The following is a 48,562-nucleotide window of genomic DNA, read 5'->3' on the forward strand; positions in this document are numbered from 1 at the left end:
GTTCGTGCTGCAGGCCGCCGTCGACTGGACGGCCGCCGCGGACGAGAACATGCGCGCCCACGGCTTCCACCACCTCGACACCACCGCCGGGGCCATGAAGGTCCACCGGGCCTTCGAGGAACGCCACCCGCGGCCGGTCGCCACGGTGGCGACGGTCGCCGACCACCTGGACCACATGCGCGAGGTCGCGGGCGTCGACCACCTCGGCATCGGCGGCGACTACGACGGCACGGCCTTCACCCCGGCCGGACTGGACGACGTCTCCGGCTACCCGAACCTGATCGCCGAACTCCTCGACCGCGGCTGGTCCCGAGCGGACCTGACCAAGCTGACCTGGAAGAACGCGGTGCGGGTGCTGGACGCGGCGGAGGACGTGGCCCGCGCGCTGCGAACGACCCGCCCGCCGTCCCACGCGACCATCGAGTCGCTGGACGGGCCCGCCCGCTGAGCCCCCCGGGCGGCCGTCGGACCCGTACCCCGAACGCCCCGCCCACCAGGAACAACCCCCTGCCGCGTGCGACGGTGACCGTACCTCACGAACGACCGTACGGGAGCCGCCATGGCAGACCTCCAGGACGAGCTGCGCCCCACCGCCGCGGCCGGCGAGTTGGACGACCTGGCCGGCCCGTACCCCGACGAGGCCGTCGTCACGGCGGAGCCGTACGAGCCCGTCTCCGACCCGGACGACGCGCCCATGACCCGGGCCCGCGCGATCCTCGCCGCGCACCCCGTCGCCGACGGCTACAACGGCCTGCCCTGGGCGCTGAAGCGGCTGTCCTGGTACGACCTGGAGGAGGGCGAGACCACGGTCGACACGGACGTGCCGCGGCTGCGCGAGGGCCGGGTCGGCGCGCTGTTCTGGTCCCTGCACCTGCCGGAGGGGCTGGACGGCGACCGGGCCGTCGGCGCCACCCTGGAGCAGCTGGACCTGGCGAAGACCGTCGCCCGGACCTGCGACGAGGGGCTGCGGCTGGCCGCCACGGCCGGGCAGGTCGTGGACGCCCGCAACTGCGGCCGGGTCGCCGTGCTGCTGGGGCCCGCCGGTGCCCCGGCCGTCGGCGACTCGCTCGGCATCCTGCGCCAGTTGCACCTGCTCGGCGTGCGCGCGCTGACCCTGACCGGGGTGACCTGGGCGAGCGAGGCCGGGCTGACCCGGTTCGGGGAGGAGGTCGTGCGCGAGATGAACCGGCTCGGGGTGATCGCGGACCTCTCCGGTGCGTCCGTCCCCACCATCCGCCGGGTGCTGTCCCTGTCCCGGGCGCCCGTGCTGTGCAGCCGCTCGGCCGCCCGGGCCCTCCGCCCCCACCCGGCCAACCTCCCCGACGACCTGCTGGCGGAGCTGGGCGCGGCCAAGGGGCTGTGCCTGGTGCCGCTGACCGCGGAGCAGACCGGACCGACCGTGCGGGACGTGGCCGACCACCTCGACCACGTGCGCACGGTGGCCGGCGCCCACAGCGTCGGACTGTCCGGCACGTACGACTCGGGCTCCGCCCACCCGCAGGAGCTGGCCGACACCTCCTGCTACCCCAGGCTGGTCGCGGAACTGCTGCGGCGCGGCTGGGACGAGCCCGACGTGGCCCTCCTCACCTGGGGGAACGTGCAACGCGTGCTGCGCGGCGCGGACTTCACGGCCCGTGCGGCCCAGCAGCGGCGCCGGCCGTCCGCCGCCACGATCGCGGAACTGGACGGCTGACGGGCCCGCCCTCCCGGGACGGGCCCGCGGGTCAGCCGTGCTCGATGCGGCAGAGGCAGAACGGATGCCCCGCCGGGTCGGCGTAGACCCGGAAGTCCTTCTTGACGTCGTCCTCCTTGTCCAGCACCCGTGCGCCCAGCGCCAGCACCCGCTCCTCGGCCGCGTCGATCTCCTCCCACGTCGACCCGGCGTCGAGGTCCAGGTGGAACTGCTGGGCGTTGCGGTCGGCCCGGGGCCACTCGGGCGGCGTGTGGTCCGGCGAGCGCTGGAAGGCGAGCCGGGGCCCGCCGGGGACGTGCAGCACCACCCAGTCCGGACCGTCGTCCTCCGGCGTCCCGCCGACGACCTGCGCGTAGAAGCGCGCCAGCTCACGGGGGTCGGCGCAGTCGACGACCACCGAACGGAAACGTGCCACAGCGGACATGAACCCTCCCCGGGTCAGCAGGCGCAGAGGCAGAACGGGTGCCCGGCCGGGTCGGCGTAAACCCGGAAGGTGCGCTCCCGGTCCTCGGCGTCGAGCACCTTCGCACCCAGCGCCAGGACGCCCTTCTCGGCCGTGTCCAGGTCCTCCACGACCAGATCCAGGTGGAACTGCTGGGAGTGCTCCGGCGAGGGCCATCGGGGCGGCACGTACCCGGGGGCGGCCTGGAAGGCCAGGTCGGGACCGCCCGGCACCTTCAGGTCGACCCACTCGTCCTCCCCGTCGGTCTCCACCGTCGGCGTCCCGCCGAGCACCTCGGCGTAGAAGCCGGCCAGTGCGCGCGGATCGGGACAGTCCAGGACGACGACACCCAGCTTGGCGAGAGCCATGACTTCCTCCTCGAAGTCTCGTCACCCGCGTGACACCCCTCGTGTTACTGACAGGGCGCGGGTAACCGGTAACCGTTACTGCATGCTCCCGCATTGGCGGTAACCTCGCAAGGAGAACGCGAGAGGTACGGTCCAGCCATGACGGAGAGATCGCCCGCGCCCGGCGGCCTGGCCCTGGTCGAGGCCCTGGTCAACACGCTGGACATCGAGTCGGGCGCCGACGCCCTGGACACGGCCGAGGGCCGGGCGCGCTTCGGGATCACTCCGGAGGAGGCGGACCGGGCGCGAGATCTGCGCGAGTCGCTGCGCGCGGCCCTCCTCGCCCACGCCGGGCATCCGCCCCATCGCGCGGTGACACCACTCGGGGAGCTGCTGGCCACGGCCCCGCTCGTCGTCACGGTCGACCCCGCGACCGGCTCCGCCGCCCTGGCCCCCGCCGACGGCCGCAGCCTGCCCGCCCGCGTGGCGGCCGCCGTCGCCGAGTCCCTGGTCACCGGAGCCTGGTCCCGGCTCAAGGCCTGCGAGGCCGCCGACTGCCACTGGGCCTACTACGACCGCAGCCCGGCCGGCCGAGGCCGCTGGTGCTCCATGCAGGTGTGCGGGGCCCGGGCGAAGATGCGCAGGTACCGGGCCAAGGAGGGGTAGGGCCCGTCGTTCGGAGCGGCGGCGGGACTCGGCGGCGCCCTGCCCGGTCAAGCGCCTGTCAACGCCGGGTGAGCCCCGCGTCTGCGGCGTGATCCGAACGACGGGCCCTGGGGGAGCGGCCCGCGGGGACCGGCCGCTCCGGCGGTCCGGCGCGGCCGGACGGGCCCCGAGAGCCGCTCAACCGCCCCGCGGTCCGCCTCGGTGGGGCAGAATGCAGCAGGACGCCGGTTCGGCCGACTGAGCCTCGGCCGAACCGGCGTCACCTGTCTCGCGTGTCTCGCGCGCCGCGCGTTCAGGCCTGCGGGCGGCCCATCGCCCGGTAGGTCCAGCCGGCCTTGCGCCAGCGCTCCGGGTCGAGCGCGTTGCGGCCGTCCAGGATGACGCGGGCCGCGGCGACCTCGCCCAGGGCCTCCTCGTCCAGCTCGCGGAACTCCCGCCACTCCGTCAGGTGCAGCACGATGTCCGCGCCGCGCACCGCGTCCAGCGCCGAGCCCGCGTAGCCGAGGGTGGGGAAGACACGGCGGGCGTTGTCCATGCCCTTGGGGTCGTAGACCGTGACCTGGCCGCCCTGGAGGTGGATCTGCCCGGCGACGTTCAGCGCGGGGGAGTCCCGCACGTCGTCGGAGTCGGGCTTGAAGGTCGCGCCCAGCACCGCCACGCGCTTGCCCAGGAACGGGCCGCCGCCCAGCGCCTGCCGGGCCAGCTCCACCATCTGGCCGCGCTGGCGCATGTTGATGGAGTCGATCTCGCGCAGGAAGGTCAGCGCCTGGTCCGCGCCCAGCTCGCCGGCGCGCGCCATGAACGCCCGGATGTCCTTCGGCAGGCAGCCGCCGCCGAAGCCGATCCCGGCCCGCAGGAACTTCCGCCCGATGCGGTCGTCGTGGCCGATCGCCTCCGCGAGCTTGGCCACGTCGCCGCCGGCCGCCTCGCACACCTCCGCCATGGCGTTGATGAAGGAGATCTTCGTCGCGAGGAAGGAGTTGGCGGACGTCTTCACCAGCTCGGCGGTCGGGAAGTCGGTCACCACGAACGGCGAGCCCTCCGAGACCGGCGTCGCGTAGACCTCGCGCAGCAGCTTCTCGGCCCGCTCGCTGCGCACGCCCACCACGATCCGGTCGGGGTGCAGCGTGTCGTCGACGGCGAAGCCCTCCCGCAGGAACTCCGGGTTCCAGGCCAGCTCGGCGTCCTCCCCGGCGGGCGCGTGGGCGGCCAGGTAGGAGGCGAGACGGTCCGCGGAGCCCACCGGCACGGTCGACTTGCCGACCACCAGGGCCGGGCCGCGCAGGTGCGGGGCGAGCGAGGCGATCGCGGAGTCCACGTAGGACATGTCGCAGGCGTACTCGCCGTGCCGCTGAGGGGTGTTCACGCACACGAAGTGCACATCGCCGAAGGCGCCGACCTCGGCCCAGTCCTGGGTGAAGCGCAGCCGCCCGCTGGAGCCCTCGATGCCGGCGACGTGCCGGCGCAGCAGGTCGTCCAGGCCCGGCTCGTACATCGGGGCCTCGGCGCGCTCCAGCTTCTCGATCTTCTCGCGCACCACGTCGAGGGCCAGCACCTCGAAGCCCAGCTCGGCCATGGCCGCCGCGTGGGTCGCACCGAGATAACCGGTGCCGATCACGGTGATCTTCAGGGCCATGGGTGCTCCAGACGTCTGCGGCATGTCGTGCGCGCCCGAGCATATCCGGGGCCCGGCGGGGCGCTTCACGGGGCGACTTCGGGGCTGTCGCCTAGCTCACGTATCACTCCGGTGGGCTACGTCATAAAATTTTGATTACTTAACGGTAGTTAGCGCCACCATCGCAGCGTTTTGGAGCGTGAGAAACCTTGGCCGGATCGGCTGACTTCGACCTGTACCGCCCGTCCGAGGAGCACGACATGCTCCGTGACGCCGTCCGCTCGCTGGCCGAGGCGAAGATCGCGCCGCACGCCGCCGCGGTGGACGAGGAGGCCCGCTTCCCGCGCGAGGCGCTCCAGGCGCTGGTCGCGAACGACCTGCACGCCGTGCACGTACCCGAGGAGTACGGCGGCGCGGGCGCCGACGCCCTGGCGACCGTCATCGTCATCGAGGAGGTCGCGCGGGTCTGCGCCTCGTCCTCCCTCATCCCGGCCGTGAACAAGCTCGGCTCCCTGCCCGTGATCCTCTCCGGCTCCGAGGAGCTGAAGAAGAAGTACATGGCCCCGCTCGCCAAGGGCGAGGGCATGTTCTCCTACTGCCTGTCCGAGCCGGACGCCGGCTCCGACGCCGCCGGCATGAAGACCAAGGCCGTCCGCGACGGCGACTTCTGGGTCCTCAACGGCGTGAAGCGCTGGATCACCAACGCCGGCGAGTCGGAGTACTACACGGTGATGGCCGTCACCGACCCCACCAAGCGGTCCAAGGGCATCTCCGCCTTCGTCGTGGAGAAGTCCGACGAGGGCGTCTCCTTCGGTGCCCCGGAGAAGAAGCTCGGCATCAAGGGCTCCCCGACCCGCGAGGTCTACCTGGACAACGTCCGCATCCCCGCCGACCGCATGATCGGCGAGGAGGGCACCGGCTTCGCCACGGCGATGAAGACCCTCGACCACACCCGCATCACCATCGCCGCCCAGGCCCTCGGCATCGCCCAGGGCGCCCTCGACTACGCCAAGGGCTACGTCAAGGAGCGCAAGCAGTTCGGCAAGCCCATCGCCGACTTCCAGGGCATCCAGTTCATGCTCGCCGACATGGCCATGAAGATCTCGGCCGCCCGCGCGCTGACCTACCAGGCCGCCGCCGCCTCCCAGCGCGTCGACGCCGACCTCACCTACCTGGGCGCCGCCGCCAAGTGCTTCGCCTCGGACGTGGCGATGGAGGTCACCACCGACGCCGTCCAGCTCCTCGGCGGCTACGGCTACACCCGCGACTACCCGGTCGAGCGCATGATGCGCGACGCCAAGATCACGCAGATCTACGAAGGCACGAATCAGGTTCAGCGGATCGTGATGGCCCGCAACCTGCCGTAACCCCCTCCGGTGAGATCGTCCCCGGCCTCCCGGCTCGCGCCGGGGGGCCGGGGCGTCTCACAGGAAGCGGCGGATGGGGGTGACCGAGGCCTCGGCCAGGCGCATCGGCAGCGGGCGCCGCCGCCAGCGCGCCGGGTCGATGGGCTCGCTCGACTTGCGGTCGGCCTCGAAGTCGGCGTCGAGCCGCGCGGTGAAGTCCTCGTCGAGGACGGCCAGCAGGACCTCCTCGTCGTGCTCCATGGAGCGGCGGTTGAAGTTGGTCGAGCCGATCAGGGAGCAGACCCCGTCCACCGTGAGGATCTTCGTGTGCAGCATGGTCGGCTGGTACTCCCGCACCTGCACCCCCGCGTCCACCAGCGTCTGGTAGTGCTGCCGCCCGGCCAGCAGGCACGCCCGCTGGTCCGTGTGCGGCCCGGGCAGCAGGATCTCGACCTCCACGCCCCGGCGGGACGCGGCGGCCAGCAGGTCGATGAAGTACGTGTCGGGCGCGAAGTAGGCGGTGGACAGCCGCAGCCGCTCCTGCGCCGACGTGATCACCACCCGCAGGATCGTCTGCATGTCCTGCCAGCCGAAGCTCGCCGAACCCCGCACCACCTGGACCGTGGCCCGCCCCGGCTGCTCCTGCGCGGTGAAGCGGTCGTGGTGGTCGTACAGGTCGTCGTGGCACTCGGCCCAGTTCTGCGCGAAGGCCGCGGCGATGCCGTCCACGGCCGGGCCGCGCACCTGCACGTGCGTGTCGCGCCACTCGTCCGGGTTCCGGGCGTCGCCGCACCACTCCTTGGCTATGCCGACGCCGCCGGTGAAGGCGGTGTGCTCGTCGGTGACCAGCACCTTGCGGTGGCAGCGGTGGTTCTGCCGCATCGGCGACAGCCGCGTCGGCTTGCGGAACCACGCCACCTGCACACCGGCCTCGTCCATGGCGTCCAGCAGGCCCCGCTCGATCTCCTTGGCGCCGAAGCCGTCCAGCAGCAGCCGCACCCGCACCCCGGCCCGGGCCCGCTCGGCCAGCGCGTCGGCGAACTCGTGGGCGATCTCGCCGCGCCAGTACACGAACGTCATCATGTCGACGGTGTGCTGCGCCGCGCGGATGGCGGCCAGCATCGCCGGGAAGATCTCGTCGCCGTTGCGCAGCGGGATCAGCTCGTTGCCCTCGGTCGCGGCGATGCCGATGAGCCGCTCCAGCCGTCTGCGCAGCCGCTGCTTGCGCTCCTCCGGTTCCTCCGGCATCACCGACGGCCGTTCCTCGGTCTGCTGTGTCATCTTGTGGTCTCCCCTGCCACGAACTGCTGGGCGCCCCGCCTGCGCGACGCCGCTCCCCGCGGACGCGCCATCCACCCTCTTTGCCGCTGCCGGTGATTTCACGCCGCCGGGAATGAGTCGTGCCTCACAGCCCCGGGGCGGCCCGCGCCGCTTCGCACACGGGCGTGGGCCCTGTGGTGGTCATGGGGCGACAGGCGTAGGACGGAAGGGCGGGTGCCGATCCGCGGCTCCCGCTCCCCCCGGGAGGACGTCATGACCCAGCAGCCCGCCACCGCCACCCCGCTCAGCCAGGAGATGCAGGACTGCGTCCAGGCATGCATGACCTGCCACGGCGTCTGCGAGGAGACCATGAGCTCCTGCCTGCAGATGGGCGGCCCGGCCCAGATGCCGATCATGCGCGCCGTCATCGACTGCGCCGAGATGACCCGCATGTGCGCCGACATGATGATGCGCCGCTCGCCGCTGTCCGCCGACATGTGCGCGATGTGCGCCCGGGCCTGCGACATGTGCGCCGAGGCGTGTATGTCCATGCCGGACGACGCCCAGATGATGCGGTGCGCGGAGGCGTGTCGCCGCTGCGCCGACATGTGCCGGTCGATGTCCGCCACCACGATGTGAACGCGCCGCACGGCGAAGGGGGGCACCCGCCCGGGTGCCCCCCTTCGGCTGTCGGCCGGCCGCGCGGTCCGGCCGTGCTCAGTTGCCGGAGACGGTCACCGTCTCGTCGTTCTTCAGCTGGTTCACCAGCGTCTTCACCTTCGCGCTGTCCCACTGCAGGTTGCCGTTGGCGGTGTTGCCCGCGATCGGCATGTTCATGGACTTGCCGTCGCCGCCGCTGACCCCCTTCATCGCCCAGAACATCGACGCCAGGTCGTACAGGCCCATGTCCTTGTCGACGACCAGCGAGTCCAGGCCCGCGCCCATGGTCGGGTACAGCCTGAAGGGGTTCAGGATCGTGCTGGGGGTGGCCACCTGGTTGGCCAGGGCCGAGAGGAACTTCTGCTGGTTCTTCGTCCGGTCCAGGTCGGAGCCGGCCAGGGCGTAACGGGTGCGGACGAAGGCCAGGGCCTCCTCGCCGTTCAGCGTCTGCTTGCCCTTCTTGAGGTCCGCTCCCGACTTGGTGTCCTTGATGTCCTGCGGGATGTCCATCTCGACCCCGCCGACCGCGTCCACGATGTTCGCGAAGCCGGCGAAGCCGATCTCCACGTAGTGGTCGATGTGCAGGCCCGTGTTGGCCTCCACCGTGCGCACCAGCAGCTCCGGGCCGTCCTCGGCGTAGGCCGCGTTCAGCTTCGTCTGGCGGCCCGTGGCCGGGTAGAACTTGCCGGAGTCGGAGCCCTTGAACGACGGGATCGTGACGTTCGAGTCGCGCGGCAGCGACACCAGCGTCGGGGCGCCGCCGCCGGTGTGCAGGATCATCATCGAGTCCGTGCGCTTGCCCTCGGCGGACCCGGTGTGCAGCTTCTTCTTCTCCTCGGCGGACATGCCCTTGCGGCTGTCGGAGCCGACGATCAGGTAGTTCGTGCCCTCGCCCGCCTCCGGCCGCTCGATGACCTTCGACAGGTCGACCTCGCGGTTCAGCTTGGAGTCGGCCCAGAAGTAGGTGCCGACGCCCGTCACCACCAGCACCACCGCGACCGTGATCGCCGTGACCTTGATGCGGCGGCGCCAGTCCGGCGCGGGGCGCGGCTCGTACCGGCCGTCGCCCGGGCCGCCGGGGCCCCTGCCTCCGGGGGTGCCGTAGACCTGGCCGGTGTTGTAGCCGCTGTCGTAACCGTCGGCGGGTCCGTGGCCGGCGCCGTCGACGTACGACGGCTGCGGCGGCACCCCGCCGTAGCCGGACTGCCCGGGCGGTGCCGCCGGACCGCGGCGGACCTGCCGCATGACACGGGCGCTCTCGGGCTGTGCGCTGGAGCTGCCCCGTCCGTACCGGCTGCCGCGGTTGTCGCCGGAGAACCCCTCGGGCCAATCATTCATGCCGAACAGTGTGCAGGTCCCGGTGGTGGGCCATACAAGAGTCGTCGGAAAATCAGAGCACGGCTGTGGCGAAGCTGACACAAATCCCCCGCCCGCCGCCGCGGCATAAGGTGGGGGCCATGACAGACCTGGCCCCAGCTGCGGATTCCGGCGCTTCGGAGATCCCGGGCAAGCCGACCTCGGCGTCCCGCACCACCCTCAGCCACATCATGACCCACAACGACACGAACCTTCTGGGGACGGTGCACGGCGGGGTGATCATGAAGCTGGTCGACGACGCCGCCGGGGCCGTCGCCGGGCGGCACTCCGGCGGGCCGGCGGTGACGGCCTCCATGGACGAGATGGTGTTCCTGGAGCCGGTGCGCGTCGGTGATCTGGTGCACGTCAAGGCACAGGTCAACTGGACCGGCCGGACCTCCATGGAGGTCGGTGTCCGGGTGCTGGCCGAACGCTGGAACGAGTCCACCCCGGCCACCCAGGTCGGCTCGGCCTACCTCGTCTTCGCCGCCGTCGACGCCGACGGCAGGCCCCGCCGGGTCCCGCAGGTCCTCCCCGAGACGGAACGCGACAAGCGCCGCTACCAGGAGGCACAGATCCGCCGCACCCACCGTCTGGCCCGCCGCCGGGCGATCAAGGAACTGCGCGAGAAGCGCGCCGCGGAGGGCTTCGAGGACTGAGGCGCCGCCGCGCCCGCCCGGGGAACGCCGCAGCCCCGCGGCCCGGCCGTCCCTACGAGCACGCCACCTCGTCGCCGCGCACCACGCCGAACTCGCCCTGCCCCGGGTCCTCCGCCCGCACCTTGCGCACCCGCTCGAAGTCCGTGCCCGCGATCACCTTCAGCGTCGGGCCGAGGCCCCGGACCGGGCGCAGCTCACTGCCCGGCAGGGCGGCGGCGAGGGACTTCGCGGAGCGGTCCCAGCGCGGGTCGTGGGCGACGACCGTGCGTCTGACGTCACGGGTGGCCGAGTTCACCGGCGCCTTGGTGGTGCGGAAACCCGTCGAGGCCAGGGCCGCGTCCACGCGGCGCCCGAGACCGGCGGTCCGGGTGCCGTTCTCCACCTGGACGCGGATCTGCTGCGGGGCGACCGGGACGATCAGGGCCGCGCCGCGCTGGTGGTGCACCGACAGCGGCTGGTCCTGGCGCAGGGCGTGGAAGAGCCGCTCGGCCTTCACCGGGTCCCACTTCAGCGTCGAGCCGACGCCCTTCACGGCGTAGCCCATGCGCCCGATCGGGACGGTGGTGAACTCGGACGAGGACGGGGAGAAGTTCCGCATCGCCCGGCCCAGGTCCAGCATCTCGTCCGTGCCGAACCCCTTGTCCGCGCGCACCGAGCCCAGCACCGCCCGGGTCACGTCCCGGAACTTCATCGGGTTGAGCAGGATCCCGGACGAGGTGACCCGCTCCACCAGCGCCGCGAGGAACCGCTGCTGCCGCTTCATCCGGCCCAGGTCGGAGGCCCCGTCCACATGGCGGGCGCGCACGTACTGCAGGGCCTGTCCGCCGGCGAGCGTGTGGCGGCCCGCCGGCAGGTTCAGGCCGGTGTAGCTGTCCCTCAGCGGGTCCGCGGTGCAGATCTGCACACCGCCGACCACGTCGACCGTCTTCATGAAGCTGGTGAAGTCGACCTCCAGGTAGTGGTCGATCTTCACCTTGGTCATGCTCTCCACGGTGCGCACGGTCAGCTGCGGCCCGCCCTCGGCGTACGCCGCGTTCAGCTTCACCGGGTGCCCGCGGTGCCGCTCGCCCGAGGTGCGGTCGACGTGCGCCGGTGTGACGGCGTAGGAGTCGCGCGGCAGGCTGACCACGCTGGCCCGCTCCCGGTCCTGCGAGATGTGCACGATCATCATCGTGTCCGTGCAGTGGCAGGGGGCGCCGCCCAGCCGGTACTTGCGCCGCTCCTCCTTGCTGATCCGGTCGCGGCCGTCGGTGCCGACCAGCAGCACGTTCATGCCGTGGCCGGCCTGCGGGCGGTTCTTCATGTCCTTGAAGGGGTCGACCCGGGCGATGTCCGCGTCCAGGCTGGTCATCACCGCGTGCCCGATCCCGGCCGAGGCGAGGACGACCACGGACAGCGTGGTGACGATCCGCAGGCCCCAGCGGGGCCGGCGCCGCCCGCGCCCGGGCGGGGCCGGCCGGCGCGGGGGCCGCCGGGAGGGCGGCTGGGGGCGGCGCTGCGGGGCGGCGGTGGACCGAGGGGACCGCGGCGGCGTGGGCATGGGGCACCTCCGGACGACGGCCGTGCGTGGGATCCGTGAAACCGTAGGCCGATACGATCTGCGGCCCGCGGTACCGCCCCGGCGGCGCGCACCGGTGTCCCCCGTTCGCGGTAACGTGAGCCCCCTATGAACGCCAATCCCGACGTGCGGCTCCCCGCCGTTTCCGTGATCATGCCCGTCCTCAACGAGGAGCGGCATCTGCGGGGAGCAGTCCAAGCGATCCTCGCGCAGGAGTACGCCGGCGAGATGGAGGTCGTGATCGCCCTCGGTCCGTCCACGGACCGCACGGACGAGATCGCCGCCGAGCTCGTGGCCGAAGACCCGCGCGTGCACACCGTCCCCAACCCCACGGGCCGCACGCCCGCCGCGCTGAACGCCGCGATCAACGCCTCCAGGCACCCGATCGTCGTCCGCGTCGACGGCCACGGCATGCTCTCGCCGAACTACATCGCCACCGCGGTACGGCTCCTGGAGGAGACCGGCGCGCAGAACGTCGGCGGCATCATGCACGCCGAGGGTGAGAACGACTGGGAGCACGCGGTCGCCGCCGCGATGACCTCGAAGATCGGGGTCGGCAACGCCGCCTTCCACACCGGCGGCCAGGCGGGCCCGGCCGAGACGGTGTACCTGGGGGTGTTCCGGCGCGAGGCGCTGGAGCAGCAGGGCGGCTACAACGTGGAGTTCATCCGCGCCCAGGACTGGGAGCTGAACTTCCGCATCCGTGAGGCGGGCGGGCTGATCTGGTTCTCGCCCGAGCTGAAGGTGTCGTACCGGCCGCGGCCCAGCGTGAAGGCGCTCGCCAAGCAGTACAAGGACTACGGCCGCTGGCGGCACGTCGTCGCCCGCTACCACGAGGGCTCCATCAACCTGCGCTACCTGGCCCCGCCGACCGCCGTGTGCGCGATCGCGGCCGGGACCGTCGTGGGCGCCCTGCTGACGCCGTGGGGCTTCGTGGTGCCCGGGGGCTACCTCGCGGCGATCGCGCTCGGCTCGGTGCCCGCGGGCAAGGGGCTGCCGCTGAAGGCGCGGCTGCGGATCCCGGTGGCGCTCGCCACGATGCACATGTCGTGGGGCTGGGGCTTCCTGACCAGCCCCCGGTCGCTGGCGAAGAAGGTCATCGCCTCCCGGCGCCCGGCGGTCCGCGCGGACGCCGCCACCGGCTGACGCCCCTTCCGTCCCCGCGTGTCGCGTCACGGGCCCCTTCCCCCGCGGGAGGGGCCCGTCGCCGTCACCAGGTGAAGCCGGGGCTCACCTTCATGCAGGCCTTGTCGTCCGCCCCGTTGAGGGCCTGCGCCGACTCGGGCGTCCTGTCGCTGTGCTCCGGCGACTCGTAGGCGTCACCCGTGCGCCAGTCCGCGCCGACGACGAGGGTCACACCGCTGACGCCGGTGGACCGTTTCACCGAACCCAGCGGTATCCCGAGGGCCTTGGCCACGCGCTGGGCGTCGCCCTCCAGGTCGGCGCTCGGATAGCGGACGACGGTCGTCTTCTCGCTCCACGAGCCGTCGGTGTCGGCGACGGCCTGGGTGAAGCCCCGCTCCTTCAGCAGTCCGGCGACGGCGGTGGTCCGGCCGCTCGCCGGGGCCAGGGTGTCGGTCCGGGTCCCGTTGCGCACCTGCACGGCGATCTCGCCGTCGGCGGCGGCCGGGTCGTCGGAGGCCTTGTCCACCGCCGCCTTCGGCTTGTCCTTGCCGTCCAGCGCGATGTCCTCGCGCACCAGCCGGAACAGCTGCTCGGCGTCCTCGGTGGGTTCGACGCGGGCGCCGACGTACCGGTTGGGCATCGTGGTCATGGTGATGCGCTCCGGCTCGACCATCCGCAGCTGGTCGCTGAGGTCGTAGAGCTTCTTGACCGTGTCCAGGCCCGGGTCGACGGTCAGCGCCCGGGTGGCCTCCTCGGCGAGCCTGCGCAGCTTGTTGGGGCTGCTGAGGGTGGCGTTCTCGCGCAGCTGGCGGACCATCGCGTTCATGTACATGTGCTGGGCCTTGGCGCGGGCGAGGTCGCTGCCGTCCTCGAAGCCGTAGCGGGTGCGCAGCCACTGCAGGGCCTGCTCGCCCTGGATGTACGTGGTGCCCTTTCGCAGCTTCAGGCCCGAGCCCTTGCCGTCGGAGGTGCGCGAGTGGATGTTGGCGTCCACGCAGACGGGCACCCCGCCGACCGCGTCGGCCATCGACACGACCCCGGCGAAGTCGACCATCACGAAGTGGTCGATGTGGATGCCGGTCAGCTCCTGCCAGGTGGCGACCGTGCAGCCGGGACCGCCGTGGCCGAGGCTCTGGTTGGTCATGGTCCGGCCCCGGGTGCCCGGGTAGACCTTCCCGTCGTCCGGGTCGGTGCACTTGGGGATCTCGACGAGGGTGTCGCGCGGCATGCTGATGACCGACATGTTGCTGCGGTCGGCCGACACGTGCAGCAGCATCTGCACGTCCGCGAGCGGGGTGGAGCCGAACGTCTCGCGGGCACCGCCGAGTTTCTGGTTCTCCTCGGTGTCCCGGGCGTCGGAGCCGATGAGCAGGATGTTCAGCGGGGTCTGGCCGGCGGCGTTGGGGGTGGGGGCGGCGACCTTGCCGTCGCCGAGGTTCAGGGCGTCCTTCTTGATGTTGCCGTTGAGATGCCGGTAGTAGAGGTACCCCGCTCCGGCGGTCCCGAGTATCAGCACGGCCAGCACGGCGGAGGCCCACTTCAGCGCCCGCCGCCGACGCGGGGGACGGCCGCCGCGGCGCGCCCCGCCCGCCTTGCCGTCCCGCCCGTCGCCCCCGTCACCGTCCGGCGGGCCGTCACCGTGCGACGGGCCGTCACCGTCCGGCCGGCTGCCGTCCTCCGGCGGGGTGCCGGCGTCCAGCGCCGAGGCGTCGTCCGGCACCGTCTCCTCCGCTCCCGGTCCACGGACGCCCTGTCGCACTCCGTCCTCCCGCACACCGCTCTGCGTCACTTCCCCGGTCCTTCCCGCCCCCCGGCGCATGCAACAGGCCCGTCCTGCCCCCTGTTAGACGCACGACGGGCCCGTCAGTTGCCCTCAGCGGGTCAACTCGCGCACGTGACCTTGTCGGCCGTGGACCTGTCCACCTCCGGCGCCTCGGCAGGGGCGTTCAGTTTCACGCCCGCGCCCTTGAAGTCCTTGCCGAGGGTGAGGGTGATCGCGGGCAGGCCCTGGGAGTTGGTGACGCTCTCGCCGGGCTTCATCGCGGCTCCGGACAGTCCCATGATGGCGGCCAGACGGCGGGCCTGCCCGGCCTGGTCGGGGGCGTACTCCAGGGTCGTCCTCTTCAGGGCCTCGGGCGCGTTGCCGGCGTTCTCCGACTTGGTGACACCCTCCTCGACCTGGAGGTACTGGAGCATCTTCTGTGCGCTGCCGGCGACGGCACCGCCGTTGAGGATCCGCACCCGCACCTCCGAGGCCGGGGCCCTGCCGCCCTTCAGCCGGGCGGCCGCGGCGTCCTTCTCCTTCTTCCGCTGCTTCTTGACCTCGGTGAACGAGACGTCGTTGCTGATCATGTCGAACACCTGGGGCGCCTTCGACTCGTCGAGGACGACCGTCGCCTTCACCGTCTCCGCCGGGTTGTCCTTCACGGGGACGGTCGTGAACGTGATGTTCTTCGTCGGCACCTTCTTCAGCTCCAGCGCCACGTCCTTGAGGGTGCCGACCGAGCCGATCGCCTTGTCCACCGTCAGCGCCTCGGTCGCGGCCTCCGCGAGCTTCAGCAGCTTGGACGGATGGGTGAGGGTGTCGCTGGAGGACATCTTGCGCATCAGCGAGCCGAGGAACTGCTGCTGCACCTTGATGCGGTCGAGGTCGCCGCTGTTGCCGAAGCTCTTGCGCGTGCGGACGAAGGCGAGGGCCTGCTCGCCCTCGACCGTCGACTCGCCCGCGGGCAGCACGAGTTTGGAGTCCTTGTCGTCGATCGGCCTCTCCACGCACACGTCGACGCCGTCGACCGCCGTGGTCAGCGTCTTCACCGCGTTGAAGTCGGCCATCATGAAGTGGTCGACGGGGATGCCGGTGTTCTCCTCCACCGTGCGCATCGTGCAGCCCGGGTCTCGGCCGTTCTCCCCGAGGCTGCGGTTGAAGCGGACGCCCCGCGACCCGGGGACGACCTTCTCGGAGCCGTCCTCCAGCTTCGTCGGGCAGTCCGGGATGTCCACGATCAGATCGCGCGGGATGCTGAGCGCGGTGGCGTTGGAGCGGTCCTTGGCGACGTGCAGCAGGATCGTGGTGTCGGCGTGCCCGGAGCTGCCCTTGTCGCCGTAGCCCTCGTTGCCCTCGCCGGTGCGCTTGTCCGTGCCGACGACGAGGATGCTGAACGCCTCGTCCTTGCTGAAGTCCGAGGCGCCGGCGCTGCCCACGTCGGTGGTGGTGACGTTGCCTTCGAGGTGCCGGAGGTAGAGGTAGCCGCCGGCCGCGACGCCGACGAGCACGAAGGCCATCGTGCCGCCGGTCCACAGCAGCACCTTCCTGCCCCGCCGGGGTTTCGGCTGCGCCGGCCGGCGACCGCCGCGCCGTCCGGCGGGGGGCTCGGCGGGCTCGGTGCGCCGCCTGCGCTGCGGCGGCACGTCCGGGCGGGGCGACTGCGGTGCGGAAGGGGTCAGTCGCAGCTCGTATTCACCGGACTTCGGATTGAGCACCCACTGGTCCGCGGGGTCCATCCGGTCCCCCCGCCCACGGCGTTGCGCGTCCACGGTCGCTGTTTCCTCCGTCGGGGCACGCGGCGCCCCTCCCCCCGGGGAGGCGCACGGGTACTCGATCGTCACAGAAGCACTGGATCGCTCACACTATCCGCCCGGTTGAACGTCGGTGTGCGCAGAACGACGAATTCGACGTCCGCATATCGGGCATCAACGCTCAAATTTGCAAGCGGAGTTCGGTGCACACGTGTGTCCGCGGGCACCCGGCCGTTCACCAGCGATAGGGCTTGTAGACGTCCATGCACGTGCCGGCGTCCGAGCCGTTGAGCGCGTCCGCGTCACCGGGGAGATCCCCGGTCCCGGGCTCCGGCCGCTTCGGATACGCCGTACCCGTACGCCAGTCGGCGCCCACGACGACGGTCACCCCCGAGGCGTCCGACGACCGCCGTACCGAACTCATCGGCACACCCAGCGACTTGGCGACCCGCCGTGCGTCGCCCTCCAGGCCGGCGTTCGGGTAGCGCACCACCGTCCGCTCCTCGGCCACGGCGCCGGAGGTGTCCGCCACGGCCTTCGTGAAGCCCTTGCCCGCGAGGGTCCGCGCCACGGCGGCCGCCCGCCCGCCGACCGGCCCGAGCGTGCCGGAACGCGTGGCGTTCCGCACCCGCACCTCGATCTCGCCGTCCGGCGCGGCCGGGTCCCGGGACGTCTTCGCCCGGGGCTTCTTCGACGCCCGTGAGCCCTTGCCGTCGAACGGCACGTCGTCGCGGAGCATCTCCCACACCCGGTCGGCGTCGGCCCCCGCCGGGACCAGGTGGTTGGCGTCCTGGGGGTCCGCGGCCGTGGGCAGCGTCGTCATGGTGATGCGGTCGGTGGGGACGGTCCTGAGCTGGGTGCCCAGGTCGTACAGCTTCTTGACCGTGCCGATCTCCTCGGAGACGTGCAGCGACCTGGTGGCCGCCTCCGCGAGGTCCGTGAGCCGGCCGGTGTCGGTGAAGACGTTCTGGGCCTTGAGCGTGCGGATCATCGAGTTCATGTACATGTGCTGCGCCCGGGCCCGCAGCGGGTCGCTGCCCCAGGCGTGGCGGGTGCGCAGCCACTGCAGCGCCTGCTCGCCCTGCACCTTGCGGTGGCCGGCCCTCAGCTTCAGCCCCGAGCCGCCGGGCACACCGGGCAGCGGGCGGTCCCACACGTTCTGGCGCACACAGACGTCGACCCCGCCGATGGCGTCGGCCATCCGCACCACGCCCGCGAAGTCGATCGTCATCCAGTGGTCGATGTAGACGCCGGTGAGGTTCTCCCACGTCGTCAGCGTGCAGCCCGCTCCGCCCCGGGCGAGGGAGGCGTTGATGATGGTGTTCACCGGCGGGTACGTCCGGCCGCTCTCCGGGTCCGTGCACGGGGGTATGTCGACCCGGGTGTCGCGCGGGATGCTCACCACGGACGCGCTCCTGCGGTCCGCGGCCAGGTGGATCAGCATCTGCACGTCGCCCAGCGGGGGGTTGCCGCGGCTGTCCCGGCTGCCGCCCAGCCGCACGTTCGCATCTGACTTCCGGCTGTCGGAGCCGATCAGCAGGATGTTCAGGGGTGTCTGCCCGGCCGCGTTCGGCTCGGTCCTGCGCGCCTTGGAGTCGCCGCTGCTGCGCTCGCCCTTGTGGATGTTGCCGTTCAGGTGCTCGTAGTACAGGTAACCGGCCCCGGACGTGACCAGCACGAGCGCGGACAGCCCGAGGGCTGACCAGCGCAGCACGCGGCGGCCGCGGCTTCGCGGCGGCCCGCCGCCCGTACCGCCGGAGCCACCCGCCCGGCCCGCCGGAACGCCGTCCCCGGCCACCGGCCGGCGCGGCCCGGGGCCCGGTTTCGTCCCCTCCCCGAACACACTGCTGCCCTGCGCCATCTCTCCCCCGTCTTCCCACCCCGCGCGGCGTCGCGCGCGTCATCGGACACGGCCAGTCGTACGCCCTGTAGGACGTACGCCGGGCCCGTCACGTCACTTGGCGCACTCGACCTTGTCGGCCGTGGACTTGTCGACGCCCTCCGGCGCCTTGTCCGGGGTCGTGAGCGGCACCCCCGCACCCTCGAAGTCCTTGCCGAGGGTGAGGGTGATCGCGGGCAGACCCTGGGAGTTGGTGACGCTCTCGCCGGGCTTCATCGCGGCCCCGGACAGGCCCATGATGTCGGCCAGACGGCGGGCCTGCCCGGCCTGGTCGGGGGCGTACTCCAGGGTCGTCTTCTTCAGGGCCTCGGGCGCGTTGCCGGCGTTCTCCGACTTGGTCACGCCCTCCTCGTTCTGCAGCCAGCTGAGCGTCTCCTGGGCGCTGCCGGCGACGGCACCGCCGTTGAGGATCCGCACCCGCACCTCCGAGGCCGGGGCCTTGCTGCCCTTCAGCCGGGCGGCGACCGCGGCCGCCTCCTTCTTTTTCTTCTGCTTGACGGCGGTGAAGGACACGTCGTTGCGGATCATGTTGAAGACCTGCGGGGCCTTCGAGTCGTCGAGGACGACCGTGGCCTTCACCTTCTCCGCCGGGTTGTCGATGACCGGCACCGTGGTGAAGGTCAGGTTCTTGACGTTGAGCTTGCCCAGCTCCAGGCCGAGGTCCTTCAGCTTGCCGATGCTGTCCAGCTGCGAGTCGACGGTCAGCGCCTTGGTGCCCGCCTCGGCCAGGTCGAGCATCTTCTGCGGGCTGGTCAGCGTGTCGTTGGACTTCAGCTTGCGCATCAGCGCGCTCAGGAACTGCTGCTGCAGCCCGATCCGGCTCAGGTCGCCGCCGAAGCCCACGGCGTGCCGCGTCCGCACGAAGGCCAGCGCCTGCTCGCCCTCGATGGTGTGCGTGCCCTTGGACAGCTTCAGATGGGAGTCCGGGTCGTCGATGTCCTTGCCCAGGCAGACCTCGACCCCGCCGACCGCGCTGGTCAGCGTCTTGACCGCGTTGAAGTCGGCCACCATGAAGTTGTCCGGCTTGACCCCGGTCAGCTCGGTCACGGTCCGCATGGTGCAGCTGGGGGTGCGGCCGTCCTGGCCGAGGCTGGTGTTGAAGCGGGCCCGCTGGGTGCCGGGGATGACCTTCTGCGAGCCGTCGTCCTGCGTGGTCGGGCAGTCCGGCACGTCCACGATGAGGTCGCGGGGGATGCTGAGCGCGGTGGCGTTGGAGCGGTCCTTGGCGACGTGCAGCAGGATCGTGGTGTCGGCGTGCCCGACACTGCCCGCGTCGCCGTAGCTCTCGTTGCCCTTGCCGGTGCGCTTGTCCGTGCCGATCAGCAGGATGTTGATGGCCTTGTCCTTCTCGAAGCCACCGGTGCTCGCGCCGTCGTCGGAGACGGAGGCGATGTTGTCGTTGAGGTGCTGGATGTAGAGGTACGCCGCGCCCGCTCCGGCGACCAGCACGAAGGCCATCGTGCCGCCGGTCCACAGCAGCACCTTCTTGCCCTTGGACGTCTTCTTGACCGGCCGCCTGCCGCGGCGTCCCGGCGGCGGTTCCTCCGGCGCCCCGCGCCGTCTGCGCGGCGGGGGCACGGCACGGTCCGGGGCGTCGCGTCCCGGGGTCTCCCGCCCCGGTGCCTCGCGGCGCGCCGTCTCGCGGCTGCGGGACTTCTGGCCCGGGCCGTCCCGGCGCGGGCGTCCGGCGGCCTCCTTGCGACCGCGGGCCGGCGGGGCCGCGTCGGAGGACCGCGGCCTGCGGGGGCCCGGCACCGACTGCGGTGCGGAAGGGCCCAGTCGCAGTTCGTATTCGCCGGTGTTCGGGTTGAGCACCCACTGGTCGGCGGGATCGATGTCGTCCGCCCGCCCACGGCCTTGCGCGTCCACGGTTGCCTGATTCCTCCGTCGGGGCACGCGGCGCCTTCCCCCTCCAGGCGCTCGGGTCTCGGTCACAGTGCGCGACTCGAGGACCGTTCCTCGAAAGCCGGGCGCACCGGATCGCTCACACTAACCGCCCACTTCAGCGTCGAACGACGGCGGTGACAAATTCCACGTCCCTACACCTGGGCAATTCGCCCATTTCCCAGAGGAAGAGTGCGTCACCTCGGCTCCCCTTGGGACCCGCTTTACTCACAGGAGTGTTCGGCCGCGGTGTTCCCCCGGAACGTCGGAGGGGGAGAAACGGCGACGGACGGCTTCCCGGAGGGCCCGCGGTACGACTCTCCGTTCGACCCGACGCGCCCGTCACGGGGCTCGTCGGGCGCGGGATTCGGCGGTACGTTTCCCGCCACGACCACCGCCCGGTCGGTGCGCAGCCGCTCGAACAACTCCTCCGCCTCGGGCTCCACGAGCTGGTCGCGATTGGCGTCGAGCGCGTACGACTCCCGCGGCACGGTCAGGAATTGCACGTGTTCGATGGGGATGTCGCGCAGGCCGCGCACGAGTTCGTACAACCCGCGCAGGCTGGCCAGGTCCGGGTCGGTCGTGAGGGAGGACGTGGCGGCGTCCAGCACGGGATACAGCTTCGCCGGGTTCAGCAGGACGTCGTTGCTGCGCACCTTGTTGACGAGGGCGCCGAGGAAGCGCTGCTGGCGTTCCATCCGCTCGGTGTCGCTGCCGTCGCCGAGGGACTTGCGGGCGCGGACGTAGCCGAGGGCCTGCTCGCCGTTCAGGGTGACCCGTCCCGCGGGCAGCCGCAGCTTCGCGGCCCGGTCGTCGATCGGCTCCCGCAGGCACACCTGGACCCCGTCGACCGCGTCGACCATCTCCTTGAAGCCGTGGAAGTCGACGACGACGTGGTGGTCCACCCGGATGCGGGTGAGCTTCTCCACCGTGCGGATGGTGCACGCCGAACCGCCCACCTGGAACGCCTGGTTGAACATGGCGAACCGGGGCGCGCTGCGGGACCCGTCCGGGCGGCGGCAGCCCGGCAGCTGGACCATCAGGTCGCGGGGGATCGAGACGGCGGTCGCCCGGCCGCGGCCCGCGGACAGGTGCAGCAGGATCGCGGTGTCCGACCGCTCGGTGCCCGAGTCCCGTCCGTAGCGGGCGTTGTCGTCGCCCTCGCGCGAGTCCGACCCGATGAGCAGGATGTTCCGGGCGTCCTTGACGAGGGCGGTGGGCCGCTCCTTCTCGTAGCGCGCCAGCTCGGCCGCGGCGGCCTCGTCGGGGGTGATGTTCCCGCTGAGCTTCGCGTAGACGGCCCAGCTCACGCCCGCGGCCACGAGGACGACGCCGGTGAAGGTGAACGCGGCGATCCGCACGAACCGCCGCCGACGCCGCCGGGTCAGGCCCCCGCCACCGGCCGTGGCCCCGGCGACCGGCCCCTGCACCGGCCCCTGCCCTCCTGTGTCGGCCACGACAGGGACCACCCCTCCTGACGTAGGAACGTGCGCACTGCTCCTACGACGATGACCCGGACGGGCCGCGGGGGAGGGGTGGACATAAGCCGAACGGGCGAACGAGCCGCCCCCCACACCCCGACAGCCCGGACGCGACGGGGCAGAACCGGCAACGTCGCGGCGCGGGGGTCGGGGCGGGTGCGGGGGCCGTCGCAGCAGCCCCGTCGCGCCGCGCCCACTGCCCGGCGCAGCCGAGGGCGACCGTCGCGTCGCATCCGGCACGCCGCCCCGGGCGTCAGCCCTGTACTCGGCCCAGCTCCCCGAGGCGTAAGCCCTTCGACTCAGCCCTGCGCGAGTGTCGTGACGCGTTCGCTTTCGATCCGCTTGTCGAGCACCCCGGCGTCGGCCCGGTCCAGGTTGCGGCAGAGCACCACCGAGCCTCCGGTCGCCAACGGCCCGTACAGGCCCGCGTTCAGGCCCTCCCACGTGTCGAAGCCGAGCCCGGACAGGATCCGTGAGCCGGGGCCGGTCAGTCCCAGGCCCGTCGCCTCCGCCCGGGCCCGCTCGACGACCTCGGCCCCGCTGAACTCGCGGCCGGCCACGATCAGCGCGGGGCCGTCCGGGTCCACCGGCGTGTACGGCACGAACCGGTCGCCCTGCCCCGGCACCTCCACCGCGTAGTCGGCGAAGCCCTCGGGCACCTGCGGGAACCGTCCGCCCAGCGGTCGCAGCGCCATCGCGATCCGCGCCCCGGAGCAGCCCCGGGCCGTCTCCAGGCCGTCCGGCCCGCTCACCACGACGTCCGCGGCCCGCACGTCCCCGGTCACGTCGGCGACGACCCCCACCGACGCGCAGGCCAGCAGCCACACCGCCGTCTGCCAGTGTGCCGGCAGCAGCAGGGCCACCCGGTCCCCGGGTTCGACGGACAGCTCGTCCTGGAGCAGGTTCGAGGTCTTGGCCACCCAATTGGCGAACGTGGCCACGGACAGTTCGACCCGTTCGCCCGTCGCGTCGTCGTAGAAGGTCACCAGGGGGCGTCCGGGGTCCGCGGCGAGCGCGGAAGCCAGCAGGTCGGCAGGGGTGCGATCGGTGGCGTTCACCCGGGCAAGCGTACGCAACACCCGGGCCCGCGCCCAAGGGACGGCCTCTCGCCCCGCCCGAATGCGCCACCGGTTCGGCGGAATCCGGGCCGACAGTCCGTCACATCCCAGATGGACAGACTTGTATGACTATGTCCAAGATCAGGGGCATGCGTGGATTCCTAGCCTCCTCGATCGGTGTCACCTGTGCGGCCGCTCTGGCCCTTCCCCTCACCCCGCCCGCCGCCGCGGCGGCGAGACCCGCGGCCGACGCGGGCACCCCCGGCGCACCGGCCCCTCGCGCGGCCGCGCCCGCCGTCCCCGGCAGCACCCAGTCCCTCCCCCTGGAGCCCTCCGCCCGCGACCGAGCCACCCCTTCCGCCTCCCTCACCGAGCAGGTGGTGCCCCGCCGTTCCGTACGCCACTTCTCCCTCGTCGGGGTCGTCTGGGACGACCCCGCGGCCGAACTGCACGGCCGCGTCCAGGTCCGCACCCGCACCGCCGCGACCGGCGCCTGGTCCGACTGGCAGGCCCTGGAGACGCACAACACCGAGCACGCGGCCGACCGGGACACCGCCGAGGGCGCCTCGGGCCGGGTGCGCGGCGCCACGGCACCGCTGTGGGTGGGCGACTCCGACGGAGTGGAGCTCCGGGTCCGCTCCGAGCCGGCGCAGGACGCCACCGGGCAGGGCACCGACGCCCGCGGGGCGGCCGCCGCACCCCCGCTCCCCGCCGGACTCCGTCTCGAACTCGTCGACCCGGGCGACGAGACCCAGTCCGCCGAAGGCCCCCGCACGGCGGGTGCCGCCGCCGAGAGCTCCGCGGCCGCCGAGGCCTCCGCCGCCAACGCCGGCCTCGCCGCCCCGGGTGCCACCCAGATCGCGGCCCTCGACCGCGCCGGGACCGAGCAGGAGCTCTTCGCGCTCGCCGCCGAGGGCGTCGCCACCGCCCCGCGGGCGAAGCCGTACATCGGCCCCCGCCCGGCCATCGTCACGCGGCGCGGCTGGGGCGCGGACGAAGGGCTGCGGGAGTCGGGCTTCAAGTACACGAAGAAGGTCAAGGCGGCCTTCGTGCACCACACCGCCAGCGGCAACGGCTACAGCTGCTCGCAGGTCCCCTCACTCATCCGCGGTATCTACCGCTACCACGTCAGGAGCATGGGCTGGCGGGACATCGGCTACAACTTCGTCGTCGACAAGTGCGGAAAGATCTACGAGGGCCGGGCCGGAGGCGTGGCCAAGCCGGTCCTCGGCGCGCACACCCTCGGTTTCAACAGCAACAGCATGGGGATCGCCGTCCTCGGGACGTACGGCTCGAAGAAGCCGTCGAAGGCCGCGGTCAAGGCCGTCGCCCGGCTCAGCGCCTGGAAGCTCGGCCTGCACGGGATGAACCCGAAGAAGAAGACGACGCTGAAGTCGGCCGGCAGCAACCTCTACAGCAAGGGCAGGAAAGTGCGAATGAACGTGATCTCGGGGCACCGGGACGGCTTCAAGACGGAGTGCCCCGGAGGGAAGCTCTACGCGAAGCTCGGCTCGGCCCGCTCCAAGGCGGCCCACTACCAGGGCCGCTGAGCACACGTTCGCACCGCCGCCGGGGGGCATGCGGGGCAGGGGGGCGGGATGCCGCACGGCCAGCGAAGGCGCCACGGAACGGTCTGCATACACTGACCGGCCGAAAGACAGTTCGGCCGGTCCCGGCAGGAAGCAGAGACGACACGTGACAGAAGCGATCCTCCTGGTCGGCGGCAAGGGCACCCGGTTGCGCCCGCTCACGGTGCACACGCCCAAGCCCATGGTCCCGGCGGCCGGGGTGCCCTTCCTCACGCACCAGCTGGCCAGAGCGAGAGCGGCGGGCGTCGAGCACATCGTCCTCGCCACGTCCTACCTGGCCGAGGTCTTCGAGCCCTACTTCGGCGACGGCTCCGCGCTCGGCCTGCACCTGGAGTACGTCACGGAGGAGGAGCCGCTCGGCACCGGCGGAGCCATCCGCAACGTCGCCTCCCGGCTGCACTCCGGGCCCGACGACCCGGTCCTGATCTTCAACGGCGACATCCTCACCGGCCTCGACATCCGCGCCCTGGTCGACACCCACGCGACGTCGGGCGCCGACATCTCCCTGCACCTCACCAAGGTCACCGACCCGCGCGCCTACGGCCTGGTCCCCACGGACGACACGGGCAGGGTGCTGGCGTTCCTGGAGAAGCCGCAGACGCCGGAGGAGATCGTCACCGACCAGATCAACGCGGGGGCCTACGTCTTCCGCCGCTCGGTCATCGACACGATCCCGCAGGGCCGGCCGGTGTCGGTGGAGCGGGAGACCTTCCCGGACCTGCTGGCCGCGGGCGCCCATCTGCAGGGCATGGTCGACTCCACCTACTGGCTCGACCTGGGCACGCCGGCCGCCTTCGTGCGCGGCTCCGCCGACCTGGTGCTGGGCCGGGCCCCGTCGCCCGCCGTCCCGGGCCGCTGCGGCGACCGCCTGGTGCTGCCGACGGCCCGCGTCGCCTCCGACGCGAAGCTGTCCGGCGGCACGGTGGTGGGCGAGGGCGCGTTCGTCGCGGAGGGCGCGCGGGTCTTCGGCAGCACGATCCTGCCGGGCGCGGTGATCGAGCCGGGAGCCGTCGTCACCGACTCGCTGATCGGCACCCGGGCCCGCGTGGGCGAGCGCTCGGTCCTCACCGGCACGGTCATCGGCGACGGCGCGGTGATCGGCGCCGACAACGAACTGCTCGAGGGCGCCCGCATATGGTGCGACGCCCGCATCCCGGCGGGCGCGGTCCGCTTCTCCTCGGACCAGTAGGCCACTCGTGCGACGGGGCGGCCGGACCGCCCCGTCCGGCGCGCCTCACAACCGCCCGATGTCCCACCGGGGCATCTTCGGCGCCCGGCGCGCCGGGACCCGTCCGCTCAGCAGGATCAGCCGGGCCGCCCGGTGCCGCTGCCCGGCGTACGGCTCCAGCAGCTCCAGCATCACCGCGTCGTCCGCGTCCCGGTCCCCGGCCAGCGCCCAGCCCACGATGCCGGGCAGGTGCAGGTCGCCGACCGTCACCTCGTCCGCCGCACCGTGACTGCGCTGCACCGTCTCCGCGGAGGTCCAGGGCCCGATCCCCGGCACCAGCTCCAGCCGGGCCCGGGCGGCTGCGGGCTCCATCCCCACCGTCTGCTCCAGCCGCGCGGCGACCCGCACGGCGCGCAGGATCGTCGACGCCCGCTTGTTGTCGACCCCCGCGCGGTGCCACTCCCACGACGGGATCAGCGCCCAGGTGCGCGGCGCCGGCATCACGTACATCCGCTCGGGCGCCGGGCCCGGAGCGGGCTCGCCGTGGCGGCGCACCAGCAGCCGCCACGCCCGGTACGCCTCGTCCGTGGTGACCTTCTGCTCCAGGATCGACGGGATCAGCGACTCCAGCACCAGCCCGCTGCGCGTCAGCCGCAGCCCGGGCCGCCGGTGCCGTGCCGTCGCCAGCAGCCGGTGCCGCGGCACGAAGGCCGACGGTTCGTCCGCGGCCCCGAGCAGCTCCGGCATCCGCTCCAGCAGCCACTCGGCCCCGGGCCCCCAGGCCTGCCCGCGCACCCCGCCGCCGTGGGCGCACACCCGCAGCGTGCCCGGTCCGGCCGGGGTGAGACTGGCGCGCCACACCGAGCCGTCCGGCGTCGCACGGAACGTCGGGTCCCCGGGCCCGCGCCGCAGCGGCCCGAGCACCAGCCCCAGGTCGAGCGGCCCGTCGGGCACCCAGTCCCGTACCCGCCCCGGCCCCGCGGCCTGCCGCGGCACGCCCCCGCCCACGGCGACATGGCCACCGCGCACGGACGTGCGGGTGGGCCGGGGAGCGAATCGTCCTGCCATCAGTGAAGTCCCTGGATGCGAGTGCCGGTGCCGGGCGGGCCCTACGAGGGTAGGCCCCGCCCGGCCCTGATCACCGCACCTCGATGAACGCCTCCGCGTCCCGCTCGGGCCGCTCGCGCGGTTCTGCCGCCGGATGCCCGACCGCCACCGCCCCCATCGGGTCCCAGTCGCCCGGCAGGTCCAGCACCTCGCGCACCACGTCCCGGCAGAACATCGTCGACGACACCCATGCCGAGCCCAGCCGCTCACCGGCGAGCGCGACCAGGAAGTTCTGCACGCCGGCCCCGGTGGCGACCACGAACATCTCGCGTTCGGCCCCGTCCCGGCGGGCGTCGCCGTAGTGGTGCGAGCCGTCCATGACGAGGCAGGGCACGACGAGGCAGGGCGCGTCGCGCAGGACGTCGCCGCGCCGCACGCGCTTGGCGATCGACTCCTCCGTCTTCCCGTCCCGCCGCAGGTCGGCGATCCAGGCGTCCCGCATGGCGTCCAGCAGCCGGGTCCGCGACCCCTGCGACTCCAGCAGCACGAACCGCCACGGCGTGGTGTGGTGCGGGGCGGGTGCCGTCACGGCCGCGGCCACGGCCCGCCGTACGGCAGCGGGGTCGACGGGCTCGTCGGTGAACGCCCGCACGGTGCGGCGCTGGGTCACGGCCTGCCGGACCGCCTCGGAGGTGCCCAGGCGGAACATGTCGTCCCGGGCGCCGCGGACCATGGCCCGCGCCCCCTCCCCGTCGCCGTCCGCCAGGACGTGGGACAGCCCCCGCACCACGGCGACGGGCAGACCCGCCGACTTGCCCTTGACCAGGTCGCCCGCGGCGGCGAGTTCGTCGGCCGTGGCGACGACGGTGGCGCTGAGCGGGTTGCCGTGCGCGTCCGTGCCGCCGCGCAGGTCGTCCAGGACGCGCACGCCCGCCGCGCCGATGGCGACGTCGGTGAGCCCGGCCCGCCAGGGCCGTCCGGACGTGTCGGTGACGACGACTCCGACGTCGACCCCGAGCGCGTCCCGCAGCCCGTCGCGGATCGCCCGGGCGGAGGCGTCCGGGTCCTCGGGGAGCAACAGCACGGTGCCGGCGGGGGTGTTGGAGGCGTCGACCCCGGCGGCGGCCATGACCAGGCCCTGCCGGTTCTCCACGATGCGCAGGGCGCCGCGCCGGGCGACCACCCGGACCGTCTCGGCGTCGATCGCGGCCTCCCGGTCGTCCGCCCGGACGATCCGGCCCTCGGCCTTGGACACGATCTTCGAGGTGACGAGCAGCACGTCGCCGTCGGCCAGCCCCGGCTCGGCGGCCGCGATCAGCTTGGCCAGATCGTCCCCGGGCGTCACCTCGGGCAGCCCGGCCGGGGCCCACACGCGGTACCCGCCGGCGCCCCGCTCCCCGCCGCTCACGCGCCGCGCACCTCCTCCGCCAGGTCCAGTGCCTCCCGGGCCATGCGGGCGGTGGCGTCGGCGTCGGTCATCATCAGCGGCACGGCCCGGCAGCGGATCCCGGCCGCCTCGACCGGCTCCACCGCGCCCGCGTCCACCGTGTCGACGAGCCAGCCGTCCAGCAGGCCCGAGCCGTAGTGCTCGGCGACGGCCGTCGCCGTCGACTCGACGCCCACGGCGGCGAGCACCTTGTCGGCCATGCCCCGCACCGGCGCGTCGCCGACGATGGGGGAGAGGCCGACGACCGGCACCCCCGCGTCGGCGATGGCCTCGCGGATACCGGGCACGGCGAGGATCGTGCCGATCGAGACGACGGGGTTGGACGGCGGGAAGAGGATCACGTCCGCCGAGGCGATGGCCTCCAGCACGCCCGGCGCGGGCTTGGCCTGGTCGGCGCCCACCGGCACGACCGCCTCGGCGGCCACCGAGGCGCGCAGCCGCACCCAGTACTCCTGGAAATGGATCGCCTTGCGCTCGCCGTCGATCTCGACGGCCACGTGCGTCTCGACGCGGTCGTCCGACATGGGGATCAGCCGCACGCCCGGCCGCCACCGGTCGCACAGCGCCTCCGTCACCGCGCTCAGCGGGTACCCGGCACCCAGCATCTGCGTCCGCACGATGTGCGTGGCGAAGTCCCGGTCGCCCAGGCCGAACCAGTCGGGCCCGACGCCGTACGCCCCGAGTTCCTCCTTGAGGTGGAAGGTCTCGTCGGCGCGCCCCCAGCCCTGCTCCTCGTTGATGCCGCCGCCGAGCGTGTACATCACCGTGTCCAGGTCCGGGCAGACCTTCAGCCCGAAGAGGTGGATGTCGTCCCCGGTGTTGCCGATGACCGTGATGTCCGCGTCGGGCACGGCCCGCTTCAGACCACGCAGGAACCGGGCACCACCGATGCCGCCTGCCAGAACCACAATGCGCATGGGGCAAGTCTCGCAGGCGACCGCGGCAACGGTCCGCCGGCCATGGCCACCGGACGCTCCGGGCCCCCGGCCGCCGCCGGCCGTCAGGCGGTGACGCCGCCCGGTACGCTCCGGGCCTCGCAGTGCGGCGCGGTGTGCATCGGCATCTCCGTCAGCCCCGGGTGGTACACGTGCAGGCTCACGGCCGGCTCCAGCGCGTCGTTCACCACCTCGTGCACGTATCCGGGCGCGAACACGCGCTGGGCGCCCGCCCGCAACGCGCGCGTGCCCCGTTCCGTGCGCTCCGTCAGCGCCCCCCGCAGCACGGTCAGCACACCGGAGGAGCGGCCGTGGTCGTGCAGCCCGCTGCCCTGCCCGGGCACCCAGGACAGCAGCCACACCTCGTAGCCGGGGCCGGTGCGCAGGCGGTGGTACCAGCGGCTGGTCGCGTCGTAGCGCACGAGGTGCTCCCACTGGGAGGGGTCGGCGGCGAGGGAGCGGGCCAGTCCGGCGAACTCGGCGACGGTCGCCGGGTGCTCACGCGGGGCCTGCAGGAGGTGCTGGACTTCGAGGATGTCGCCGGCGATCTGGAGGTCGCTGTCGCTGTTCATGGGTGCGGTGGTTCCTCGGCGGGAGTGGAGGTCGGTGGGGGTCGCGCCGCCGGTGCCCGGATCGCGGGCGGCGACAGCAGTGCCCTGGTGGGAGCGGAGGGAACAGCGGCCGGGTCGTGGGTGACCCGGCGGCAGCCGGAGCGCGTTGGGCTCAACAGCTGCGACAGCAACAGCTACAGCGAACGCGGGCAGCACCGTGGGACCCGGCGGTGCGGGTCGAGGTGGATGCCAAGTTCGCGAGCATGCCCACTAGGACAGCGGCTCACACCTCCACTGTCAACTCGGCACCCGGTATGTGGGATGAGGTTCACCTCATCCGGTCGATCTCTCAGATGAAAGGTTTGTCCATGCCCCACCCGGGACACATGGCGTCCATCCGGGCGCACAAACCCCGTTGCGTAGTCGTGATCCGAATGTGATCCCGTTCGCTTCGAGGCCTGCGTCGGAACGAGGTCGAACGACTGGGCGTCCTTCCCCGTAGAGATCTGCGAGGGGCCCCGCGGACGACAGGGGCCCTCCGGGGCCCTGTCGGTGTGTCAGGTTTTATGGTGATTTGAACACTTTCCGCAAGGGCTTGGTTCCGCAGAGTGAATAAGGGGCCCAATAGCAGATCTCGGCTTGACTCGCCCGGAGCAGCACACTTGTAATTTCACTCGTGTCGTTCAGCCGGAATCGGTAACGGCTAGATCACGGGGACGCGAAGACAGACGAGGGGCGCACATGACCGAGACGGTGCAGCAACTGCTGGTCGACGACGCGGACGAGGAACTCGGCTGGCAGGAGCGCGCACTGTGCGCCCAGACCGACCCCGAGTCCTTCTTCCCCGAGAAGGGCGGCTCGACCCGGGAGGCCAAGAAGGTCTGCCTCGCCTGTGAGGTCCGCTCCGAATGCCTCGAGTACGCCCTCGCCAACGACGAACGCTTCGGCATCTGGGGCGGCCTGTCCGAGCGGGAGCGCCGTCGCCTGAAGAAGGCGGCCGTCTGACCCGCCCCCCGTTCCCGAACGGCCCGTTGCCCGTGGGGTGTCCACAGGCGGCGGGCCGACCTGCGCGCCCGTCCCCCGGCCACCGCCCCTCGACCAGGCGCTGCGCGCCGCCCCCGCAGGACTGCCGATAGTGTGGTCGCTCGTCCGAGACGCCCCGCAGCCCCCACCGGTCGCGGGCGTCCACCACAGTCCAGCGAACCGGGGCCCGTACCTCGATGTCCGTGCACAGCCACCCGGCAGCTCCTCACGACACCGCTGCCTCAGCCGCGTTCGACCCGGCCCACACACCCGAGTTCCCGCGTCACGTGGTCACCGCGGTCCTCGTCTCCCATGACGGTGCCCGCTGGCTGCCCGACGCACTGGCCGGGCTGCTCGGCCAGGAGCGCCCCGTGCAGTACGCGATGGGCGCCGACACCGGCAGCGCCGACGCCTCCGCCCAGCTGCTCGCCGACGCCCTCGGCGACGACCGGGTGCTGCACCTGGCCCGCCGCACCGGCTTCGGCCAGGCCGTCGAGGAGTGCGACCGCACCGCCCCCGTCCTCACCCCGGACGAACTGCCGTACCTGAGGCGGCCCAGCGGCTGGGACCCGGTCACGCGCTCCTGGCGCGACGACGCCTACGACCTGCCCGAGCTGCCGCACGGCGAGCCGGTGCAGTGGCTGTGGCTGCTGCACGACGACTGCGCCCCCGAACCGGACGCCCTGGCCCAGCTCCTGCGGGTCGTGGACATCGAGTACGAGCTGGGCCGCGAGGACGTCGCCGTCGTCGGCCCCAAGCTGCGCGGCTGGTACGACCGGCGGCAGTTGCTGGAGGTCGGCGTCTCCATCGCCGACTCCGGCCGCCGCTGGACCGGCCTGGACCGCCGCGAGCAGGACCAGGGGCAGCACGACCACGTCCGGCCCGTGCTGTCGGTGTCCACCGCCGGCATGCTCGTCCGCCGGGACGTCTTCGAGCAGCTCGGCGGCTTCGACCGCCATCTGCCCCTCATGCGCGACGACGTCGACCTGTGCTGGCGCGCCCACAGTGCCGGTTACCGCGTCCTCATCGCCCCCGAGGCGGTCGTCCGGCACGCCGAGGCGGCCTCCCGTGAACGCCGCACCGTCGACTGCGTCGGCCGCACGGCGGCCTCCCCGCACAAGGTCGACAAGGCCGGCGCCGTCTACACCCTCCTGGTCAACTCGCGTACGGCCGCGCTTCCCTGGGTGCTGCTGCGGATCGTCCTGGGCACCCTGCTGCGGACCGTCGCCTACCTCGTCGGCAAGGTCCCCGGACAGGCCGTCGACGAGATCCGCGGTCTCCTGGGCACCCTGCTGCGGCCCGAGCGGATCCTCGCCGGGCGCCGCGACCGGGGCGCGCCCCAGGTCGACAAGGACGAGCTGCGGCCGCTGTTCCCGCCGCCGGGTGCGACCGTGCGGGCCACCGTCGAGCAGGTCGCCGGCGACCTCGTCGGCCGCTCCGACCCGGAGGTCACCGCCGGCGCCGGACGGCACGGCGGGGCCGTCGAGTCCGGCCCCGGCGGTGACGACGCCGACTTCCTGGAGGTCGAGCAGTTCGCCCGGCTCAAGCGCGTCGCGCGCAAGCCCGGCCCGGTGCTGTTCCTGGTGCTGCTGCTCGTCTCCCTGGTCGCCTGCCGCCAGCTCCTCGGCGGAGGAGCCCTCGCGGGCGGTGCGCTGCTGCCCGCCCCGGCCGACTCCTCCGAGCTGTGGGCGCGTTACCTGGACGCCTGGCATCCGGTCGGCGCCGGAGGCACCTCCTCCGCGCCGCCGTACCTCGCGCTGGTGGCGCTGCTGGCCTCCCTGCTGTTCGGCTCGGCCGGCCTCGCCGTCACGCTCCTGCTCGTCTGCTCGGTGCCCCTGGCCGGTGTCACCGCCTACTTCGCCTCCCGCCCGCTGGTCCAGTCCCGGCTGCTGCGCGCCTGGGCGGCCGTCGTCTACGCCTTCCTGCCCGCCGCCACCGGCGCCCTGGCCGGCGGCCGCATCGGCACCGCCGTCCTCGCCGTGCTGCTGCCGCTGATCGCCCGCGCGGCCATCGCGGCCGGCGGCCTGGCGCACAGCGGCGGCACGCGCGGAAGCTGGCGGGCCACCTGGGCCTACGCGCTGCTGCTGACGATCGCCACGGCCTTCACCCCGCTCGTGTGGCCGGTCGCGCTGATCCTCGGTCTGGGACTGCTGGTCCTGCGCCGCTCCGACGTCCTGGCCTACGGGCTGCGCTTCCTCGCCCAGCTCGGCACCCCCCTGCTGGTCCTCGCCCCGTGGTCGCTGACCCTGCTGCCGTTCGGCTTCTTCCGGGAGGCCGGGCTGGACTTCGGGGCGTCGGCCGCCTCCGCCACGGACCTGCTCGGCGCGAGCCCGGGCGGCCCCGGCACGGTCAGCGGCCTGATGCTCCTCGGCATCGTCCTCGCGGCGCTGGCCGCCCTGCTGCGCGCGGAACGCCAGTTGGGCATCCGCACGGCCTGGGTGGTCGCCCTGACCGGTTTCGTCTTCGCCGTCCTCGCCAACGGCTCGGCCTGGGCCGGCCCCGCGACCCTCGTCTACGGCATCGCCCTGCTGGCGGCCGCCGCGCTCGGCGCCGACGGGGCACGCTCGCGCGTGGCCGAGCAGAGCTTCGGCTGGCGCCAGCCGGTCGCCGTCCTGATCGCCTTCGCCTCCGCGGCCGGCCCGCTGCTCATCGCCGCGGGCTGGATGATCGGCGGCGCCGACGGGCCCCTGGAGCGGCGCGAACCCGTCCAGGTCCCGGCCTTCGTCGCCGACGAGAGCGGCACGAACGGCGACCAGGCCCGCACCCTCGTCCTCGACAGCGACTCCACCGCCCACGTCCGCTACACACTGGTCCGCGGCTCCGGTGCGCGTCTCGGCGACGCCGAGATCGCCGCCTCCCAGGGGGACAACACCAGGCTCGACAAGGTCGTCGCCCATCTCGTCGCCGGCTCCGGAGCCGACCAGGCAGGCCAGCTCGGCGACTTCGCCGTCGGCTACGTACTGGTCCACCAGGGCGCGCCCCGCGAGGTCACCCGCGTCCTGGACGCCACGCCCGGCCTGGCCCGGCTCAGCCGGCAGGAGAGCGGCGCGCTGTGGCACGTCAAGCGGTCGGTCGCCCGGGCCGTGATCGTCGCCCCCGCCGGGACCGGCACCCCACAGCCCGTCGCCGCCGGACCGGTCGACATCCACACGACGATCCCGGCAGGGCCCGGCGGTCGCCTGCTGCGCCTGGCCGACACCGCCTCCGACGGCTGGACCGCCACGCTCGACGGCAAGCCGCTGAAGCCGACCACCGTCGACGGCTGGGCCCAGGGCTTCGAACTCCCCGCCTCCGGCGGCCGGCTGGATGTCACCCATGACGACCCGATCGGCCACACCGCCTGGCTGTGGGCCCAGGGACTGCTGGCCCTCGTCCTGGTGGTGCTCGCCCTGCCCGGCCGGCGGCGCGACATCGACGACGACCTGCCCGAGGAGCCCGTCGTCCCGGCCCAGGCCGTCGCCGGAGAGGGCCGCCGCGCCCGCCGGCTGCGTGCCCAGGCCGAGGCCGGAGCCGAGGCCGAACAGGCCCCCGCGTCCGAGGACTTCCCGCCCCCGCAGCCCCCCGCCGCCGTGCCCCCGCAGCAGGACGGCCACTGGGACACGGCGGCCTACGCTGGCCAGCAGTACGGCGGCCACGACAACGGCCAGTACCCCAACGCCGCGTACCCGGCGGACGCCTACGGGCAGCAGTACCAGCCCGACCCGTACCAGGCCGGCCAGTACGACCCGTACGCCTACGACGACACCTCTCAGGCGGGCCACGACCAGGCCCCGTACGGCCACGCCCCGTACGACCAGACCGGCTACGACCCCGCCTACCCGCAGGACTACGGCACGCCGTACGACCCGGCGCAGCAGCAGTACCCCCACGGCACGGGCAGTGAGCGTCCCGACGGGAGCCAGCAGTGAACCGCACGACCCTGTCCTTGATCGCCGGCACGACCGCGCTCGCCGCCGTCACCGGCTTCGCCGCGCTGTCCGCCCCGGACGCCACCGGCACGGAGACCGCCGCCAGGCCGGCCGCCCAACGGCCCGTGGAACGCACGAGTCTGCTGTGCCCGGCGCCGAGCACGTCCGACATCGCCGAGACCACCTACACCTCCTTCACCCCCGTCACGAAGGGCGCCGGAAGCGGCGGCAAGGCCGAACTCCGGGCGGCCGCCGAGAAGAAGCCCGGCGCGGGCGCCACGGAGGACGGGAAGGGCAAGGGCGGCAAGGACGGCGAGAAGACCGGCGGCGCATCGGGCGGGGACGCGGCCGGCAAGCCCGTGCTGACCCCCAAGGAGCCCGGCAAGCCCGTCACCGGCGACACCTCCGGCTCGGACGCGCCCGCCCTGGTCGGCACCGCCGACGGCCGTTTCGCCCCCGGCTGGACCCTCCAGGAGACGACGGAGGTCGCGGCCGGCACGGGCCGGGGCCTGCAGGGCGTCACCTGCACCGCGCCGGACACGGACTTCTGGTTCCCCGGCGCCGCCACGTCCCCCGAGCGCACCGACTACGTGCACCTGACCAACCCGGACGACTCGGCGGCCGTGGTCGACATCGAGCTCTACGGCAAGGACGGCCTGCTGAAGTCCGAGGTGGGGGAGGGCATCACGGTCCCGGCGCACTCCAGCGAACCGGTCCTGCTGTCCACCCTCGCGGACGCGGACCAGACCGACCTGACCGTGCACGTCAACGTCCGCAGCGGCCGCGTCGGGGCCGCCGTGCAGGCGCTGGACGACAAGATCGGCGGCGACTGGCTGGCCGCGTCCGCCGACCCGTCCGGCAGCCTGGTCCTGCCCGGCATCCCCAAGGACGCCACCGAGGTGCGCCTGATCGCCTTCGCCCCCGGCGACGCCGACGCGGACCTGAAGGTGCGCCTCGCCTCCCCGTCCGGGCTGATCACCCCGGCCGGGCACGAGACGGTGCACGTCAAGGGCGGCATGACCACCGCCGTCGACCTGGGCGACGTCACCCGCGGCGAGGCGGGCTCCCTGGTGCTGACGCCGACCCAGCAGTCGGTGCCGGTCGTCGCGGCCGTGCGCGTCGTGCGCGGCAAGGGGGACCGCAAGGAGACCGCGTTCATCCCGGCCTCCCGCCCCGTCGGCACGCGCGCGACGGCCCCGGCCAACGGCGCCAAGGGCAGCACCCTGTCCCTGACCGCCCCCGGCCGCGCCGCCACCGTCGAGGTCACGGCCTCCGCGGGCAGCGAGGGCGGCACCCCGGTGTCCAAGACGTACACGATCAAGGCGGGCACCACCCAGGACATCGAGCCCCCGGTCCCCGGCGGTCTGAAGGGCACCTACGCGCTGACCGTCGAGCCGGTCTCCGGCGGGCCGGTCCACGGCGCCCGCACCCTGTCGGCCGCGCGGGACGGCGTCCCGGCGTTCACCGTCCAGATCCTCCCGGACGACCGGGGCACGGTCGCGGTCCCGCGGGCGGAACAGGACCTGTCGGTGCTGCAGGACTAGGGCGACGGGAGACGGCCGGCCGGTGCGGGGACCAGCCGGGTCAGTCCTGGTCCTCGCCGTAGCGCGGGTCCACGGTCTCCGGTGTGAGTCCCAGCAGCTCGGCGACCTGCTCGACGACGACCTCGTGCACCAGCGCAGCCCGCTCGTCACGTCCCTTGGTGCGGATCTCCACCGGCCGCCGGTAGATCACCACGCGCGCGGGACGCCCCTCGCGCGCGCCGACCGTCCCGCCGAGCGGAACGGCCTCGTCGTGCCAGGTCTGGCCGGTCCCGTCGAGCCGGGGCACCTCCAGGACCAGGAAATCGATGTCGGCGAGCTGCGGCCACCGCCGCTCCAGGCGCTCCACGGAGTCCTGCACCAGATCCGCGAACGCCTCCGCGCGACTCGCGGCGAGCGGCACCTGCGGGGGTGCGATCGGACCGCGCATGCCCCGGCCGTGCCGATCACGGCGGCGGGGCCCGGGGGCGGCGGTGCGGGGGGCTACGGGCTTGTCCATCACTGGTGAAGGGTAGTCCCCGCGGGCCCCGCATGCCCGGCACCGCGGGGTCACCGGCGCGGGTTCCGGCCGCCCTGCACGGCATGTCGTTACATGACCGTTCAAGCCAAGCTCGGGTTCGCATCCGCGTCTCGGCGAGGCCAGAATCTTTGCGGCAATTGACCTTTTTGTGTTGGCTTTTGACCGCTCGCGGAGCTGTTCGACGCCGGGTGCGGGAGGGTCCGAGCAGTCGGTAAGGTGCACTCGAAGGGGTGTGTGGGGCGTTTCACGCCACGACACGGTGGAGTGACCTGGTGGAGAGTCGTCGCGGCCCGCTCAAGAGTGCGGTACCGTCCAACGTCGTGAGCCCTGTACGTCGCTGTTCGCGCACCGCCTGCGGCCGTCCCGCCGTCGCGACGCTGACGTACGTCTACGCCGACTCGACCGCGGTCCTCGGCCCGCTCGCCACCTACGCCGAACCCCACTGCTACGACCTGTGCGCCGAGCACTCCGAGCGTCTCACCGCCCCGCGCGGCTGGGAGGTCGTCCGGCTCCTCGACGGCTCGGCCCCGGCCCGTCCCAGCGGTGACGACCTCGAAGCGCTTGCCAACGCCGTGCGCGAGGCGGCCCGCCCCCAGGAGCGGGCGGCCGGAGCAGGCGGCGGGGGTCGCGCGGCCGACCCGATGGAGGTCGCCCGGCGCGGTCACCTGCGGGTCCTGCGCTCGCCCGACAACTGACCGCAGCGCCACCTGTCGGATGCCGCCCTGACCTGAGGTTACGGCTGTGCGTCCACGCGGCCACCGCCCGGCGGGCCGGCGGGCGGTACGGGTAGGTTGGACCGCCCGAGAGGACTTTCCAGGAAGAGGCGGGGCGTGGCTGCTGATCTGTCGCAGGTCGTCAAGGCGTACGACGTACGCGGGGTCGTCCCCGACCAGTGGGACGAGTCCCTGGCCGAGCTCTTCGGAGCGGCCTTCGTCCAGGTCACCGGGGCGAGCGCCATCACGACCGGGCACGACATGCGGCCCTCCTCGCCCGGCCTGTCACGGGCCTTCGCCCGCGGAGCCGCAGCACAGGGCGCCGACGTGACGGAGATCGGCCTGTGCTCGACCGACCAGCTGTACTACGCCTCGGGCGCGCTGGACCTGCCCGGCGCCATGTTCACCGCCTCGCACAACCCCGCGCAGTACAACGGCATCAAGATGTGCCGCGCGGGCGCCGCCCCCGTCGGCCAGGACACCGGCCTGGCCGACATCCGGGAACTGGTCGAGCGCTGGAGCGGGACCGGGGCCCCGCAGGCCGCCGCCAGGACGGGCACAATCAGCGCCCGCGACACGCTGTCCGACTACGCGGCCCATCTGCGCTCCCTCGTCGACCTCACCGCGATCCGCCCCCTGAAGGTCGTCGTCGACGCCGGCAACGGCATGGGCGGGCACACGGTCCCCGAGGTCCTCGCCGGGCTGCCCCTGACGCTGGTGCCCCTGTACTTCGAGCTCGACGGCACCTTCCCCAACCACGAGGCCAACCCCCTCGACCCGGCCAACCTCGTCGACCTGCAGAAGCGCGTCCGCGAGGAGGGCGCCGACCTGGGCCTGGCCTTCGACGGCGACGCCGACCGCTGCTTCGTCGTCGACGAGCGCGGCGAGCCCGTCTCCCCGTCGGCGATCACCGCCCTCGTCGCCTCCCGCGAACTGGCCCGCAACGGCGGCCGGGGCATCGTCATCCACAACCTGATCACGTCCTGGTCCGTCCCCGAGGTCGTCGCCGAGCACGGCGGCACCCCCGTCCGCACCCGCGTGGGCCACTCCTTCATCAAGGCCGAGATGGCCCGCACCGGCGCTCTCTTCGGCGGCGAGCACTCCGCTCACTACTACTTCCGCGACTTCTGGAACGCCGACACGGGCATGCTGGCGGCCCTGCACGTCCTGGCGGCCCTCGGCGGCCAGGACGCCCCGCTGTCGTCCCTGGTGGCCGAGTACGACCGCTACACCGGCTCGGGCGAGATCAACTCCACCGTCGCCGACCAGCGGGCCAGCCTCGCCGCCGTCCGCTCCGCGTACGCGGACCGCGAGGGCATCACCCTGGACGAGCTCGACGGCCTGACGGTCTCGGCCGCCGACTGGTGGTTCAACGTCCGCCCCTCCAACACCGAGCCGCTCCTCCGGCTGAACGCCGAGGCGAGGGACCCGCAGACGATGGCGCGGGTGCGGGACGAGGTACTGGGGATCATCAGGGGCTGAGGCCCCGCCCCCCGCGGCGGTAATCTGACCAGGCACGACCCAAGCGCCCGCACCGCGAAGGAACCCTCCATGCCCCTCGAATCCGGCCTCCTCGACATCCTCGCCTGCCCGGCCTGCCACGCCCCGCTCACGGAGCAGGACAGCGAGCTGGTCTGCACCGACGACAGCTGCGGCCTGGCCTACCCCGTCCGCGACGGCATCCCCGTGCTCCTCGTCGACGAGGCCCGCCGCCCCGCCTGACGGCCCCGGGGCGCACCTTCGCGGTCCGCGGAGCACATGACGTCCCGGCACGGCGGGCATCGACGTAGGACGACATCCCACAACGGACCTCCGGAGGCTGCCGCCCATGATCGACGAATCGCTGCTCGACGACCCGGACGGCCTCGCCGGGGCGGACCGCCGCGGACTGCTCCGCGGCGCGGCGGAAGCCGGCGCGCGGGTGCGCACGGCGGCCCGCCACTCCGCCGAGGCCGGCATCGACGACCTCAAGCCCGACGGCCGCCCCCGCGCGGTCCTGATCGCCGGGCCGGGCGCCGCCGCCACACACGCGGCCGACCTCCTCGGCACCCTCGCCGCCGCCGGCAGCCCCGTCACGCGGTTGGCCCCCACGGGCGTCGCCTCCGCCGCGGGCGCCCTGCGCTGGGAACTGCCCGGCTGGGCCGGTTCGGTCGACCTGCTGCTGATCACCACCCCGGACGGCTCCGAACCGGGCCTGTCCCTGCTCGCCGAGCAGGCCTACCGCCGCGGCTGCACCGTCGTCGCGGTGGCACCCGCCGGCTCCCCGCTCGCCGACGCCGTCAACGGCTCGCACGGCCTGTTCGTCCCCATGGCGACCGCGCCCTACGACCAGGACGAACCGCTCGCCGCGTCCGCCCCCGGCGTGCTGTGGGCCCTGCTCACCCCGCTCCTCGCGCTGCTGGACCGCACCGGCCTGCTCGAAGCCCCGCCGGACGCCCTCGCCAAGGTCGCCGACCGCCTCGACCGCGTCGCCGAACGCTGCGGCCCCGCCATCGCCACCTACAGCAACCCCGCCAAGACCCTGGCCTCCGAACTCGCCGACGCGCTGCCCCTGGTGTGGACCGAGGGCCTGTCGGCCGGTCCCGCCGGCCGCCGCTTCGCCGCGGCCCTCGCCGAACTGTCCGGCGCCCCCGCCATGGTCGCCGAACTCCCCGAGGCCCTCGCCGCCCACAGCGCGCTGCTCGCCGGCCCGCTCGCCGCCAGCGCCGACCCGGACGACTTCTTCCGCGACCGCGTCGAGGAACCGCCCGCCCTGCACGCGCGCGTGGTGCTCCTGCGCGACCGCCCCATCGGCGGCCTCACCGCGGCCCCCGGCGCCCGAGAACTCGCCCTCAGCCACGACACGCCGATCAGCGAACTCGAACCCGAGCCCGGCGGCGAACTGGAGACCCTCGCGGAACTGATCGCCATGACGGATTTCGCCGCGGTTTACCTGGCGCTCGCCTCGAGGGCCTGATCTTGCCCGGGACGCCCTGACGCCGGGGCGTCCTGCCGCGCCCGCACGCCCGCACACGCAGAGAGAACTCCATGGACCGCCTCGACAACACCGTCCGCCCCTACGCCTGGGGTTCCCCGACGGCCATCCCGCAGCTGCTCGGCACCGAACCGACCGGCGAACCGCAGGCGGAGATGTGGATGGGCGCCCACCCGGGCGCCCCCTCGCGCACCGCACGGGGCACCCTCGCCGAGGTCATCGACGCCGACCCCGAGAAGGAACTCGGCCCCGCCGCCGTCGCCCGGTTCGGCCCCCGCCTGCCGTTCCTGCTGAAGCTCCTCGCCGCCGGAGCCCCCCTCTCCCTCCAGGTGCACCCCGACCTGGCCCAGGCCAGGGAGGGCTACGCCGACGAGGAGCGCCGCGGCATCCCCGCCGACGCCCCGCACCGCAACTACAAGGACGCCAACCACAAGCCCGAACTCATCTGCGCCCTCACCGAGTTCGACGGCCTGTGCGGCTTCCGCGCCCCCCTGGAGGCCGCCGCCCTCCTCGACGGCCTCGGCGTCGACTCCCTCAAGCCCTACGTCGACCTGCTGCACGCCCACCCCGAGGACGCCGCCCTGCGCGAGGTCCTCACGGCGATCCTCACCGCCGACCGCGAGGAGATGACCCGCACGGTCGAGGAGGCCGCAGCCGCCTGCACCCGCCTCGGCGGCGCCTACGCCCCGTACGCCGACATCGCCCACCACTACCCGGGTGACCCCGGTGTCATCGCCGCGATGCTGCTCAACCACGTCCGGCTCCAGCCCGGCGAGGCCCTCTACCTCGGCGCCGGCGTCCCGCACGCCTACCTCGACGGACTCGGCGTCGAGATCATGGCCAACTCGGACAACGTGCTGCGCTGCGGCCTGACGCCCAAGCACGTCGACGTCCCCGAACTCCTGCGCATCGTCCGCTTCCACGCCGCCGACCCGGGTGTGCTGCGCCCCGAGGCCGCGCCGGACGGGGAGGAGGTCTACGAGACGCCCATCGACGAGTTCCGCCTCTCGCGCTACGTCCTCGCCGAAGCGGGCGGCCCCCGCGACCTCACGCGTCCGACCCCGCAGATCCTGCTGTGCACCGCCGGCACCGTCCGTGCGGGCGAGCACGAACTGGCCCCGGGTCACTCCGTCTTCGTCCCGGCCGGCGAAAGGGCCGAAGTGTCCGGTTCGGGAACGCTCTTCCGGGCCACCGTCGTCGTCTGACCGTTTCAAAGCCCCCCGTGCCGGTGACCTGAACCACCACGGCTCCGGCGGGCTGCAACAATGGCCCACCGTCAAGCACGGGCAAAGCCACGGGCGCCGCACCACAGCGGCGCCCCGGCCCTGGAACGGCGTACGAAGGGACAACGCGAACCAATGAGCGCGTCAGGCGGCACCAAGGCGATCGTGGCGGCACTGGCCGCCAACCTCGCGATCGCGGTAGCGAAGTTCGTGGCGTTCCTCTTCAGCGGCTCGTCGTCGATGCTCGCCGAGTCCGTGCACTCGCTCGCCGACTCCGGCAACCAGGCGCTGCTGCTCGTCGGCGGCAAGAAGGCCAAGCGCGAGGCGACCCCGCAACACCCCTTCGGCTACGGCCGCGAGCGCTACATCTACGCCTTCCTCGTCTCCATCGTCCTCTTCTCGCTCGGCGGCATGTTCGCCCTCTACGAGGGCTACGAGAAGATCAAGCACCCGCACGAACTGACGCACTGGTACTGGCCGGTCGGCGTCCTGGTCTTCGCCATCATCGCCGAGAGCTTCTCCTTCCGCACCGCGATCAAGGAGTCCAACACCCTGCGCGGCGGCCGCTCCTGGAAGGACTTCGTCCGCCACGCCAAGGCCCCCGAACTCCCGGTCGTCCTGCTGGAGGACCTCGGCGCCCTCGTCGGTCTCGTCCTGGCCCTCGGCGGCGTCGGCCTCGCCCTGCTCACCGGCGACAGCGTCTGGGACGGCATCGGCACCCTCTGCATCGGCATCCTGCTCGTCCTGATCGCCCTCGTGCTCGCCGCCGAGACCAAGTCGCTGCTGCTCGGCGAGTCCGCCGGAGCCGAGGAGACCCGCAAGATCGAAGCCGCCGTCGTCGACGGCGACGTCGTCACCCGCATCATCCACATGCGCACGCTGCACCTCGGCCCCGAGGAGCTCCTCGTCGCCGCGAAGATCGCCGTCCGGCACGACGACACGGCCACCGAGATCGCCCACGCCATCGACGCCGCCGAGGCCCGCATCCGCGAGGCCGTCCCGATCGCCCGCGTCATCTACCTCGAACCGGACATCTTCAGCCAGACCGAGGCGGCCAAGGGCCCCGACCCCGAGGCCAGCCCCGGCGGCCCGGCCCCCCACGCCACCGACCACTGACGACACCGCGTCCGTCCCACGGGGCCCGCCGGACACCCGGCGGGCCCCACGGCGTCCCCCGACCGACCCTGGCCCGCCCGGCCGGCGCGCCCCACGGCGTCCCACGGCCGACCTTGGCCCGCCCCGGCCGGCGCGCACCTCGCCCCTCGGCCGTCTGGGGCCGGTCCTTGCCCGCCCCCGGCCGGGCCGCTTCTTGCCTACGCGGTCGGCCCGCGCCTCGCTCGTCCGGCCGGCCCCGCTGCGCTTCGCGGCCGGCCTCCGCCCGCCCGGCCGGCGCGCACCTCGCCCCTCGGCCGTCCGCGGCCGGTCCTTGCCCCCCCCGGTCGGGCCGCTTTTCGCCTACGCGGTCGGCCTGCGCCTCGCCCATCCGGCCAGCCCCGCGACGCTCAACGGCCGGCCCTCGTCGGCCCCCGGCCGGGCCGCTTCTTGCCTACGCGGTCGGCCCGCGCCTAGCTCATCCGGCTGGCCGCGCTGCGCTTCGCGGCCGGCCTCCGCCCGCCCGGCCGGCGCGCACCTCGCCCTCGGCCGTCTGGGGCCGGTCCTTGCCCGCCCCCGGCCGGGCCGCTTCTCGCCCCACGCGGTCGGCCTGCGCCTCGCCCATCCGGCCAGCCTCGCGACGCTCAACGGCCGGCCCTCGCCGGCCCCCGGCCGGGCCGCTTTTCGCCTACGCGGTCGGCCCGTGCCTCGCTCGTCCGGCCGGCCCCGCGGCGCTCCGCGGCCGGCCCTCGCCTCCCGGCCGGGCCGCCTCGCCTACCCGGTCGGCCCGCGCCTCGCCCATCCGGCCAGCCCTGCGACGCTCCACGGCCGGCCCTCGCCCCCCGGCTGGCCCGCTTATCGTCCACCCGGCCGGCCCCCGGCCTTCCGCCGCCCCGGGCCTGCGGCCTTTCGCCGCCCGGGCTGCGGCGTTTCGCGGCCAGGGCAGCGGACACCCGACGGGTCCGGCGGTCCTCTTCCCCGACCCGGACCACGGCGGCGAGGCACGCCCGGAGGTGCGCCCCGGCGGTCCGGCCCGCCCCGGCTCCCGCACATGTTCGGCTCGATGTGTTCGCGGACGGACTGGGGATCGCACCCGCCCCCGGTGTAGCTTGGGACGGAGCCAGACGTCGCTGCTGATGGCGGTCGGGCGGTCCCACCGCGGACCGGCCGAGGGAGAGAGGGCCTCCGACGGACTGCGCTGCGCGCACGCGGGCATGCCTGTGTCCTCTTTTCGGGGCACCCCTGTGTCCGACCGCCGCGCAGACCAGCCGTACCCACCTCGCCCCAACCCCGAGGAGCAGCTCGCAATGACGACTGTCGAAAACCGACAGGACTTCAAGGTCGCCGACCTCTCCCTGGCCGCGTTCGGCCGCAAGGAGATCACCCTCGCCGAGCACGAGATGCCGGGCCTGATGGCGATCCGCAAGGAGTACGCCGAGGCGCAGCCCCTGGCCGGCGCCCGTGTCACCGGCTCCCTGCACATGACCGTGCAGACCGCCGTGCTCATCGAGACCCTGGTCGCCCTCGGCGCGCAGGTCCGCTGGGCCTCCTGCAACATCTTCTCCACCCAGGACCACGCGGCCGCCGCCATCGCCGTCGGCCCGAACGGCACGCCCGACAACCCGCAGGGCGTCCCGGTCTTCGCCTGGAAGGGCGAGACCCTGGAGGAGTACTGGTGGTGCACCGAGCAGGCGCTGACCTGGCCGGACAGCCCCACCGGCGGCCCCAACATGATCCTGGACGACGGCGGCGACGCCACCCTCCTCGTCCACAAGGGCGTCGAGTACGAGAAGGACGGCAAGGTCCCCTCGCCCGACACCGCCGAGTCCGACGAGCACCGCGTCATCCTCGAACTGCTGAACCGCACCATCACGGACGGCTCGCAGAAGTGGACCCAGCTGGCCTCCGAGATCCGCGGCGTCACCGAGGAGACCACGACCGGCGTCCACCGCCTGTACGAGATGCAGCGCGACGGCGTCCTGCTGTTCCCGGCGATCAACGTCAACGACGCCGTCACCAAGTCGAAGTTCGACAACAAGTACGGCTGCCGCCACTCGCTCATCGACGGCATCAACCGCGCCACCGACGTCCTCATCGGCGGCAAGACCGCGGTCGTCTTCGGCTACGGCGACGTCGGCAAGGGCTGCGCCGAGTCCCTGCGCGGACAGGGCGCCCGCGTGATCGTCACCGAGATCGACCCGATCTGCGCCCTCCAGGCCGCCATGGACGGCTACCAGGTCGCGACCCTCGACGACGTCGTCGAGACGGCCGACATCTTCATCACCACGACCGGCAACAAGGACATCATCATGGCCTCGGACATGGCCAAGATGAAGCACCAGGCCATCGTCGGAAACATCGGCCACTTCGACAACGAGATCGACATGGCCGGCCTCGCCAGGATCCCCGGCATCGTCAAGGACGAGGTCAAGCCGCAGGTCCACACCTGGACCTTCCCCGACGGCAAGGTGATCATCGTCCTGTCCGAGGGCCGCCTGCTGAACCTGGGCAACGCCACCGGCCACCCGTCGTTCGTGATGTCCAACTCCTTCGCGGACCAGACCCTGGCCCAGATCGAGCTGTTCACCAAGCCCGACGAGTACCCGACCGGCGTCTACGTGCTGCCCAAGCACCTCGACGAGAAGGTCGCCCGCCTCCACCTCGACGCCCTCGGCGTCAAGCTCACCGAACTGCGCCCGGAGCAGGCCGAGTACATCGGTGTGCAGGTCGAGGGCCCCTACAAGCCGGACCACTACCGCTACTGACCGTCTGCCGAACCGCTCCCGGTCGGCTCCCGGCCGGGACTCCGGTCCTCCAGCGACCGAGATCCCCGTCCCTCCCCGACCGGGGAACGGAACAGCACAGCCGGCCGGTAGCCGCAGCTCCGAGACAGGCCCCCCGCACCCCCGTGCCGGGGGGCCTGCCCCGTTCGACCGGCCGATGACCGGCCCAGCCCGTCAGGACCCAGAACCCCCATGCCCCGCGGCCGCTATTCGCTCCACGATCCGCACGATCACACCCCCCTCGCAGAAGAACACTTCCAGTGCGCCCCCGGCCCCTCCGGCTGGCGCTACGTCTCCCAGCTGACCGCTCCCTCGGGCGAACACCACGGCTCCGTCGACCTCACCCTGGACGAGCTCGGCCGCCCCATCCGCCTCGAACTGCACGCCGCCGCCTGGCAGGTCCGCGGCGCCGCCCTCGACGGCGTCACCTGGGTCCGCACCGACCCCATCGGGACCGAGGCCACCGAAGGCAATGTGCGCGCCCACGCCTTCACCGGCACCTCCCCGGCGTTCCTCGTCGCCACCGCCCGGCTCCTGCGCCTCACCCCCTCCACCGCAGCCACTCGCGTACGCCTCGTCGCCTTCACGGACCCGGTCCTGGCCCCCCGCACCGTCGACCAGTCGTGGACCTTGCTGAGAAGCGAAGCACACCCCACTGACAACGCCCCCCTGATCGTGGACGAATACCAGGTCACAGCTTTGGACACGGGGGAGCAGCACGCCGTGCACATCGCCGGCGACGTGGTCCTCGCCGCTCCCGGCATCGAACTCGAGGACCTGGAATCGCCCCCGTCTATCTTCCCCTGAACCACCGGCGGACCCGGCCCGGTACGGCGGGGCCTCACCCCTGCTCGGCGGTCGCCCCGGGCACCACTACGCCGGCGGCACGAACCCCGTACCGGGCCGCTCGGCCACCGGGTCCTCCGACGCCCCGCCCGACCGCGGACGGGACGGCTCGACGGGCGGCTGGGCCGGTCCGACGGGCGGTGCGGACGCAACGGGGGCCGGGCCTGGGGGGACCGGGGGCGTGAAGGCGGAGGACTCGGCGCCGGGCGCGGCCGGCGGCGGCGCGGGAGCGACGGAAGCCGCGCCGGGTCCGCCCTGAGGCGCGGGCGCACCGGGACCCGCGCCGGGCGCGACCGAGGCCGTGCCGGGCGGGACCGATCCACTGCCGAAAGCCCGCCGGGTCTCCCGTACCTGCCGCTCCTGCACGACCGCCGCCAGATAGGCCGCCGCCGGCACGCCGTGCGGCACCGGTGCCCCCGTACGCTCCGCGAGATCCGACGCCAGCCGCTGCGCCATCGATGAGCCCACCTGCGGATCCAGCTGGTGCATGCGCGTCAGGTACTGACGGACCGCGAGCCACAACCCGTCCGGCACCGCCGACAGGTCCAGTTCCGCGAACCGCCCCGCGAGCCAGGGCGGAGGGGGCGGCACGAACCCGCTCCTGGTCACCGGAAGCCGCTCCCGCACGACCAGGGTCCCCGCGAACACGTCCCCCAGCCGCCGGCCACGCGCCGACACGAACGAGGCGATACAGGCGACGACCCCGAAGGTCATGAGGATCTCGATCACTCCGATCAGACCCCGCACCAGCGCGTGGCGGAACCGGATGGGACCGCCGTCGTCGCGCACCACGCGCAGCCCGCACGCCATCTTCCCGAGCGACCGCCCGTGGCTGAGCGTCTCCACGGCGATCGGCACACCCACCAGCACCAGGACGAACGACGCGATCGACAGCGCCGTCTGCGCCGCCTCGTCCAGCGAGGCCGTCGACGCGACGAGGGCGATGGTCACGGCGACGTAGACCGCCACGACCGCCCCAAGATCGAGCAGCACGGCCAGCGTCCTGCTGGGCAACCTCGCGGGCCGCAGCTCCAACGCCACGGCCTCGCCCGTCACCAGCTCACTCACGCCCGCCGTCCCTTCCCCTGCCCTGCCCCCGACAGCCCCCAGTCTGCCAAGCTGAGCATCGCACCGTAGTACGACAAGCTTGATCCACGACGAGCCGCCGACGAACAGCCGAGGAGCAGGCACACCGATGGACCTCGACGTCTTCGTCTCCGCCCACCGCGCGGAGTGGGACCGCCTCGAAGCCCTGCTCCGCCGCCGGCGTCGCCTCAGCGGCTCCGAGGCCGACGAACTCGTCACTCTCTACCAGCGCGCAGCGACCCATCTGTCCCTGATCCAGTCCAGCGCCCCCGACCCGCAGCTCACGGGCCGGCTCAGCCAACTCGTGGCACGCGCGCGCAGTGCGGTGACAGGAACCCGCCGTGCCTCATGGCGCGACGTCACCCGCTTCCTGGCGCACGGCTTTCCGGCCGCCGTCTACAAGACACGGCACTGGTGGGTGCCCACGGCCCTGCTGTCCACGGCCGTCGCGGCGCTCCTCGGCTGGTGGATCGGCACCCACCCGGAGGTCCAGGCCTCCATCGCGGCCCCCAGCGAACTCCGGGACCTCACCCGCCCCGGTGGCCAGTACGAGACGTACTACTCCAGCCACCCGGCCGCCAGCTTCGCCGCCCAGGTGTGGACGAACAACGCCTGGGCGGCCGCGCTCTGCCTCATCCTGGGCGTCTTCCTGGGGCTCCCGGTCCTGTGGATCCTCTTCCAGAACATGCTCAACCTGGGCATCGGCGTCGGACTGATGTCCTCGGCCGGCCGCCTGGACACCTTCCTCGGCCTGGTGCTCCCGCACGGTCTGCTCGAACTCACCGCGGTATTCGTGGCCGCCGGCACCGGCCTGCGCCTCGGCTGGACACTGATCGACCCCGGTCCACGCACGCGCCGCACCGCGCTGGCCGAAGAGGGCCGCGCCGCCATAGGCATGGCCATCGGCCTCGCCCTGGTCCTCTTCATCTCCGGGGCCATCGAAGGCTTCGTCACCCCCTCGGGACTCCCGACCTGGGCACGCATCACCATCGGCATCGCCGCGGAAGTGGCCTTCCTGGCCTACGTCTACGTCCTCGGCGGTCGTGCCGTCCGTACCGGTGAGACCGGTGACGTCGACGCGGCGGAGCGCAGTGCGACCGTCCCCACAGCCGCTTGATCGTCCCGCCCACCGGCGGATGTGCGAGCACGTCCGTTCAACTGCTAGTCTCCTCTTCGCCCCACGGGAGCCGTTGACACGGCGACTGCGGGGAGGTAGATTCGAACAGTTGCCTGGAAGTGGGGCTCAGCTCCAGACCGGCACAGTGAGCATCTGTCTGCTTCTTGAATCACTGCATTCGAAGAAGCCTCTCCCGATGAATCGGAAATGCGGTCGGTCAGTCCGGCCAAAAACTTCTGATAAAGTCGGAACCGCCGGAAAGGAAACCGCGAGAGCGGAAACCTGGAAAGCACCGAGGAAATCGGATCGGAAAGATCTGATAGAGTCGGAAACGCAAGACCGAAGGGAAGCGCCCGGAGGAAAGCCCGAGAGGGTGAGTACAAAGGAAGCGACCGTTCCTTGAGAACTCAACAGCGTGCCAAAAGTCAACGCC

Annotated in this window: 39 protein-coding genes (1 of these 39 running past the window's edge); 21 read left to right on the forward strand and 18 right to left on the reverse strand. The window is 73.0% G+C overall.

Features of this window, described 5'->3' with window-relative positions; translation table 11 throughout:
• A protein-coding gene (locus ACZ4M5_RS23810) for a dipeptidase (RefSeq protein ID WP_467739884.1) crosses the window boundary here: on the forward strand, window positions 1-448 show its 3' portion. Its footprint begins 740 nt before the window's first position; 448 of the gene's 1,188 nt are visible here — the last part of the coding sequence; its start codon lies beyond the left edge, outside the window; it ends in the stop codon at window positions 446-448.
• Window positions 449-559: 111 nt separating this feature from the next.
• Complete coding sequence (locus ACZ4M5_RS23815; RefSeq protein WP_467739839.1) at window positions 560-1,693, forward strand: dipeptidase; 1,134 nt, start codon at window positions 560-562, stop codon at window positions 1,691-1,693.
• A 31-nt stretch (window positions 1,694-1,724) separates the two neighbouring features.
• Here ACZ4M5_RS23815 and ACZ4M5_RS23820 read toward each other — a convergent pair whose 3' ends face one another.
• Both ACZ4M5_RS23820 and ACZ4M5_RS23825 read right to left on the reverse strand, forming a co-directional pair.
• Entirely contained in the window at window positions 1,725-2,117 is a 393-nt protein-coding gene (locus ACZ4M5_RS23820; RefSeq protein ID WP_467739840.1) for a VOC family protein, read from the reverse strand.
• A gap of 14 nt (window positions 2,118-2,131) precedes the next feature.
• Entirely contained in the window at window positions 2,132-2,503 is a 372-nt protein-coding gene (locus ACZ4M5_RS23825) for a VOC family protein (protein ID WP_467739841.1), read from the reverse strand.
• A gap of 138 nt (window positions 2,504-2,641) precedes the next feature.
• On the opposite strand from ACZ4M5_RS23825, the gene ACZ4M5_RS23830 reads away from it, so the two are divergent.
• A complete protein-coding gene (locus ACZ4M5_RS23830; RefSeq protein WP_467739842.1) occupies window positions 2,642-3,148 on the forward strand; it encodes a CGNR zinc finger domain-containing protein in 507 nt (168 codons plus the stop codon).
• Window positions 3,149-3,440: 292 nt separating this feature from the next.
• Here the strand turns inward: ACZ4M5_RS23830 and ACZ4M5_RS23835 are convergent, their stop codons facing one another.
• Complete coding sequence (locus ACZ4M5_RS23835; protein WP_398112454.1) at window positions 3,441-4,784, reverse strand: UDP-glucose dehydrogenase family protein; 1,344 nt, start codon at window positions 4,782-4,784, stop codon at window positions 3,441-3,443.
• A 188-nt stretch (window positions 4,785-4,972) separates the two neighbouring features.
• Here ACZ4M5_RS23835 and ACZ4M5_RS23840 point away from each other — a divergent pair, with 188 nt between their 5' ends.
• The gene (locus tag ACZ4M5_RS23840) at window positions 4,973-6,130 is read left to right on the forward strand and encodes an acyl-CoA dehydrogenase family protein (protein WP_467739843.1); all 1,158 of its coding nucleotides are present in this window, start codon (window positions 4,973-4,975) and stop codon (window positions 6,128-6,130) included.
• Window positions 6,131-6,187: 57 nt separating this feature from the next.
• On the opposite strand, the gene ACZ4M5_RS23845 is transcribed toward ACZ4M5_RS23840, so the two are convergent.
• Entirely contained in the window at window positions 6,188-7,390 is a 1,203-nt protein-coding gene (locus ACZ4M5_RS23845) for a phospholipase D-like domain-containing protein (RefSeq protein WP_467739844.1), read from the reverse strand.
• Between the two features lie 252 nt (window positions 7,391-7,642).
• On the opposite strand from ACZ4M5_RS23845, the gene ACZ4M5_RS23850 reads away from it, so the two are divergent.
• Window positions 7,643-8,008, forward strand: coding sequence for a four-helix bundle copper-binding protein (locus ACZ4M5_RS23850; protein ID WP_467739845.1), 366 nt, complete (start codon window positions 7,643-7,645; stop codon window positions 8,006-8,008).
• A 78-nt stretch (window positions 8,009-8,086) separates the two neighbouring features.
• Here ACZ4M5_RS23850 and ACZ4M5_RS23855 read toward each other — a convergent pair whose 3' ends face one another.
• The gene (locus ACZ4M5_RS23855) at window positions 8,087-9,367 is read right to left on the reverse strand and encodes an LCP family protein (RefSeq protein WP_467739846.1); all 1,281 of its coding nucleotides are present in this window, start codon (window positions 9,365-9,367) and stop codon (window positions 8,087-8,089) included.
• A 119-nt stretch (window positions 9,368-9,486) separates the two neighbouring features.
• Here ACZ4M5_RS23855 and ACZ4M5_RS23860 point away from each other — a divergent pair, with 119 nt between their 5' ends.
• A complete protein-coding gene (locus tag ACZ4M5_RS23860) occupies window positions 9,487-10,044 on the forward strand; it encodes an acyl-CoA thioesterase (RefSeq protein ID WP_398112447.1) in 558 nt (185 codons plus the stop codon).
• A 52-nt stretch (window positions 10,045-10,096) separates the two neighbouring features.
• On the opposite strand, the gene ACZ4M5_RS23865 is transcribed toward ACZ4M5_RS23860, so the two are convergent.
• Window positions 10,097-11,584, reverse strand: a complete 1,488-nt coding sequence (locus ACZ4M5_RS23865; RefSeq protein ID WP_467739847.1) for an LCP family protein — start codon at window positions 11,582-11,584, stop codon at window positions 10,097-10,099.
• Between the two features lie 126 nt (window positions 11,585-11,710).
• Here ACZ4M5_RS23865 and ACZ4M5_RS23870 point away from each other — a divergent pair, with 126 nt between their 5' ends.
• Complete coding sequence (locus ACZ4M5_RS23870) at window positions 11,711-12,748, forward strand: glycosyltransferase family 2 protein (RefSeq protein WP_467739848.1); 1,038 nt, start codon at window positions 11,711-11,713, stop codon at window positions 12,746-12,748.
• Between the two features lie 64 nt (window positions 12,749-12,812).
• Here the strand turns inward: ACZ4M5_RS23870 and ACZ4M5_RS23875 are convergent, their stop codons facing one another.
• The 6 genes from ACZ4M5_RS23875 to ACZ4M5_RS23900 all read right to left on the reverse strand — a co-directional run bounded on the left by ACZ4M5_RS23875 (window position 12,813) and on the right by ACZ4M5_RS23900 (window position 22,566).
• On the reverse strand, window positions 12,813-14,516 hold the full coding sequence (locus ACZ4M5_RS23875) for an LCP family protein (RefSeq protein ID WP_467739849.1): 1,704 nt from the start codon (window positions 14,514-14,516) through the stop codon (window positions 12,813-12,815).
• A gap of 92 nt (window positions 14,517-14,608) precedes the next feature.
• A complete protein-coding gene (locus ACZ4M5_RS23880; protein ID WP_467739850.1) occupies window positions 14,609-16,261 on the reverse strand; it encodes an LCP family protein in 1,653 nt (550 codons plus the stop codon).
• A gap of 217 nt (window positions 16,262-16,478) precedes the next feature.
• Window positions 16,479-18,104: an LCP family protein gene (locus ACZ4M5_RS23885; protein ID WP_467739851.1), complete on the reverse strand. Its 1,626-nt coding sequence runs from the start codon at window positions 18,102-18,104 to the stop codon at window positions 16,479-16,481.
• A 93-nt stretch (window positions 18,105-18,197) separates the two neighbouring features.
• Window positions 18,198-20,012, reverse strand: coding sequence for an LCP family protein (locus ACZ4M5_RS23890; protein WP_467739852.1), 1,815 nt, complete (start codon window positions 20,010-20,012; stop codon window positions 18,198-18,200).
• A 239-nt stretch (window positions 20,013-20,251) separates the two neighbouring features.
• Window positions 20,252-21,484 carry an LCP family protein gene (locus ACZ4M5_RS23895; RefSeq protein WP_467739853.1) on the reverse strand — a complete coding sequence of 411 codons (1,233 nt, stop codon included), beginning with the start codon at window positions 21,482-21,484 and terminating at the stop codon, window positions 20,252-20,254.
• A 323-nt stretch (window positions 21,485-21,807) separates the two neighbouring features.
• Entirely contained in the window at window positions 21,808-22,566 is a 759-nt protein-coding gene (locus ACZ4M5_RS23900) for a TIGR03089 family protein (RefSeq protein WP_467739854.1), read from the reverse strand.
• 149 nt (window positions 22,567-22,715) lie between these two features.
• On the opposite strand from ACZ4M5_RS23900, the gene ACZ4M5_RS23905 reads away from it, so the two are divergent.
• On the forward strand, window positions 22,716-24,116 hold the full coding sequence (locus tag ACZ4M5_RS23905; protein WP_467739855.1) for a peptidoglycan recognition protein family protein: 1,401 nt from the start codon (window positions 22,716-22,718) through the stop codon (window positions 24,114-24,116).
• Between the two features lie 145 nt (window positions 24,117-24,261).
• Window positions 24,262-25,344 (forward strand): mannose-1-phosphate guanylyltransferase, encoded by a 1,083-nt coding sequence (manB, locus tag ACZ4M5_RS23910; protein ID WP_376332693.1) that lies wholly within the window; start codon window positions 24,262-24,264, stop codon window positions 25,342-25,344.
• A 45-nt stretch (window positions 25,345-25,389) separates the two neighbouring features.
• On the opposite strand, the gene ACZ4M5_RS23915 is transcribed toward manB, so the two are convergent.
• From ACZ4M5_RS23915 to ACZ4M5_RS23930, 4 genes are all read right to left on the reverse strand, one after another.
• Window positions 25,390-26,391, reverse strand: coding sequence for a DNA-3-methyladenine glycosylase family protein (locus ACZ4M5_RS23915; protein WP_467739856.1), 1,002 nt, complete (start codon window positions 26,389-26,391; stop codon window positions 25,390-25,392).
• A 70-nt stretch (window positions 26,392-26,461) separates the two neighbouring features.
• Entirely contained in the window at window positions 26,462-27,778 is a 1,317-nt protein-coding gene (locus tag ACZ4M5_RS23920) for a coenzyme F420-0:L-glutamate ligase (RefSeq protein WP_467739857.1), read from the reverse strand.
• On the reverse strand, window positions 27,775-28,734 hold the full coding sequence (gene cofD / locus ACZ4M5_RS23925) for a 2-phospho-L-lactate transferase (protein ID WP_467739858.1): 960 nt from the start codon (window positions 28,732-28,734) through the stop codon (window positions 27,775-27,777). The genes ACZ4M5_RS23920 and cofD overlap by 4 nt, the downstream gene beginning before the upstream one ends.
• A gap of 83 nt (window positions 28,735-28,817) precedes the next feature.
• Window positions 28,818-29,324 (reverse strand): cysteine dioxygenase, encoded by a 507-nt coding sequence (locus ACZ4M5_RS23930; protein ID WP_467739859.1) that lies wholly within the window; start codon window positions 29,322-29,324, stop codon window positions 28,818-28,820.
• Between the two features lie 720 nt (window positions 29,325-30,044).
• Between ACZ4M5_RS23930 and ACZ4M5_RS23935 the strand changes: the two genes are divergently transcribed.
• The 3 genes from ACZ4M5_RS23935 to ACZ4M5_RS23945 all read left to right on the forward strand — a co-directional run bounded on the left by ACZ4M5_RS23935 (window position 30,045) and on the right by ACZ4M5_RS23945 (window position 35,778).
• On the forward strand, window positions 30,045-30,308 hold the full coding sequence (locus tag ACZ4M5_RS23935; protein WP_010034659.1) for a WhiB family transcriptional regulator: 264 nt from the start codon (window positions 30,045-30,047) through the stop codon (window positions 30,306-30,308).
• 215 nt (window positions 30,309-30,523) lie between these two features.
• Complete coding sequence (locus tag ACZ4M5_RS23940; RefSeq protein ID WP_467739860.1) at window positions 30,524-34,234, forward strand: glycosyltransferase family 2 protein; 3,711 nt, start codon at window positions 30,524-30,526, stop codon at window positions 34,232-34,234.
• On the forward strand, window positions 34,231-35,778 hold the full coding sequence (locus ACZ4M5_RS23945; protein WP_467739861.1) for a DUF5719 family protein: 1,548 nt from the start codon (window positions 34,231-34,233) through the stop codon (window positions 35,776-35,778). Before ACZ4M5_RS23940 ends, ACZ4M5_RS23945 begins: the two co-directional genes overlap by 4 nt.
• Window positions 35,779-35,818: 40 nt before the next feature.
• Here the strand turns inward: ACZ4M5_RS23945 and ACZ4M5_RS23950 are convergent, their stop codons facing one another.
• On the reverse strand, window positions 35,819-36,274 hold the full coding sequence (locus ACZ4M5_RS23950) for a metallopeptidase family protein (RefSeq protein ID WP_467739862.1): 456 nt from the start codon (window positions 36,272-36,274) through the stop codon (window positions 35,819-35,821).
• Window positions 36,275-36,567: 293 nt separating this feature from the next.
• Here ACZ4M5_RS23950 and ACZ4M5_RS23955 point away from each other — a divergent pair, with 293 nt between their 5' ends.
• The 8 genes from ACZ4M5_RS23955 (at window position 36,568) to ACZ4M5_RS23990 (ending at window position 45,887) form a co-directional block, all read left to right on the forward strand.
• Window positions 36,568-36,990 (forward strand): DUF3499 domain-containing protein, encoded by a 423-nt coding sequence (locus ACZ4M5_RS23955; protein WP_010034669.1) that lies wholly within the window; start codon window positions 36,568-36,570, stop codon window positions 36,988-36,990.
• Between the two features lie 135 nt (window positions 36,991-37,125).
• A complete protein-coding gene (locus ACZ4M5_RS23960; RefSeq protein WP_467739863.1) occupies window positions 37,126-38,490 on the forward strand; it encodes a phosphomannomutase/phosphoglucomutase in 1,365 nt (454 codons plus the stop codon).
• A 69-nt stretch (window positions 38,491-38,559) separates the two neighbouring features.
• Window positions 38,560-38,730 (forward strand): Trm112 family protein, encoded by a 171-nt coding sequence (locus tag ACZ4M5_RS23965; protein WP_467739864.1) that lies wholly within the window; start codon window positions 38,560-38,562, stop codon window positions 38,728-38,730.
• Window positions 38,731-38,836: 106 nt separating this feature from the next.
• The gene (locus tag ACZ4M5_RS23970) at window positions 38,837-39,964 is read left to right on the forward strand and encodes an SIS domain-containing protein (protein WP_467739865.1); all 1,128 of its coding nucleotides are present in this window, start codon (window positions 38,837-38,839) and stop codon (window positions 39,962-39,964) included.
• A gap of 71 nt (window positions 39,965-40,035) precedes the next feature.
• Window positions 40,036-41,187, forward strand: a complete 1,152-nt coding sequence (manA, locus tag ACZ4M5_RS23975; RefSeq protein WP_467739866.1) for a mannose-6-phosphate isomerase, class I — start codon at window positions 40,036-40,038, stop codon at window positions 41,185-41,187.
• Window positions 41,188-41,340: 153 nt separating this feature from the next.
• Entirely contained in the window at window positions 41,341-42,321 is a 981-nt protein-coding gene (locus ACZ4M5_RS23980) for a cation diffusion facilitator family transporter (protein WP_467739867.1), read from the forward strand.
• Window positions 42,322-43,604: 1,283 nt separating this feature from the next.
• Window positions 43,605-45,062, forward strand: coding sequence for an adenosylhomocysteinase (gene ahcY / locus ACZ4M5_RS23985; protein ID WP_467739868.1), 1,458 nt, complete (start codon window positions 43,605-43,607; stop codon window positions 45,060-45,062).
• 210 nt (window positions 45,063-45,272) lie between these two features.
• Window positions 45,273-45,887, forward strand: coding sequence for a hypothetical protein (locus tag ACZ4M5_RS23990; RefSeq protein ID WP_467739869.1), 615 nt, complete (start codon window positions 45,273-45,275; stop codon window positions 45,885-45,887).
• 66 nt (window positions 45,888-45,953) lie between these two features.
• Here the strand turns inward: ACZ4M5_RS23990 and ACZ4M5_RS23995 are convergent, their stop codons facing one another.
• The gene (locus tag ACZ4M5_RS23995; protein WP_467739870.1) at window positions 45,954-46,994 is read right to left on the reverse strand and encodes an RDD family protein; all 1,041 of its coding nucleotides are present in this window, start codon (window positions 46,992-46,994) and stop codon (window positions 45,954-45,956) included.
• A gap of 127 nt (window positions 46,995-47,121) precedes the next feature.
• Between ACZ4M5_RS23995 and ACZ4M5_RS24000 the strand changes: the two genes are divergently transcribed.
• Entirely contained in the window at window positions 47,122-48,129 is a 1,008-nt protein-coding gene (locus ACZ4M5_RS24000) for a stage II sporulation protein M (protein ID WP_467739871.1), read from the forward strand.
• Window positions 48,130-48,562 lie beyond the last annotated feature (433 nt).

This window comes from Streptomyces sp. NPDC026246 (assembly GCF_055567995.1).

What these genes read in the sequence shown, in the direction of transcription:
- ACZ4M5_RS23865 (WP_467739847.1), bottom strand. Translation starts at nt 11,584, where the DNA reads ATGCCCACGCCGCCGCGGTCCCCTCGGTCCACCGCCGCCCCGCAGCGC.
- ACZ4M5_RS23980 (WP_467739867.1), top strand. Translation starts at nt 41,341, where the DNA reads ATGAGCGCGTCAGGCGGCACCAAGGCGATCGTGGCGGCACTGGCCGCC.
- ACZ4M5_RS23845 (WP_467739844.1), bottom strand. Translation starts at nt 7,390, where the DNA reads ATGACACAGCAGACCGAGGAACGGCCGTCGGTGATGCCGGAGGAACCG.
- ACZ4M5_RS23820 (WP_467739840.1), bottom strand. Translation starts at nt 2,117, where the DNA reads ATGTCCGCTGTGGCACGTTTCCGTTCGGTGGTCGTCGACTGCGCCGAC.
- ACZ4M5_RS23815 (WP_467739839.1), top strand. Translation starts at nt 560, where the DNA reads ATGGCAGACCTCCAGGACGAGCTGCGCCCCACCGCCGCGGCCGGCGAG.
- manA (WP_467739866.1), top strand. Translation starts at nt 40,036, where the DNA reads ATGGACCGCCTCGACAACACCGTCCGCCCCTACGCCTGGGGTTCCCCG.
- ACZ4M5_RS23850 (WP_467739845.1), top strand. Translation starts at nt 7,643, where the DNA reads ATGACCCAGCAGCCCGCCACCGCCACCCCGCTCAGCCAGGAGATGCAG.
- ACZ4M5_RS23860 (WP_398112447.1), top strand. Translation starts at nt 9,487, where the DNA reads ATGACAGACCTGGCCCCAGCTGCGGATTCCGGCGCTTCGGAGATCCCG.
- ACZ4M5_RS23940 (WP_467739860.1), top strand. Translation starts at nt 30,524, where the DNA reads ATGTCCGTGCACAGCCACCCGGCAGCTCCTCACGACACCGCTGCCTCA.
- ACZ4M5_RS23855 (WP_467739846.1), bottom strand. Translation starts at nt 9,367, where the DNA reads ATGAATGATTGGCCCGAGGGGTTCTCCGGCGACAACCGCGGCAGCCGG.
- ACZ4M5_RS23835 (WP_398112454.1), bottom strand. Translation starts at nt 4,784, where the DNA reads ATGGCCCTGAAGATCACCGTGATCGGCACCGGTTATCTCGGTGCGACC.
- ACZ4M5_RS23885 (WP_467739851.1), bottom strand. Translation starts at nt 18,104, where the DNA reads ATGGCGCAGGGCAGCAGTGTGTTCGGGGAGGGGACGAAACCGGGCCCC.
- ACZ4M5_RS23935 (WP_010034659.1), top strand. Translation starts at nt 30,045, where the DNA reads ATGACCGAGACGGTGCAGCAACTGCTGGTCGACGACGCGGACGAGGAA.
- ACZ4M5_RS23915 (WP_467739856.1), bottom strand. Translation starts at nt 26,391, where the DNA reads ATGGCAGGACGATTCGCTCCCCGGCCCACCCGCACGTCCGTGCGCGGT.
- ACZ4M5_RS23990 (WP_467739869.1), top strand. Translation starts at nt 45,273, where the DNA reads ATGCCCCGCGGCCGCTATTCGCTCCACGATCCGCACGATCACACCCCC.
- ahcY (WP_467739868.1), top strand. Translation starts at nt 43,605, where the DNA reads ATGACGACTGTCGAAAACCGACAGGACTTCAAGGTCGCCGACCTCTCC.
- ACZ4M5_RS23870 (WP_467739848.1), top strand. Translation starts at nt 11,711, where the DNA reads ATGAACGCCAATCCCGACGTGCGGCTCCCCGCCGTTTCCGTGATCATG.
- ACZ4M5_RS23830 (WP_467739842.1), top strand. Translation starts at nt 2,642, where the DNA reads ATGACGGAGAGATCGCCCGCGCCCGGCGGCCTGGCCCTGGTCGAGGCC.
- cofD (WP_467739858.1), bottom strand. Translation starts at nt 28,734, where the DNA reads ATGCGCATTGTGGTTCTGGCAGGCGGCATCGGTGGTGCCCGGTTCCTG.
- ACZ4M5_RS23970 (WP_467739865.1), top strand. Translation starts at nt 38,837, where the DNA reads ATGATCGACGAATCGCTGCTCGACGACCCGGACGGCCTCGCCGGGGCG.
- ACZ4M5_RS23905 (WP_467739855.1), top strand. Translation starts at nt 22,716, where the DNA reads ATGCGTGGATTCCTAGCCTCCTCGATCGGTGTCACCTGTGCGGCCGCT.
- ACZ4M5_RS23825 (WP_467739841.1), bottom strand. Translation starts at nt 2,503, where the DNA reads ATGGCTCTCGCCAAGCTGGGTGTCGTCGTCCTGGACTGTCCCGATCCG.
- ACZ4M5_RS23930 (WP_467739859.1), bottom strand. Translation starts at nt 29,324, where the DNA reads ATGAACAGCGACAGCGACCTCCAGATCGCCGGCGACATCCTCGAAGTC.
- ACZ4M5_RS24000 (WP_467739871.1), top strand. Translation starts at nt 47,122, where the DNA reads ATGGACCTCGACGTCTTCGTCTCCGCCCACCGCGCGGAGTGGGACCGC.
- ACZ4M5_RS23950 (WP_467739862.1), bottom strand. Translation starts at nt 36,274, where the DNA reads ATGGACAAGCCCGTAGCCCCCCGCACCGCCGCCCCCGGGCCCCGCCGC.
- ACZ4M5_RS23965 (WP_467739864.1), top strand. Translation starts at nt 38,560, where the DNA reads ATGCCCCTCGAATCCGGCCTCCTCGACATCCTCGCCTGCCCGGCCTGC.